We start from the raw sequence: 57,671 nt of genomic DNA on the forward strand, positions 1-57,671 counted from the left end.
ACCGATCGTTTCGGTAACCGACCATCGAATCCAATGTGCTAATTGCTTTGAAAGCCATTGCCAGCGGAGCACCACCTAAAGCTGCATATAAAAGTGGCGAAAGAATCCCATCGACAAAGTTTTCTGCGAGAGTTTCGATGGTTCCCCTTACAATTTCTGCTTCTGTCAGATTATCTGTGTCTCGGCTAACCAACCACGAAAGCCGTAGCCGTGCCTCGCTTAAATCACAGTGTTGGAGAGGAAGCAAAACACTCTGTCCGGCATCTAACAGGGATTTACCAGCTAAAGAAGTGAAAACAAAATAGACACTCACACCAAGGCCCAATAAAGGGTGAAGTACATTCGCTCCCAAAACTACGACCCACGTGAGCAGATATGTTCCCCCTACCACTAGGAAGGTTAGCAGGACTCCATTTCGGCGGCGTGCCTCTGGACCCCCCTGATTTAAATGATGTTCTAAAAAGCTAATGACCCTTCCAATACCCACCACGGGGTGGGGCCAGCGACGGGGATCTCCAAGCAGCTGGTCGAGAAGAAAGCCAATAAGGACAACAACCAGCGGAATAACTGAAATCATTGTAAGCGTATACATCATTTAAATTACCCGGTTCTTCCCTTCGAGGGAATCGTTTAAACCCTTCGCATCCTTGGACATCGCTTCTGAGTCTAACCCCATTATCGCGCGAACCCGTTCAATATCGACACTTTGACGCACTAAATCTGCTAACTCATTAAACGCCGATTCACGAAGTGCTGCCTGTGAAAGTGACATTTCAACTGGCCTAACACGATCTCTGCGCTGCCAAAGCCATCCCAACAGTGAAGTCCGTAAACCGTCATTATCAAAAATTCCATGTAAGTATGTTCCATAAGCGTTGCCCGCCTGCAAACCATCCGTGTAGGATTCTCCATTGGAAGTCAAGATGAAAAGAGGCGACTGTCCTTCGTCCAGCGTGGATCTCCCCATATGGATTTCATAGCCTGCGACGTTTTCTCCTACACATGCTTTAAAAAAGCCATGCTCTGAAATAATCGTACCCTTACATTGAACGGTGTGTTTATGCGGTTCAAACTCCGTTACCATAGGCAGAATATCAAGACCTCTCATCTCTTCAAACTCTGACTCTGTATGGAGCGGATCCATCACTGTGCGCCCCATCATCTGGTACCCTCCGCACACCCCAATTATTGGAACCTCTTGCTTGCAAAGGTCTTGAATTTGAGCACTTAAACCGCTCTCATGAAGAAAACGCAAATCGGCCAGGGTATTTTTACTGCCTGGAAGTATCAAAAGATCCGGTTTTCCGAGATTCGCAGCCTCAGAGACATAGCGCAACGAGACATCCGTTTCATCCAGAAGTGCATCAAAATCCGTAAAATTAGAGATATACGGAAATCGAACCACCGCAATGTCCAATTGTTCGGCGGAGGCAACGGAGGGTTTCTCCATAGCCTCATTGAGGGCAACGGAATCTTCATCTGGAATGCGTATCTTAAAATAGGGGACAACTCCAAGCACGGGGATGCCTGTTCTCTCTTCCATAAAGTCTAAGGCTGGCTGAAGAAGCGCAAGTTCGCCTCGGAACTTATTAAAGATAATTCCTTTGATCATAGCTCGTTCCTCGGGTTCTACTAACTCCAAGGTCCCCACAACAGCAGCCAAAGCCCCACCGCGGTCAATGTCTGCCACCAACAGAACAGGTGAATTGGCCTCCATTGCCACCCGCATATTGACAATGTCATTCGATTTAAGATTAACCTCTGCGGGGCTTCCAGCCCCTTCAATCACGACGACCTCAAAGTCATCAAGCAACCCATGAAGGGCATCCTTCACATAGGGCCAAGTCATTCGTTGATATTCTCCGTGATAACGCAAGGCAGTCACATTCCCCTGAGACTTGCCCATAATGACGACTTGGGACCCAGTTGGACCACTTGGTTTAAGCAAAATTGGGTTCATGCGCACTTCAGGTTCAACTCCAGCAGCTTGCGCCTGAACCACTTGGGCTCTTCCCATCTCCCCACCTGTTGTCGTTACAAAAGAGTTAAGAGCCATATTCTGCGCCTTAAAAGGACTCACTAGGTACCCTTCTTGGTAAAATATTCTACAAAACGCAGCAGCGAGCACACTTTTTCCGACACTTGACGAGGTTCCCTGGATCATGAGTCTTGCAGCTACTTTGTTATTAGAAGACAATCAGGCTACCCCCTTTCCCAAAAGTAATACTTTTCTACGCCCCCTACTCGACATTCCTGATTCATGGATGTTCATGGTTCATGGTTCATGGTTCGCTGTTCGTAGTTCGCTATTCAGAACTATGAACTAGGAACTACGAACTACGAATTACGAATTACGAACTACGAATTAGTGGGCAAGTTGCTTTAAGGCAGTATAAATTAACGCATTGACTACCGTCGCGGCGAGAGGGCTTCCTCCTCGCGTTCCAAGTACCGTAATCGAAGGGATGGACTGACGCTCCCACAGTATGTCCTTTGACTCTTTAGCTCCGACAAAACCAACTGGTATACCGATAATCAGGGCCGGACATGTTTCTGGATTCTCGGCTAAACGTAAGACTTCGAGTAGTGCCGTTGGCGCATTGCCAATTGCTACGATTGAGCCACGCAGACTCTCCGGATGCATACGGAAAGCTGTCATTGAGCGTGTGATTCCCCATTCCTTGGCTTGTTCAGCAACTCCTGGGGCATTAAGAAAGCTTTGTACTGATCCACCTAACGATTTAAGTTTCTCTTTAGAAATGCCGGCGCGAACCATCTCTACATCTGTAATGACGTTTGCACCCTCCTTCAGCGCCTTGAGTCCACAAGCTATCGCTCGAGGATGAATCGCTATGACTTGTTCAAGTGAAGGATCTCCACAGGTATGAATTAATCGTTCAACGACTGGAAATTCATCCTCTGACCAAGGTCGTGTTATGCCAGCCCGAATAATGCGCATACTTTCAGTCTCTATTTGTCCCGGATTTAAAATAAAATCGATCATTCGTTCACTGCTCCTCTGATGCGTTGAGCGGCCAGATTTGCGATGCCGTCATCTGCTCCCAGTTCTTTAGTAAATACGATCTCTACGTTCGGATGTTGTTCGCGAATTTCACGCAATTCTTCATGGATATCTACTGTCACGTGAATTCCTCGAAACAGAAAGAGAGGCATCACGACAATATGCAAGGCGCCTTCCGAAATTTTCGCCTGTACCGCTTCTGGAAGGCTGGGGTGGTCATGAGCCATATAAGCTGGCGTAACTGTTTGCCCCATGATAAGACTTACCTTTTTAGCGACCTCTAAAAGTCCTTGGTTTGCTTCTGCACGGCGGCTACCGTGACCTAGAATAATGATTTCTGACTTCATTGTATCTCCTCCAAATGTTTAATAAACTGAGCTAGTGAACTTTCTTGCGCCTCAGTAACGGGTCGTTTTAGGATAACTAATGGAATATTTAAGCGGTGACAGGCCTGTACCTTTTCAAGGGTTCCTCCAACTTTGCCACTCTCTTTAGTTACCACGACATCAATCCTTAATTGCTTAAACATCGCTTCGTCCCACTCTTGGGAAAAAGGACCTTGAGCGGCGATGATTTGATTCGGTTTGAACCCTAAGAGTTCACAGCGCGCCAACACCTCGGAAGTTGGAAGGACGCGAACATATAGTCTTTTGTCTTGCAAAGCAGATTGAGATACCCACTCAGGCAAGGCATTGCTTCCGGTAGTGAGCAGAATTCGATGCCCAAGCTTTGCAGCTCTTACGGCCGCATTTGGAATGTTTTCTGCCCAATGAATCAAGGGATTTTCCTCTAGCTCTAACGATGATCGCTGCCAACACATATAGGGGATTGCTCGTTCTTCGCAGACCTTTTTTGCAATTTCTTTAACTCGTACTGCGTAGGGGTGAGTTGCATCCACAATAGCAGCAAACCCTCCGCCCTCTACTAGGTCTATGAGAGCCTGAGCATCCATTGCGCCAGAACGTACTTGGAGACCTTGCTCTTGAGCTAAATCCGCACCATAGGAGGTCACAGTCGAAACTAAAATATCATGACCGCGTCTCATAAGGGCATCCGCTAGTTCTCGACCATCCTCCGTGCCGGCCAAGACTAAAAGCTTCACAGCATATATCCTCGAGGGGTAACCATATAAGGTCCTAGCATACGGGTTTGAGAGTTCCCGATAATAACGGTGGTCAGCATGTCTATGGGATGATTCGTGAAATCAGCAAGTGTGGTAATTTGCACACTGGACTCATCGCCCCGTAAGGCCTCCCTGACCAAGCCAACAGGGGTTTCGGGACTCCTGTAGCGCAGAAGGATCTCGCGAGTTGTCTCAATATGCTGCGTACGTCCTTTGCTTTTCGGGTTATATATAGCCAGGATGAAATCCCCTTCAGCGGCTAGTCGCACGCGTTTCTCAATGACTTCCCAAGGGGTTAAGAGATCGCTTAAGCTTATGACAGCAAAGTCATGCATCAACGGTGCCCCTAGCATAGAAGCTGCCGCGCTAGCCGCCGTAACTCCCGGAATGATCTCTAGGGGAAGGTCCAGAAGACCTTCTTGATCAAGACACTCAATAAGAATACCAGCCATACCGTAAACTCCAGCATCTCCACTACTAATAACGGCAACACTGTGTCCCTCGGCGGCTAAACGTATGGCCTCTCGGCAACGGTCAATTTCTTGACGCATCCCAGTAGCAACAATTTGCTGATGAGTTATTAAGGGGCGAATAAGGTCAATGTAAGTTTTATAACCAACGATGAATTCGACTTCATTTAAGACTGACTGAACACGTGCGGTCATATGGTCAGGGTCTCCTGGTCCGATGCCCACGATAAAGAGTTTTCCACGCTGATCGCTACTGTGACTCCCCGACCCTTGAATTTCGGTAGAATTAGCCGTCCCTTTTGAGTTCCCAGTAAGCTCGCTGCTTCGCATACCCCGTCCACTCCTATCTTTTCGTTCACAAAGTTTGATCGACTTAACTGTTCTTTTTCTATGACCGCTTGAAGTTTAACAGCTGGAAAGGTTCGAAACGGGACTCGCAGGTATTTAGCCGCTTCGATCAGACCAACTTCATCCTGTTTAAGATCAACACTATAGATTCCTGACACGGCCTTAAGGGATGCCCCAATCTGCCCAACAGCCGAGATAATACCCTCCAGAACTGCCTCAGTAGAAATTCCCCTCCGGCAGCCAACCCCAATACTCAAGATGGGTGGAATTAAATATAGGAGATCATCTTTAATCGTTAGATCCAGAAAAGGACTTATAATCAGATTGGCTTTCTCTTTATCCTTATTTGACAAGAACTGATAGTGCTCGTCTTTCAGCCATGCCTCATCAGGGTTCAATAGGTAACTGGTCCATATTTTGAGACTACCTTGTTCTAAAAGTAAGCGGTTGACCGCTGGTAAATGGTCCAGGGGTTCAACTTTCCAACCATATCGTCGAGCGTATTCATCTGGGGCCACTAAGCCCCGAACATCTGTAGCTGTCGTAATCACCGCTTGAGCCCCTATCTGAGAAGCAAGATGATTTGCCCAAGTGTTTGCGCCACCCAAATGCCCGGAAAGTAAAGGAATGATGAACTTTCCCGCTTCATCTAAAACAAGTACTGCCGGATCTCGATCTTTTCCTTCAATAAGGGAAGCAATTTGGCGTACTACGATTCCAGTAGCCATGACAAAAATGAGTACAGAATACTCCTCCCATAGTTCCGGAACGATTTCTCTCAAGCGCCGAAACACACTCCCCTGATTCTCACTTTGAGCAAGTGCTTTCTCATGAATAAAGAGATTCCATTCAACCGTATCCGGAAGGCTCTCGATAATACGATGCGCTGTGACTAACCCTCGATCCGTCAAGGTAAGAAGTGCTATTCTCGCGTTCACGGTTTTGAGCCTTGCCGATATTCATGAGTAAAGGTTGGATCGTAAAGTTTTGAACGGGCATACCCATTGGCCGGATCCAAAAAATCTCCGACGAGGATTTGTGCCTGTTTGCGGATTCCTGCCAATTTAACCTTTTCGACAATGGTTTCTAAAGTTCCCTGGAGAATCTCTTCATCCGGCCAACTCGCTTTAGCAATGACAGCTATCGGAGTGGAGGCTGGGTAACCACCTTCCACCAAGGCATCTACAACAGATTGCATATCTTGGACACTTAAGAAAATCGCCATGCTTGCTTGGTGTTTCGCCAATTTGGCAAGTGCTTCTCGCTCTGGAACTGGAGTCCGGCCAGCTAAGCGGGTGAGAATCAAGGTTTGGCTAATATCGGGTAAAGTGAATTCACGTTTAATCGCTGCGGCGGCTGCAAACACTGAACTGACTCCTGGAATCACGGAATAGCGTATAGCTTGCTGGTCTAAGTGGTCGAATTGTTCCTTAATCGCCCCGTACATACTGGGGTCTCCCGTATGGAGACGAACAATCGTTTCCCCGTGGCTTGTCCCCTCATACATCAAAGAGATTACTTCTTCGAGCGTAAGGTGAGCACTGTCATGAACAGGTGTTCCTTGGCGGCATAGTCCGAGTAACTCCGGGTTGACTAAAGAACCAGCATAAATCACTCGGTCTGCTCTCTCCAGCGCACGAACACCTTTGACCGTGATAAGTTCAGGATCCCCTGGACCAGCTCCGACGAAGATTACTTCGCCGTTAGTTTTTTTCTGGCTCACTGTTTTCCCTCCCCAACAAATCTTTTTTAACGAGTAATAAACTTAGATAATCGATTTTATCAGATGTGAATTCCTCTGGTTTAGGTTCCCAGCGGATTTTTTCTCCAGCTTGACCGAGGCGAGTTAACAAAACCGCTTTTCTCTCGTGCTCTTCGAGCAAGGTCAAAATTTCAGGAAGTCTTCGGGAGACCTTCATTAAGACTAAGTTGGGAAAGTTTAGGAACTCCCCAACATCTTCAGTACTCGGCAAGATAAGGAGGGGTTCGTCCCCGGTGGCAAGTGGCAAGTTAATCCTAGCTGCCGCTGCTGACATAGCCATAATCCCAGGGACTGTTACGATATACTCCTGTGGTAATTCCTCTTGAAGAATGTTAAGTAAGTAACTGTACGTACTGTATAAGGAAGGATCACCAAGTGTGATGAAAGCAACGGATTTGCCCTGTTTCAGTTCGGCCAGCAAGATTTGTGCTCCATCTTGCCAAGCCTTTGCTAAAACCTGCTGATCCGACGTCATAGGCATTTCAAGTTCGACGAGGCGAACATTGGCTGGACAATGGATTTTGGCTATATCCCAGGCCACACTTTCTCGATCAAGCTTAGATTTCGGGATGGCAACCAGATCGACCGATTGTAAAACGTCGACAGCTTGTAATGTCAGGAGACGAGGATCACCAGGACCGACTCCTACTCCATAGAATTTTCCCCATGTTATGTTCATAACGTTTCCCCTTTTCGTGCTGATATTATAAAGATTGGATTCAAAGCTTGTGCCATATGAAGGGATTGTACAGCTTTCCAACGAACCGCTTGAATAGAAACAGTATCAATAGCTTGATAGTTAAGGTCTGCGAGCAGTTGCAACCCTTGAGCCACAGTTTCGATCGTCACTGCCGTGATTACGATTCGTCCACCATCAACAAGGGGGACTGTTGCTAAGATTTCAGCTAAACGTCCATTACTCCCCCCAATTATACAGACATCAACTTGGGGAAGCTCTCCGAAAACATCTGGTGCAGCTCCAGGAATCAGGTGAAGATTTGGAACACCGAACTTAAGCTGATTAGCAAGAATCAGTTCCTGCGCCTCTGGATTATGTTCAATCGCATAAACTACACCTTCAGACGCGAGACCTGCGGCTTCAATACTAATGCTTCCAGTACCGGCTCCAATATCTACGACACAGTCGTACTTTGAAATTTGGGCTTTAGCAAGAACCTGCACACGGATTTCCGCCTTGGTCATGGGAACTTTTCCCCTCAGAAACTCTTCGTCTGGAATCCCAATCCTACATCCGGTACTTTGCTTAGGGGATTGCTGGCCATCGTGAGTAGTTTTTTGTATGGTATCCTGCTCAATTGCAGGATAAAGGATAACAATAGCATTCTTTAACAAGGTCTTTTCCTGAGCCAAATGTTCTGCATCCATGGTTGCCCATAATTCCTCGGGGTACGCAAGGGCATTCCCAATCGATATACGCAGATTATGTCCGCGGTCCAGGTAGAATTGAGCTATTTTCTGAGGAGTATTTTCTCCACCAGTTAGAACCGCTGTAGGGCGAGTTATACGCGTTGGTAGTATGGATAACTGTCGACCATGGACACTCAGAAAGATTGCCTCCTGCCAAGGGAGTCCCGCTCTTGCAAAAGCAAATTGAAGAGAACTAAGCCCAGGATAAACGTCGATTCTCTCCTCCGGAAATTCTTTCTTAAGCCTGGGTAAAAAACTGAAAAATCCAGGATCGCCAGAGACAAGAATCCCGATAATTTTTTCCTCCAGAAGTGCATTTTTGATCACTTCAATACTGCTAGACAAGTCGCCAGATAGAGAATACTGACGTCCTCCAAAATCAGGAAAGAGTTTAAGAGCCCTAGACCCGCCTATTAAAATTTCGCAGTTCTTTACAAGTTCGATGATTGCCGGTGGCAACCATTCCGGCCGCCCAGGGCCGATACCGATCACCTGTAACATAAAAAACCTTCTTCCCTGGTTTTTCTTAAGTCTTAAAGAAATGAACCTTTAGCTTATAGGTGAATAATGAATAAAAAGGAATAAAAAATACGAACCAGAGCGGCTCGTATGGTTTACCCTAAATAAACACACACATCGCCTATCGCCCGTAGGTCTGTGATATTTCTCAAGGCAGGTTTCCTGGCTTCAAATCATCATTCCCTTTATTAACCCATAACTTATTAAAGGGTTTTTAAAGAGAACTCCTTGTTTACAGTGGCGGGACCGCGTCGGACTTTCGCCGACTTCCCCTTTTAAATCCTCTATCGCAGAGGAACCTTAAGAATATTCATATTCAATTAATTTTGAACCACTAGTCAATATGTATTATTTGTGTATTATATAATAAATCACACTATTTAGAAAGGACTTTTAGCTTATTACTTAACATTTTACGAAAATATATGTTAATACAATTTTTCGTCCACAACTCTACCAAATAAACCCCCGCCACCTGCTTCCAGATTTAATTCCTATTAAACGAATAAACTTTTAACTCAACTCTTAAAATAATCTATGTATTATTTTAAGCACCATAACAAATGCTATGTTTGCATTCAATAAACCTAGGAGGTAATTTTAATGACAAAAAATGCGAAACAACATGTTCAAGATGTGACTAATCATCTTCAAGATGCAAAAAATTGTTTAAACAATGCGCTTACATCAGTGGAAAAACCTGAAAATAAACAACAAATTCAAAACACGCTTAATGCCGTTGATGGAGCAATTCAAACTGCGAACACTACACTTTCAAACTATAAAGGATAAACTATTAGTAAAGGAGGAGCTTATGCTCCTCTTATCCATTTTCAGATTCTTCTAGATGCCATGAGCAGTTAATTCGACATGCATTTACCTTTTCCTTTAATACGAAATAGCACTCGACTACAGTCGAGTGCTATTTTTAAGGTTTGGCAAATGTCATGGTTCAACTGACCACAGCCAACCTTGTTTTTCCACCATATTACGAGCTTCTAAATCCCAACCGACAGGTTGCCCGCTCAATAACGTCATGATTGTTCCAACACTTAGTCGTCCAAAGGTAAACGCTTGGGCCCGCTCACTTGCCAAATGTGCTATTTGATGAAGCAACTTTTGTTCTCCAAGTTGTAAGAGTTCTAAGGTAGCTCCTTCGGTCGTCGGAAACTCCGCCAGATATTTCAGGGTATCTAGCTTTACGCCTGATAATGCGGCATGGGCCAGTAAGATTTCCATTCTGGCATCTGCGAAACGATTATGAGTCTGAAAAATCCCACCCGAAACTTTAATGAGCTTTCCGATGTGCCCTAATAAAATCACCTGTTCAATCTCTCGGTAAGCCGCTTCTTCCAAAAGAAAGCCGACAAAATTACTCATCTGGATTACCGCTTCAGCTGGGATTTTAAAACGCTCTGTTGCGACTCTATATCCATAGTGCCCTGGCGTGAGCACTATAGTTTTATGCCCATAAGCTACTGCCTGGTCCAGTTCTGGTAATATTGAGGTTTTAAACGCTTCTTCAGACATCGGTCTAACAATCCCACTTGTCCCTAGGATAGAAATTCCTCCCATAACCCCCAACCTCGGATTCAGGGTGCGCAGGGCGGCAACTTCTCCAGCAGGAACTTCAATAATTATTTCAAGTTCTTCTTTAGGGAAGACTTCGCGTACGGCTTCGAAGATCATTTTCCTTGGTACAGGGTTGATAGCGCTTTCCCCAACAGAGATAGCCAATCCTTTTTTGGTGACCGTCCCAACCCCCTGACCCCCTCGGATGTGAACCTCTCCAAGAGAAGAAATATAGCGCACTACGGCATGGATCTCAAGCCCATGTGTAATATCCGCATCATCTCCTCCGTCTTTCAGAATACTTGCCCTAGCTACAGGATATGAAGATTCCCCCCCATGGATGGGCATTGTCAAGCGTGCAGAGTTGGGAAGTGGAATTTCTACATGTTCGGGTAAACTATTCTTTTGGAGCAGCAAGCAGGCTACCTTCGCTGCGCCGGCTGCACAGCTTCCGGTTGTATATCCTTCGCGCCAAGTATGTCGGTCTTTATCTCGTGCCATAGTTTCTCTCCCACAATCAAATTCATAGAAATTATCATATGTATTTAAGATGGTTTAAGCTTACCTTGGGGTCTTGATAAAAAAATCTATGTTTCAATTATTTACTAGTATATCTGAAGAAAGTATACGACATGCGAGGCTTCAGTTCAACCATGTCTAATAAGACTAGTCCGCTCAGATAGTTCGATAGTCTTATAATCCGATAAAGTTCTATAAAACTCCTAAATGCAATTTGAATCGTACAAAGACAGCTGACGTCACCGCTAGAACTATGAGAGAGATCGTCCAATAATCCCTTGAGGCAAAGGTTAATTCGCGCATAGATGTCCAGGTACGCGACAAGCCGTAACCCCGATTAAGCATTGCCATTGATAATGAATTAGCCATTAGAATGGAATTAATGAACATAGGAATCATAATCGGAAGATAGGCACGAATAGTGCCGATAATTCCCTTGTCATTAAAATTTACTCCCCGCGCTTTTTGGGCCTCTATGATTAAACGTCGTTTTTTATCTAGGATCGGAATGAATCGTATCGCCGTTGTCAGCATCATGGATATTTCGGCAGGAACTTTCATTTTTTGAAAGAATTGTGTGAAATCGTCCATGGACGTGGTCAGAGTCAGCACAGACGAAGCAATCATCATACTAAAGAGACGAAAGAGAAACGTCGTGCCCATCAGAACCCCCCCCACCGTTGCCCCCAATCGCTCTCCAGGGAAAGCATAGAAGAGGATTGCTTGGTTAGAAGCCTGATCAAAACGCTCCGGTGCAAACGTAAATCCTGTGATTAGAATAATTGAAATGACGATTGGAATCAAGGGAGCAAACATCCGGACTATCTTTCGGAGAGGAATTCTGATCCAAAAAGCTAATAGACCTGTCAAAGACACGGTCAATAACTGATATAGTGGATGCTGAAACAAGAAAGTGAAAATAATGATTCCCAAGAACCCGAGCATTTTAGTTCGAATGTCTAAGCGGTGGATGAAGGTATTTTCTGCTAAGTACTCTGGCACCATTACGTCTTCCCTCCACTTTTGAAAAATGCATAGAACTCGTCGGGTTCGATTAAGGTTTTTTGAAATAAAACATCCTTCAACCGAGAGGAAAGCCTACAGAGTTGAGGTGGAACTATCGCAGAGTCAAGAAGGATTTCTTCATTAGAAAAAACGTCCTGTGGGTTACCATCTAAGGTAATGCAGCCGTCTTTTAAAACAATAATACGCTTAGCGTATTGAGCAACAAGATCCATATCATGACTAATCATAATAATTGTTGTTCCGGCATTATGTAGTTTGCGTATCAATGCCATCATTGTCTGAATTCCCACCCAGTCTGAACCTGTGGTGGGTTCGTCGATTATCAACAGTTTGGGGTTTAGGACGAGTATAGATGCTACGGCAACCATCTGCCGCTCTCCTTTTCCCAAGCTGAACGGATGTACATTACGGTACCGATCCAACCCGGTATACAGAAGAATGTCATTGACTCGTTCTTTGACCTCTTGGCCTTTCAAGCCAGCATTCTTAAGGCCGAATTCTAGTTCTTTCTCTACAGAAGCAGAGAATATCTGATGATCAGGATTCTGGAAAACATAGCCGATTGTTTTCGAAAGATGTGATGTATCATACTGCGACGTATTCATACCGTCAACGATGACGCTTCCGCGAGTTGGTTTCAGTAGTCCATTAAGATGTTTAGCTAAAGTAGTTTTACCCGCGCCGTTTTGACCAATTAAGGCTACAAATTCGCCAGCGCCAATCGTTAAGTTTATTCCCTGCAAAGCGGGTGGCCCTGAGTTGTACTGGTAAATTAGCTCACATATTTGAACTGCGGCTTCTTTCTCAGGTATGTGCGATTCCTGCTTGAGAGGTAGGTCCATTCTCTCCTGATATCCGCATTTGGGTAACAGCCGTCTAATCAAGCCTTCCGCAGACGGGATATCTAAAGGGATTTCATCTAAGGAAATCCATCCTCTTTCGTAAAAATTCCAACCGATTAGACTCACTGGTATGGGCTTTATCCCAAACTGTCTTAAAAGATGAATATTGCGAAAGAGTTCCGTCGGCACCCCGCTCCATGCCACTTCTCCTTGGTTAAGGACGACGACCTCATCCGCTTTTTTTATAACTTCTTCGCTAGAATGCTCAACTAATAGAATCGTCAAGTCCTTTTTCCGTCGCAGATCATCTAACGTCTCGTAGATTTCTGAGCGCCCCACCGGATCAAGTTCTGAGGTCGGTTCGTCGAGGACCAAAATCTCAGGTTCCATCACAAGAACGCCCGCGATCGCTAAACGTTGTTTCTCTCCGCCAGAGAGTTCTTCTGTCAAGCGGTCATTGTACCCTTTAAGGCGAACCTTATCCAGCGCTTGATTGACTCTCCATTTGATGTCCTCTAGCGGAACGAGGAAGTTGCGCGGGCCAAAAGCAGTATCTTCTTCAACGGTACTGCCGATAATCTGAGTTTCAGGGTCCTGTAGCACAAGCCCAAGGATCCTAGAAATGGATTGCACTGCAGTCTTTCTAACATCGTAACCAGCTACGTCAATCTGTCCAGTTAGTTCTCCTTCTAAAAGTTGCGGAATAAGACCGTTAAGACATAGGCTCAAGGTTGTTTTTCCCGCTCCACTAGCACCCATTACCACAATGAACTTTCCTTTTTCAACGGTTAAGTTCACGTTTTTTAGACAAGGTTCTACAGCGCTCGGATAACGATAAGAGACGTTCTTTAATTCGATAGCTGTATTTATGAGTTCCACGGTTTCACCTCATTATCTATATAAGCCGACTTCCCTTGATTGCTTTATAAGCAAGCGCAGAAATAATGACGTTAATGGCTGCTCCGACGACCAGAGAAGGCATCAATACTAGAACTCCGCCCATACCCATTATAGGGAGCATGGCGAAGGCTGATACGACCCCATTAAGTGTAATTGCAGCAATAACTGCGGGAATTAGACCAAGCTTCTTATTCACCCAGCGGTAACACAAGGCCCATAAAGCCATTTGGAAAGCAATATACAGATGGATCGGAATCGTCGCTGGAAATCCAATCACTGCCGACGCCAACAAATGACCAAATGCAATAACGACCGCTCCGGTTACCCCACCAAAGGCCAGAGCACAAAAAAAGCCTGGTGCTGAATCCATGCCAACTGTTCCGACGGAACTAGGGATTTTAATAAGCGCTCCCACGGCACTTAAGGCAATAAAAATAGCCATAATCGATAGTCTTTTGACATTCCAAGCGGATAGCGTTGAGTCCTGTTTTTCAAAACTTAAATTATTCATGAACTTTCCTCCTTAAATTTTGGATAATCTACCCACTTTAGTTATGGGTAATCGTGGAAAACTAGATAATAAAATATCCGAAGCCAAAGATGATAGAGCGGAAAAAATAAGGCAAGTAGACGGTCCAGCTGATTTATCTAAATCTAGACCACAGGCAGGATCGAAGAACAATTGGCAATTTAAGTTAGTGGCAAGCTGCTGTGCCTCAGTGCGAATTCCTCTCGACCCAACAGGAACGATGTCATGAACACCTAAAATATCTAAAAGGAACTGTATATGTTTTACTTGAACAATTTCAGTATCATTCGGATTATTGACTTCAGGACCCACTTTAGGCAGCCCTAAACAATAAACGTCATCTCCTGCCTGGGTAATTCCCACTCGCAATTGGTACTTCTCGCTCACACCTATCACACTGATTCCAAGGCCAGTTTGCTGTGTTACCATATTTTTCTCGGTGCTTATCGCCATGGATAGCGTCGACAATCCAGCAGAGTCTAACTCTTGTTGCACCCCCTTTAAAATCTGCTCTCCTGTTGGATGCAGTTCATTAGAAATCGCCACGGTCATCATCTGTGGCACAGCCCCAGTGGAAAGGACTTCTAACAATGCCACGCGAGTTGTTAACCTTCCAGTAATGGACCATGTAATCTTTAGAGTATCTAAATCTTTCATGCCGATGGCTCCACAGGAATCACAAGAAGCCACAAGATATTGAGCTTGATTTATCAAAACAACCTCAACATCGCGACCAAGATACCCCATAGTTTTCACTCCCCTCTCATCATAAAGGAACCAAAAAAGCTCATAGCCGTTTCCCTCATCACAATGTGATAAGAAAAATCGACCATGAACTTTACCTTAATTCATGACTTCTTATGTTACAGGCAGGTCTCCTGACTCAGAATCATCGACCTTATGCGCCTTCCCAGTTTCCCAGTGGCAAGGCATAAGTCTCCTCTTTACAGTGGTGGGTCCGTCCGGGATTTTCACCCAGTTCCCTATTCTCCCTTATTAAAGGGCACCTGTAACATGGTTATTAAGTTACTAGTATTTTAATGCAAGCTGCCTAAGATTACAAGGATTAATTTCAAGATTCAACTCGATTTTTCCAAAGTTTATAACGTTCCAGATCACTACCCACTTGGGAAATAACGAAGCCGGCAACCGCTGCGTCATCGACTAACCCAGCAAAGGGAATGTAATCGAAGATCCCGTCTATCGGTGACACGAAATATACGATGCCTAATATAATCGTGAGAAGCGAGCGTGTGGGCATTTCCTTATAGTTACCGTTAATCCAGTCTTTGAACACTCCAAACAACAGCTGGAACTTTTCCCATGTTTCACCCAACGCCCCCCGGTTAGTGTTGGCCTTCCTCAGGGCAGTATTAAGAAGGTCTAATGATTTCGTCTTGTCTTTTAGATATGTCTTTGCCTTTTCCTCATAGACCCCTAATCCCTTTTTGTCGAGCTCGTCCATTTAAATGCTCCTTTATGACTCAATTAAGGTGTTTTGATATTTTTCTTACAGCGATTGCAAGTTCACTCAGTTCTTTTTGACCTTCGCGCACATCAGTTAAAGCATTAATTTTCTTTGAGAGATCATTTTCAATCAACAGTTCAATTTTATCTAATTTTTTGTTGAGCGCCTCTTGATTTTTTCCTAACTCATTTTGAGATTCAAGTATTTTCGTGAGCATGTCCATAAGCTGTTGTTGATCCATATGAGTTCACCCCTTTGAGGTAAATTATATCACAGCACTAACGATTTATATAAAAAGAATTCATAAAATCCGACTATCTGGAGAGATTAAACTTGGAATTCAATTTAAGGAGGAATCTAAATGCCAGAACGAGCAAACAAAATGCCACAACCTAACGGCGGAATCAAATGCGTTGTAAACACTTGCCATTATTATGGCTCAGGCGATCATTGTCATGCTGACAAGATTGAAGTTCAAGCTCCTAATGCCAGTACCTCTGAAATGACGGACTGTGCGACGTTTCTCCCTGAGTAACTAAAACACGGATATAAGGCTTGTCCTCTGATTGGGCAAGCCTTATATTATTCGAAAGCCTCCATTCGACCTGAGACTTTTGCCACCGAGGTGTCGATTTAAACTTTAGTTGGGAACTCGGTCACTGTTATAAAATCTAATAAGCAGGAGATATTCATATTAAATTAAGTGAAAGAGTGATTTTCTTGGATGGACGAATTAAAAAATTGCAACATCAAAATGACGGAGTTAAATGCTCCTACTTCAATTGGCACTGATTCTCGATGTTCAACTTAGTTAAAACGAGTTCAGGCCCCTTTCTTGCACAATAGCCCAGCAGAAGCAATAAACTTCAAGGCTTGCTCAGAGGAAACGTCGATTAGTTCAATTTGTTCTTGCGGTACGAGGATGAGATTCCCCGCCCACTGCATGGACTGCATTAAGTACACTGCCACATAACCCTTGGGGATAAAGGTGCTCTCTTCATCATTAGTAAGAAATCCTAAAAGTTTAAGGTCATTCGACATATGAACCATGACCAATCGGGAAAAGCCCTTCTTATTCGCAGAAAACGAATTTACGGTGTCCTTAATGACACCGTAGATACTACCAAATAGCGGTACTTTTATAATTATCATATCCAAGTAATTTAGAAATTTGCTCGTCAACCAGTTCGAAGCAAGTAGTCCCACTAAGAAAATTACGGTTAGGGTCACAATCACCCCGAACCCAGGGAAATATAAGCCGGCTTTCTCTAGCAGTCCTTTAAACAACCCATCGGTTAGCAAAAACATCTTATATAAAATATAAAATGTAAGCGCTATAGGCGTAAGAACGAATAGGCCCTTTAGAAAGACTCCTAATATCTTTTTCATGATTTTGCTCCTTTATTCCTAAATACAATAGACCATTTCACTTCAAAAGTGCTTCAAGTAATTATATAACATTATGGTATAAAGTTCCAATTGTATGCTTTCAGCTTAGTTGGACATCAAGGCTCCAATAGGAACTCTACGGCACCTAGCGTTTAAGAAGAAGCCAAGCGCACTAGGAAGTGGGGTTCTTTAAAAACTGGATAATTCAAGTCCTTGATAGGCTCATGTTGCCGATTCGGACTTTCTTTATCCAGTTTGTCAATTCACACAATTATAATTATCTAATTTCTACGATCTCTTTGATTTCTCAGCTTGAGTACGAAGCCATCCCTTCACTTCCTCAAGTTCTGGAATCTTATCCAGCTGCCACTGCCAATTACCATGGATTGTGCCTGGAACATTCATGCGAGCTTTCTCACCCAACCCCAAAATATCTTGCATAGGAAGGATTACCCATGCCGCTTGACTAGAATATACTTCTTCGATCATTTTACGGCATTCTACTTGATGTATGCTCTTGTTGATAGGCTTTTCATCTTCGACCAGAAAATGCTTTTCATACCAACCTAATAAGGTGTTATTGTCATGTGTTCCAGTATAATATACGAAATTGGCATCTTGGTTTATTATTTCTTTCAAAGGTGTAAATTGAAGGACCTTAATGCCTGGAAAACCAAAAAGCTGTTTTAAAATATTGACTTCTGTTGTTATGAGACCTAAATCTTCAACGATAAAGGGAAGTTTTCCAAGGGTTTCTTGCATGCTTTCGAAGAATCGTTTCCCTGGACCTTTAATCCAATGACCACTTTCAGCAGTCTTTTCTCTAGCGTCAACCTCCCAAAAGGCTTCGAACCCACGAAAATGATCTAGCCGTATGTAATCAAACAGTTCTACCCCCATCTGTAAGCGCTTTTTCCACCAATCATACCCTGTAACGGCCAAGGCATCCCAGTCATAGATTGGATTCCCCCATAATTGCCCAGTCTTACAAAAATAATCAGGTGGTACACCTGCTGTTTTTGTCGGTCTACCCTCTTCGTCAAGCACGAACAAGCTGGGATTAACCCAGACATCACAGCTATCGGCGGCTACAAAATGAGGTAAATCTCCAATAATTCGAACTCCTTTAGAGCTTGCATAAACCTTTAGTTCATCCCATTCATAGAAAAAAGTATATTGGAGAAATTCTATAAAGCCCATCTCTTCTCGAAGAAGTAGCCGATACTCAGCTAACTCTGTCGACTCACGGGAAGCAATTCCTGGTTTCCATTCATACCATGGGACCTCTCCAAAATGACCTTTCAAGGCCCTGAAGAGAATGTAATCATTAAGCCATTCTTTATTTAGAGTTTTAAATCTCAGAAAGTTCTCCTCTGAGAGATACGTTGATTGAGCCGGGACGGCAGAGCTGAGTGAGTTGAATTTACGTCGTTCCAGAAATTTCTGATAAGCTTCGTAGAGTAAATCGCGTTTCAACTCTTTATAAGCAAGTAACAATAAACTTTTTCGCAGTCCGGAGTTCCTTACCTTTTCAAATTTCCCCCGTGTCTCAGCTACATCCAAGAGTCCTTCCTTAATCATATGGTCAAGACTGATGAACAACGTGTTTCCAGCAAAAACAGATTCACTTTGATAAGGACAATCTTCGACTCCCGCTGGATTCAAGGGTAACACTTGCCACAAGGATTGACCTGAGCTCGCGAGAAAATCTACGAACGCGTAAGCCTCAGTTCCTAAATCTCCAAGTACCCAAGAAGAAGGCAAAGAACTTATATGTGATAATACCCCACACGAACGGTCGAGTCGAAAATCCTGCGGGGGCTTGTATCTTGAAAAAAGCACCCTACAACCTAACGGACTTATGGGTACGGCACTGAATGAATCTGGAGAAAGCGTGTTCCCATTTATTAGGTCAACTACCAACGAGGAGGATTGTAGAATTGTACTAAGATCCACAGTCCATGCTTCTTCGCGGTGACGATTGATAAGGACGGTGATTTTCTCATCCTTCCCAACTCTACTAAAACCATAAATATCCGGTGCATAGAAAAAAGACTCAAAATTACCCGTCTGAAGGACCTCATATTCAGCGCGCATGCGTAAAATTCGCCGATACCAATCTATGATTTCGACGTCTTCTTTACCCCACGGATAGGTCCCCCGGTTATAGGGGTCTGCATACCCTTCCAAACCGGCTTCATCACCATAGTAAATGCAAGGAACTCCAGGAAATGTAATTTGAATCAAACTCAATAGCTTAAGCCTTTGAACACCTATTTTTCGGGCATTCGTGGATAGCCGAAAGTTCCTTTGCTCTGTTTTTGTCAGACTTTCTTCTGCTGGGGCATCTCCTAAGAGAGTCAAAATACGGATCGTATCATGGCTCCCGATTATGTTCATAGCTGCAAAGAAATTCTCTTGGGGATAATTTTCATATAAGCTCATGACCTCATGGTGAACGACACTGGAATCACTCTGATTCAGAATAAAACGCAGGAAACTAGTTCGAAATGGATAGTTCATCGTTCCATCCAACTCATTCCCTGAGAAATACTCTCGTTGTTTGCCATAGCTCGTTTTATTTGAAGCGTCTTCCCAAACCTCACCGATTAGGACAGCACTAGGTTGAATGGTCTTAATCGCTTGCCTGAGTTCCTGTATGAACTCATCCGGGAGTTCGTCAGCAACATCTAAACGCCAGCCAGCAACACCAAGGTTAAGCCATTTACTAATGACACTTTCTTCTGAACCATAGATAAACTGTCTGTAGGAGGGGTTCATTTCGTTTACTTCAGGAAGAGTGTCAACCCCCCACCAAGACTGATACTCTTGAGGATTTGATTTAAATTTATACCAAGGAAAGTAGGGTGAGTCAGCCGATTGATAGGCCCCCACCTCTGGGTAATTGCCATATTTATTGAAATAGATACTGTCACTTCCCGTATGACTAAAGACTCCATCCAATATGACCGAGATCCCAGATTGTCTTGCAGTTTCAATCAATTGTTTGAAGATCAAATCATCTCCAAACATCGGATCAATCCGCAGATAATCTGCTGTGTCATATTTATGATTACTCGGCGCTTCAAATATAGGATTAAAATAAAGAATGCTAACCCCTAATTCTTTGAAGTAGGGTACCTTTTCAAGCACTCCTTGCAGTGTCCCGCCAAAAAAATCCCAATCGGTGACTCTGCCATTCTCATCTTTAATATAGAGCGGTGGATCAGACCAATTGGCATGCAACAAAGTATTATTCCTAGGATAGTAGGTGAACCCGTTTTCGTGGTCATTAAAAAATCGATCGACAAATACTTGGTACATGACTCCTCGTTTGTACCAACTAGGTACCGCCACATTATTATGGACTGTAATTTGATAGGAAGGGGGCACTTGTTCCCAGAGCATACCTTCTCCACCAAGCTTTTTCAGGTTATTGCCATAATAATAAGTTTGAGTTCCTACCTGAATTACAAAATAATACCAGATAAGCCCAGTGCTATAAGGTACTTCGTAGTCCACTTCAAAGAATGTCATCTCTTCACAGGAATCATGCATGGAATCAGTTGCTAAGTCTTGACTGAGATTATCAACAGTTGTTTGACCCATGTCAAGAGTGATTTCCCGATCCTTTTCCCAAAGACGAAGTACACAGGCTGCAACAGGCACCGCCGAAAATATTCTTATTCGAAACGTTATCCGCTGTCCACACGTGACCGCTCCAAACGGTTCACGGTAAAGCAAATCGTGTGAATTATGATATACATTAAACATCATCATAATAACGATTCATACATTTCAAGATACGCTTTTGCGGATCTAACCCAACTAAAATCCGTTTTCAAAGCATTTTGACGTATATTGTCCCACACTGGTTTTTCCTCGTGGTATATTCCCACGGCACGTTGCACCGCGAACAACAATTCATGAGCATTATAATTGACAAAACTAAATCCATTACCTAAACCGCTTATTGCACTATAAGACAAGACAGTGTCCTTTAATCCACCGGTTTCCCGAACGATCGGAACCGTCCCATAGCGCATGGCTATCATTTGCGCAATACCACACGGCTCAAAACGCGAAGGCATCAATAAGATGTCAGACCCAGCATAGACTTCATGTGCTATTTTGTCAGAAAATTCTAATTTAATAGCTAATTTCTCGGGAAATTTTAAGGCAAAGTAACGCATCATTTCTTCATAACGTTGCTCCCCTGTTCCTAAGATGACCAATTGAACATCCAACTCAAGTAATTCTTCCATAATGTGGGCCAATAGATCTATGCCTTTTTGGTCTACGAGCCGAGATACTACCCCAAGTACTGCACTATCATCTCGAACTTGAAGTCCAAAGGTAGTTTGCAAGTGCTTTTTGTTTACTGCTTTAGCAAGAGGAAAATTTGTATACGGCATGACAAGATAGGGATCCTTCATCGGATCATAGACCTCATAGTCAATGCCATTGAGAATGCCCAAGAGAGAATTACTTCTTTTTCTTAAAAGCCCATCCAATTTCTCGCCGTAATAAGGATTTTGGATCTCCATAGCGTACGTCGGACTTACCGTCGTAATTATATCTGCATAAAGTAAAGCTGCCTTCATAAAATTGATTGCGCCATGAAATTCTAAGGTATTTTCCGTAAAATACTCCATTCCGAGCCCCAAGATATCGGTAAGTACTTCCTTAGAAAAAACTCCCTGATAGTTCAAGTTATGAATAGTAAATATTGTCTTAATCGGATAGTATAGAGGCTCTTTGCTATAAAACTCTTTGAGCATAAGCGGGATTAAGGCTGTATGCCAATCTTGACAATGTATAATATCGGGTTTAAATCCTGGTATGTGAATTAAGCTTTCCAGAGCAGCACGAGAGAAAAATGCAAATCGCTCAGCATCATCGTATTCTCCATAAATACGTGGACGCGAAAAATAATACTCGTTGTCAATGAAATAATAATGAACCCCTTGATATTCCATCTCATCCAATCCGCAATATTGTTTGCGCCAAGCCACGGGGACATCGAAATGAGCCAGATGTCTAAACTCTCTTTGAAAATGTTCGGCAATGGTGCTGTACTTCGGAATAATAACACGTACATCGACCCCTTGTGTATGCAGGAAGGCAGGTAATGAACCCATTACTTCGCCTAACCCACCGGTTTTAACAAAAGGGTCCGCTTCTGCAGTCACAAAAACCAGTTTCATACTTTTCCCCCTTTCTAAGCCTAGATCACTGTTCTTTTGAGAACAACCAAAGGATTGTTTAAACTCCCCTTTAAAACATTTTCTCCATTAACCATCACAGATTTATCAAGAATTGCATAGTCAGTTTGACCATGTGCCTGAATATGACATTTCGGCAGGATTATACAATTCCGTATTCTACACCCTTGTTCAACAATCACTCCTCGAAAAATAATCGAGTTGACAATCTCTCCTGAGATAGAGCACCCACTTGCAATCAATGAGTTGCTGACTTTGGCATGTGTAGTGTATTGAGTGGGGGGGTTATCCTTAATTTTTGTGTGGATCTGATCGACTCCTAACAATAATTTCCCCCGAATTTCCAGGTCCAAAAGATCCATGCTTCTGTCAAAGTAATCCTTAAGCGTGCGAATCCTCCCAATCAATGAACATGTTGGTGTGCCATATATTTTGAGGACCTCTAGATTAGTTGAAAATATATCCATTAAGTCAATACACCCAACGGAGCTATACTTCTCAATAATTTCCAATAAAAGCTGACGTCGAATAATTAACATATTGACAAAATGAGGTTTAACTAGCATGCCCCTTTCGAGACTTTTACTGTTAAGTATATTCGTAACTTTCTGTCCTTCATCCATCTGAAGAAATATTTTATCCGTCTGATCACCCGAATTATCGATTCCTTTATAAATCAAGGTAACGTCGGCTTGTGTGTGATTATGAAATTCCAAGGCACTTTTAAAATTTATATTAAATATTTGCTCACCGCTTGTAATGATGACATTTTCGGCATAATCTTTCTCCAAATACTCTATATTATTTTGTAAATCCTTAACACAAAATGTATGATTCTTCCCTCCCAAACCATGGATTGCTCCAGGTAATATAAACAGTCCACCATCTTTTCTATCCAGAAACCAAGCTTTACCGGCTCCTAAGTGATCTAGAAGCGGTCTATAATGGTGTGGAGTGAACACTCCAATCGTCCTTATTCCAGAGTTAACCATGCTCGATAAAGCGAAATCAAGAATACGATATCTTCCTCCAAAGGGAACTGCAGCTATTGGCCTTTTTAGTGCAAGCCCTTGTAGGTTTTCAGTTGCGCTGTTAGCATAAATAATTCCTATAGCCTTCGACATCACTTCTTCCCCCTTTCAAATCGTTCGGGTGCGGTTAACATTCCTACCCGCAACGATAATTGACCCTTCAGGAATCATATGATGATCCTCAATAACCGTAATCCCTTCTTGCTCCGTAGCAGTTCGTGCCTCAGCGCCGAGAATACAGTTGCGCATAATTTTTGCACTCTCACCAACAATCGTTTTTCGAATGACTGATCCAGCGTGAATTTTTGCATACGGTAATAATATAGAATCCTTAATCTGTACCCCTTTCCCCACGTATACCCCAGGTGCGAGGATTGAATTGCACACATCACCATGAACGATACACCCATTACAAACCAAACTGTTCTCTATTTTCGCTGTAGACCCTACAAAATGTGGGGGTAAAATATCTTCATTGGAAAAAATCCGAAACGTTGGGTCGAAAATATTAAGGAAGTGGCCTTCCTTTAAGGACTCCATATTGGCATGATAATAGCTTTGAATCGTTCCCACATCTCGCCAATAACCTTGAAAATTATAGGCATAGACTCGTTTCTCTTCTTTTAGTTGCTGGGGAATGATGTTTTGACCAAAGTCATGCTGAGACTGACTGTCTCCAGCATCTGCAATTAAAGCCTGCTTCAGGGTTGACCAGTTAAATATATAGACTCCCATTGAAGCAAGATTGCTATCAGGTTGGGAAGGCTTTTCTGTAAATTTGGTGATCCGTTCATCTCCATCAACGGTTAGGATTCCAAACCGCGATGCTTCCTCTGAAGGAACTTTAATCGTTGCAATGGTTATTTCCGAATTCTTCTCTTTATGGAACTTTAACATTTGAGCGTAATCCATTCTATAGACGTGATCCCCAGATAAAATAATTACATATTCAGGATCGTAATAATCAATAAACTCGTTATTTTGGTACACAGCATTCGCTGTCCCATTATACCAACTTCCTTCCTTTTCACTAAGAAAAGGTGGCAAAATATGGACTCCGCCAAATGGATTATCTAAATCCCAGGCCGATCCCAAGCCAATATAGGAATTTAGCAATAATGGCTTATATTGGATAAGAACGCCAACCGTGTTAATGTTTGAATTTGTGCAGTTGCTCAAGGTAAAGTCGATAATTCTATATTTACCACAGAAAGAAACTGCTGGTTTAGCTCGTCTCTGAGTTAATCCACCTAATCGACTTCCTTGTCCACCTGCTAGCAGCATTGCTACACATTCCTGCTTTCGCATACATGTCCCTCCTCCTCACAAACCTGTAACTACGAGGTAGGTTTATTTATAGTACGGTATTTGCTTTTCCAGATCCGATCTGCATATTCTCTAATTGTCCTATCACTCGAAAAAATCCCAGATTCTGCGATGTTGACCAAGGAAATTCGGTTCCACTTTTCTTGATTTAAATAAAGTTTCTGGAGCTTTTCATACATTTGAATATAAGGACAGAAATCTTTTAAGACAAAGAATTCATCATTATAGATCATCAACGAATCGTATAATACCCTGAATTCCTCCCCCATATTGTCGAAGAACTCACTACTTAATTGATCCACACACTTTTGAACATCGGAGTTAGCGTGGTATTCATCCCATGGCGTATACCCACCGTGACGGTTAAAATTCAAGACCTGTTCCGCAGTAAGCCCAAAGATGAAACTATTATCATCGCCCACCGCATCGTTTATTTCTACATTGGCTCCATCTAATGTACCCAAGGTAAGGGCACCATTCATCATAAATTTCATATTTCCGGTTCCTGAAGCTTCCTTACTCGCTGTAGAAATCTGTTCGCTAATATTTGCTGCAGGATAAATAAATTCAGCCTGTGTAACGTTAAAATTCTCAATAAAAACGACCTTAAGCTTTTGATTAACTTGAGGATCATGCTCAATTTTTTGACTCAGAGCATGAATGAGCTTAATGACAGTTTTTGCATAATGATAACCCGGTGCTGCTTTTCCACCAAAGATAAAGGTTTGTGAACCTGTTAATGACCCTGGATCCTTCAAGGCCTGATTGTATAAGTGCATGATTTTAAGTACATTGAGCAATTGTCTTTTGTAGGCGTGGATCCTCTTCACTTGAACATCAAAGATTGACAGCGGATCAAGAATTATACCCTGTTTTGCCTTGACCTTTTCTGCCAAACGGCATTTGTTCTCATACTTCACGATTGCGAGCTGTTCCAAAAAACTGGAATCGTCCTTGAACACATGCAGTTTCTTAAGTTCGCCAGCATCTTCCTTCCAGATTGGACCGATCCCCTCCGTTATTAGGTTAGACAATTTGGGATTAGCCGCTAGCAAAAATCTCCTGTGATTTATCCCATTTGTTTTATTATTAAATTTGTAACCGAAAATCCGATAGAAGTCTTTAAACACCTCTTTCTTAAGAATTTCAGTATGCAATTTGGCAACGCCATTTACTGATGAGCTTCCGATAATCGCTAAGTTAGCCATCCAGACATACCCATCTTTGAGAATTTGAGTGTTGCGAATCACTTCCTCATCATCCAAAAATCTGCGTGTTAAATCTTCCTTAAATCTTCGATCGATCTCCTCAATAATTAGATAAATTCTAGGCAAAAGACTTTTGACTAAATCAATAGACCATTTTTCCATGGCTTCAGGCATAATGGTATGATTAGTAAAGGAAAGGGTGTTGACTGTTATATTCCAAGCCTCATCCCAGCCCATTCCTTCTTCATCTATTAAGATGCGCATCAATTCGGGGATACATAAAACGGGATGCGTGTCATTAATATGAACTGAAACCCGCCTTGAAAAGTCATGCAATGAGCCCAGCTCGTTCTTTTTTTTGTAACTGCGCACAATTGACCCTAACCCAGCGGCAACAGAAAAGTATTCTTGTTTAAGCCTTAACTCTCTTCCTGCTCGACTACTGTCATCCGGATAAAGAATGTAAGAAATTGATTCGACCTCAGATTTATAGCTAGTAGCCCTATTAAACTCCCCGCGATTAAAACAGGCCAAATCCAGTTCTCCACAGGTTGTTTCTGCTCTCCATAATCTTAAGTTGTTAATATACAACGGATTATTATAGCTCACAATTGGAACATCATATGGTACAGCAAGAACTGATTCATAGTTTTCGTGATAAAAGGTAATCCGTCCGTTAGTTTGCGCTGTTCTTATATTTCCTTTGAATTTTACAATAATAGCCTTATTCGGCTTGCGCATTTCCCATGGATAACCATTTTTAAGCCAGCTGTCGGCTACTTCGACTTGATTGCCACCCACAATTTTTTGTTCAAATAACCCATACTCATAACGAATTCCATTACCATGTCCCTCTATTCCTAAGAAAGCCATCGAGTCTAGGAAACACGCTGCCAATCTTCCTAAACCTCCATTACCCAGTCCTGGATCCGCTTCTTGTTCCAATAGATCATCAAGATTGATATTCAACTCTGACAAACCTTCTCTTACGAGATCTTCTATTTGGAAATTGACTAAATAATTATGCAGAAGCTTACCAATCAGAAACTCCATTGAAAAATAATACACCTGTTTTCCCGGGGACATAGAATTTCTGTTGTTGGCCCGATATTGACTCATTTGATCTTTTAGCAATATGACCAAGGCGCTAAATTTATCCCAAAGACTTGCATCTTCTGGGGTAATCCCATCTCCCTCTATTAACTTCGTTAGGTAAGCTTGTTTAAAGCTGTCTTTATCCGAGAACATATTGTTTTTTTCCTCCAATACTAACCTCTGTTTGAGATAATTATCAAGACTATAAATCGCCAGAATTCCCCTAAAGTTCTCCTATAGTTTTTAGTTTGTTACTTTACTCTTTCTATTCCACACACAAAGCTTATTTCCTTTGAGTATTCAATAATTATTATAAATTACTTATTCATTATCAGGTTGATGGCATATTATGGTTAGCCTATCTCATTGCCCTCCCTTGCTATTAATAGCATAATCTTGCTTGAACTTTATAATTTAATAAAGACCCTAAAGTTAACTTTGAAATGTTAACCTTAGGGTCTCTATAAACCATTATAAACAGTTTCCACAGTATTCATGCTATGTATAATCTACAACCGGAGTAAGTTCACGCTATAATAAAGACTCATAAAGTCTAAGGTAAGCATTTGCGGATATCTCATTAAGGATGCCCGTTAAAGATTTACTTCTTTTAAACAATAGTCTCAGATCTTGCTCGCCATCTAAATACCTCGGATCTACAGTTGTAATTCTATCTGCATAAACTACCCCCCCTTTTAAAAAATTTACGCTTTCATAAAACTCTAAGGTATCCTCAGTAAAATACTCTGTCCCGAGCCCTAAGACATCGCTAAGAACTTCTTTAGGGAATATCCCCTGATAGGTCAGATTATGTATCGTAAATATAGTCTTAATCGGATAATAAAGTGGCTCCCGGTTGTAAAACACTTTAAGTATAAGGGGGATTAGGGCCGTATGCCAGTCATGACAGTGTATGATATCTGGCTTAAACCCTGGAATGTGGATTAAGCTTTCGAGAGCTGCTCGAGAAAAAAAAGCAAATCGTTCCGCATCATCATCTTCACCGTAAATGCCTGGACGAGCAAAATAATACTCGTTGTCAATAAAGTAGTAATGAACTCCATTATAAACCAGCTCCTCCAAACCACAATATTGTTTACGCCATGCGACTGGAACATCAAAATGGGCCAGATGTTTAAACTCACTTTGAAAATGCTCAGCAATGGCGCTGTACTTCGGCATAATAACACGTACATCAATACCCTCCTTATTCATAAGGGTAGTTAACGAGCTTACAACATCCCCCAAACCACCTGTTTTAAGAAAGGGATCCACTTCAGCTGTCACATAAACAAGTTTCATACTCTCCCGCCTCTCAACGTCTAGATAACTGTTCTTTTATGGACAACCAAAGGGTTACTCAAACTCCCTCTTAAGACATTACCTTCATTTACCGTCACGGCCTTATCGAGAATTGCGTATTCCATTTGCGCATTTTCATGAATATGGCATTTCGACATAATGATACTATTCTTAATTTTACACCCTATTTCAAGAATCACACCCCGAAAAATAATCGAGTTAATTACTTCTCCTGCGATAGAGCACCCACTAGCAATCAACGAATTACTAACTTTTGCCTGTGAGGTATATCGAGTGGGGGGATTATCCACAATTTTAGTATGAATCCGATCGGCTCCCAACCATAATCTATCTCGTACTTCTTGGTCTAAGAGATCCATACTTTGATCAAAGTAATCGTTAATTGTACGGATCGTTCTAATTACTGAGCGTGTGGGACTGCCATAGACTTTGAGGACTCCTAGATTTTTAGTTAATATATGGATTAAACCCATACACCCAAAGGTACTATACTTTTCTACTATATCTAACAAAAGCTCGCGTCTGATTATTAACATATTAACATAATGGGGGCGACCGGACTCTGTCCATTCTAGACCTTTTTGGTCACGAATATTTAACACTTTCCGATCTTCATCCATCTCAAGAAACTTCTCATCTGTCAAATTTCCTAAGTTATCATTTTCTTTATATATCAAGGTAACGTCTGCCTGCTTAGTCTGATGAAATTCTAAGGCATCCATAAAATTCATATTGAATATTTGATCACTGCAACTAATGACAACATTTCCTACAAAGTCTTTCTTCAAATACTCCCTATTATGATGTAAATCCTGAATACAAAACGTATGGCTGTTTCCTGCCAAACTATGCATGACTCCAGGCAAAATAAATAGTCCTCCAGTTTTCCTGTCCAGAAACCAGTCTTTTCCAGCCCCTAAATGATCTAAGAGAGGCCGATATTGGTGTGGAGTAACCAAACCTATCGTTCTTATCCCAGAATTAACCATACTGGATAATGCGAAATCCAGAATTCGATATCTTCCTCCAAAGGGAACCGCAGCGATTGGCCGTTCTTGGGCAAGCCCTTGTAAGCTGGCATATCCACTATTAGCGAAAATAATCCCAATTGCGTTCGGCATCATAGCTTCCCCCTTTCAAATCGTTCGGGATTTGTGACATTCTTACCAGCTTCGATAATTGACCCCTCAGGAATTATTTGATAATCCTCGATGACTGTAATTCCTTCTTGAGCTGGAGCGGATAGCCCCTCTGTACCGATTACACAGTGACTCAGGATTTCAGCATTTTCCCCAACAATCGTCTTAAAAAGGATCGATTCTTTGTGAATTTTTGCATAAGGTAATAAAATAGAATTTTTAACATGTACACCTTCCCCTATATAAACCCCAGGTGCTAGGATTGAATTGCTCACCTTACCATGAACAATACATCCGTTACAAACAAGACTGTTCTCTATTTCCGCTGTAGAACTCACAACGTGTGGGGGTAAGATATCTTCATTCGAAAATATCCGAAACTTTGGATCGAAGATATTAAGAAAATGCCCCTCTCTCAAGGACTCCATATTGGCATGATAGTAACTTTCAATCGTACCAACATCTCGCCAATATCCTTGAAACTTGTAGGCATAGACTCTCTTCTCTTGTTTTAGCTGCTGAGGAATGATGTTTTGACCAAAGTCATTCTGAGACTGATAGTCTCTCGCATCTGCAATTAACGCCTGCTTAAGTATCGACCAATTAAAAATGTAAACGCCCATTGAAGCAAGATTACTCTCTGGTTGAGTAGGCTTTTCTGTAAACTCGTTAATTCTTGCATCTCCATCAACTCTCAGAATACCGAACCGTGAGACTTCTTCCCAAGGGACTTCAATTGTTGCAAGGGTAATTTCTGAATTTTTTTCTTTATGAAACTTTAACATCAGTGAATAATCCATTTTATAGACATGATCTCCTGATAGAATAATCACATATTCCGGATTATAAAAATCTATAAATTCATAATTTTGATACACAGCATTTGCTGTTCCGTTATACCAACTTCCTTCAGCATCCCCCAGAAATGGTGGAAGAATATGGACGCCTCCAAAAGGATTATCTAAGTTCCACGCGGAACCTAAGCCAATATATGAATTCAGTAGAAAGGGCTTATATTGGATAAGAACACCAACTGTATTGATATTTGAATTTGTACAATTACTCAAGCTAAAGTCTATAATTCTATACTTACCACAAAATGAAACAGCAGGTTTAGCCCGTTTTCGAGTTAGTCCGCCCAACCTGCTTCCCTGCCCACCTGCTAAGAGCAATGCGACACATTCCTGCTTTTTCATCCCCTATTTCCCCTTCCTTATACTATTGATCTTTAGTTGAACGAGTTTTTACTTTGTATCGCAAGCATTTAGTGAGAATTAATACCCTTATTAACGGTACGGTATCGGATTTTCCATATCCAATCCGCATATTCCCTGATTGTCCTATCACTTGAAAATCGTCCTGATGTGGCAATATTGACCAAGGAAATCCGATTCCATTCTTTTTTATTCCTGTAAAGTGTTTGAAGCTTGTCATGCATTTCCAGATATGAATGAAAATCTTTTAAGATGAAAAATTCGTCGTTATAAATCATCAGAGAATCGAACAAAACTCTGAATTCCTCTCCCATATTATCGAAGAATCCACAGTTTAACTGATCGACACACGTTCGAATATCGGAGTTGACGTGGTATTCGTCCCATGACTTATACCCGCCATTTCGAGTGTAGTCCAAAACCTTTTCGGCAGTGAGTCCAAAGATAAAGATATTATCCTCACCCACCGCCTCCTTAATTTCTACGTTGGCTCCATCCAAGGTTCCTAAGGTCAGCGCACCATTCATCATAAATTTCATATTTCCGGTCCCAGAAGCCTCTTTGCTGGCGCTAGATATCTGTTCACTGATGTCTGCCGCTGGATAGATCAATTCTCCTTGAGAAACATTAAAATTTTCTATAAATACGACTTTTAGTTTTTGATTAACTCTAGGATCATGCTCTATTTTCTGACTTAGTGCGTGAATCAGCTTAATCACTATTTTTGCATAATGATAGTTAGGTGCCGCTTTTCCACCGAAGATGAAGGTATGTGAACCTGTCAACGATTCCGGGTCGTTCATTGCCTCATTATATAAATGCATAATCTTCAGTACATTGAGCAATTGCCTTTTATAGGCATGGATTCTCTTCACTTGAACATCAAAGATTGACTGAGGGTCGATGAGAAGCCCTTGTTTGTGCTTGACCACCTCCGCAAAACGGCATTTGTTCTCGTACTTCACGTATGCGAGCTGTTCTAAAAAACTGTGATCATCCTTATATACCAAAAGTTTTTTAAGTTCTCCCGCTTCTTCCTTCCAGTAGGGTCCTATCGCCTCAGTAATTAAGTGAGACAGTTTAGGATTTGCGGCTAATAGAAATCTCCTGTGATTAACCCCATTTGTCTTATTGTTAAATTTATAACCAAAAACCCGATAATAATCTTTAAAAACCTCATTTTTAAGAATTTTAGTGTGTAATTGGGCAACCCCATTCACCGATGAGCTTCCGATAATCGCCAAATGGGCCATCCATATATACCCATCTTTAAAAATCTGAGTATTTCTAATCACCTCATCTTCATCCATAAATCGTGCAATTAAATCCTCCTTGAATCTTCGATCTATCTCCTCTATAATCTGTAAAATTCTAGGCAGGAGACTTTTGATGAGGTCAATCGACCATTTTTCCATGGCTTCAGGCATGATGGTATGATTGGTAAAGGATACGGTGTTAACGGTTATATTCCAAGCCTCATCCCATCCCATTTCTTCTTCATCCATTAAGATACGCATCAGTTCAGGGATACACAGAACGGGATGAGTGTCATTTATATGAACTGATACTCGTCGCGAGAAGTTATGCAGCGAACCTGAACCATTCCTTTTTTTATAACTCCTCACAATCGACCCTAACCCAGCGGCAACAAAAAAGTATTCTTGCTTAAGTCTTAACTCCCTTCCGGCAGGACTACTATCGTCAGGGTAAAGAATATAGGAAATAGACTCAACCTCTGACTTATTACTTATTGATTGCTTATACTCCCCTCGATTAAAGCAAGCTAAATCCAGATCGCCACAGATCGTTTCTGCACTCCATAACCTTAAGTTGTTAATATACAATGGATTATCATAGCTCATAATGGGGACATCATATGGTACAGCTAGCACCGATTCATAGTTCTCGTGTAGAAAGGATATCTTCCCTTCATTTAGCTCAGTTCTCACAGTTCCTTTGAATTTTATAACAACAGCCTTATCAGGTTTACGCATCTCCCATGGATAACCATTTTTAAGCCAATTATCCGCGACTTCAACCTGATTGCCACCCATAATTTTTTGTTCAAATAACCCGTACTTATAGCGAATTCCATTACCATGCCCTTCTATTCCTAAGAATGCCATGGAATCTAGGAAACACGCTGCCAATCTTCCTAACCCCCCATTGCCCAATCCAGGATCTACTTCTTGTTCCAAAAGATCGTCTAGATTAATGTTCAACTCTAACAAGCCTTCTCTGATAAATTCTTCAAGTTTGAAGTTAACCAAATAATTATGGAGTAGTTTACCTATTAGGAACTCCATCGAAAAATAATACACCTGTTTTCCCTGGGACATAGATTTTTTGTTAGTGCTTCGGTGATGACTCATTTTTTCTTTTAACAGTGCGACTAGGGCAACAAATTTATCCCATTGTGTTGCTTCATCGACTGTAGTTCCATCCCCTTCAATCACCTTCGATAAATAGGCCTGCTTAAAGCTCTCTTTATCAGTAAACATACAGTTTGTTCCTCCAATACTTTAACTATTCAATAATGGTTTTAATATTACAGTTGACAAGGGGGGCAAATTGAGTCAAAAGGTAACACTCCCACTTGTAGAAGTGGGAATCTCACTGAATTAAGTATTCTCTCAAGCAACAGTTTATACCTTCATTTATTTTCTATATATGTAATTATTTTACTGTTATTATTATTTCATCAATTGTAACATCTGCAACACTTCATGCGTATTAAGGGTGTAGAGATCTACTAAACAGCTGATAGAGTTTGTGAACTTATTGGCTATAGTAAATAGAAAGGGATGAAGAAATATGTCGAAACGCTTGTATCGATCTAGCTTGGATAAACAGCTTGGTGGAGTTTGTGGAGGGATCGCCAAATATTTTGAACTTGACCCTAGTCTAGTCCGGATAGGGGCTATTCTTCTACTCTTCGTTGCAGGTACCGGATTTTTAGCGTATCTTGTCGCCTGGCTCGTCATCCCCTTAGATGCTGATCATTAATTCTTTCCTTTTGTGTATTCGGGTAGATACATAAAACAGCCCCTAAGTCAGATTAAAGTCTGTCAAAGGGGCTTGCTTTTTATATCAGTTATTGTCTTGAATTATAGTGTCTTATAAACAATTTCTGCAATATCTAGGCTACTTATACCGGAGTTCATATTACTCTCAGCTTCGGTCAGCGTTGTTAAACAGAGCGGACATGCGGTGGTCAGAATAGCAGTCTTAGTTTTCAGAGCTTTTTTGACGAGCAAGTTATTAATTGAATGCTCTTTGAGCTCTTCCATCCATATCCGGCCTCCACCAGCCCCGCAACAAAAGGCTCTAGATCGATTATTTTTCATCTCTATCAGTTCGAGCCCTGGAATTGAGGTTAAAACATCTCTCGGGGCACTATAAATAGAGTTATATCTTCCCAAATAACACGGATCATGATAGGTGACTTTGAGACTATTGGTCCCCTTTGGTACAATTTTACCTAATTTGATCAGTTCTAGGATAAACTCAGAATGGTGAAGTAAACGATAATGTCCTCCGAACTGTGGGTAGTCATTTTTAAGTGTATTGTAACAATGGGGACAATCCGTCACGATGGTCTTGAATTTATACTTGTTTAAATTTGAAATATTTTCATGAGCCAATTGTTGAAAGAGCTTTTCATTTCCTAGACGCCTTACAGAATCTCCACAACACTTTTCTTCATCTCCCAATACGGCATAATCAACACCTGCTTTTTCGAATAATTCAAACATTACCTGGGAGACCTTCTTATTTCTAGCTTCATAAGAACCGTAACACCCAACCCAATATAAGATATCCGTTTGCTTCTTTTCACTTAAGAGAGGAATCTCCAACCCTTCTGCCAAATAATACTTGCTATCTATATGTCCCCAAGGATTACCCATTTCTGAGATATTTTCAAATACCTTCTGCACCTCGGGAGGATAGCCTGAATTCTCTACGATCAGGCTTCTTCTCATGTCTACGATTCTCTTGATATGTTCTATATTAATTGGGCATTTATCTTCGCAAAGTCCACACGTAGTACACGACCATAGCGTCTCTTTGGATATTACACTATCAATTATTGAATGGTTGAAGGTCTTACCAGTACGTCTAAAAAAAGAATTCTTCATGATTGAATGCCTTTTCAAATCACGAATTACAACTCGAGGGGATAATGGAGCACCACTGATATACGGTGGACAGCCTTTTTGACATCTGCCACAGGAGATGCAGGCATCTAATTCAAGAAGCTGTTTCTGCGTAAAATCCTCAAGTCGAGCAGCGCCTATGTTCACGACCTCTTTTGATATTTCACTGACAGGGCTCAATCCTCCGATAGGTAATGAAGATTTCAAAAAGATGTTTAGCGCTGAAGCAAACATATGAAATAATTTCGAGTACGGGATATAGGCAATAAAGCCAAAGACCAACAACATATGAAAATACCATAGAAATGTATGAATTGTACGTGCTGTACGCACCGATAAATTAAATGTTTGAGTGAGCGAAGAAAATAACAAACCGACAGGTGCGTACCATGCCCAGGGATCATTGGTAGCGTACATCCTTAAGCCCTCTAAAACAAAACCAGTTAATAGTATTATAAAAATGAGAATAAGTAAAAAAGCATCATCGAAGGTGTACTCTTCATGGTCTGGTTTATCAATATATCGTTTATAGGCAGCCATTACGATTCCTACCATGGCCAATAAACCAAATAGATCCATCAACAAGCTTAGAATTAAATATTTTTTTCCATAGAATAACGGAATTCCAAAATGATCTTGAATGGCAATAACTAAGGTTCCTATTGTTAACATAACAAATCCATAAAAAATACCTAAATGCATAAATCTGCGAAAGCTTCCTTTGAAAATATCTTTATCATGTGTTATTAGATCTGAAAAGAATGTTTTAAATCGCATTCCCAGATCATCATATTCGATGGGTCGACCTTGTAGCCAGCTCCCGATCTTATTACTACAGCCCACAATAAAAACGACTAAGGCTATTAAGGCGAAAACATACATTAAGCTTTTGCCATCGGTATTCCAGTACAGTTGCCTAGTTGCTTCCATTAGATAAACCTCCCTTATATTAACCATAAGGTATTGACAGTTTCGTATCTGACTCATCTACGCTCCTGAATTATAGCATAGGAATTCAAAAGATTCCTACTAAGCTCAAAACGAACTAATACCCAAAATAGTAGAAAGAATAAGCGCCTTCAGAATGCTGAGGGCGCTTATTCTTTCTACTATTTTATCATATTTTTGTGAGTCGCACAGGACTCAGGGGGAGATACAGCACTCTTCATTTTACAATCTTCGCAGATATTTAAACCATGGTCCTCATATAAATCCTCACTCGGAATTTCTAACATACACTTCGCACAGATTGCCATCTTAATTCAATCTCCTTTTAAAGATTATTGTATAATTGATTCCTTAATATAACTCGAAATTGCTTGATTTATACTGTTAATAAACCCATAACCTAAAAATTACACATAGACAATCCTTGATAGTACATAGTTGTTTTGTTATACTTATGCAGGGTTGTTGTAAAATAACGTTATATTGTGTCCTATATTAACATATTTTATAAGCTCATTAATTAAGAAGGAGAAAGAAAATTTTATGAAGAAAAAGAGTTCTATTAAAATAAAGATGGTTCTAGCCTTTATTGGCTATAACATCATTTTCGCCTCAATTCTTGCTCCCTTTGTTGTATTCTGGGGACCCTTCGAGTCCCTCAAAATAATGGCGGTTGGCTCGATTGAGACATCACGACATCCTCAGGTGGTGCGGGCTTTTCTGTCCGAATCGGAAATAGCTCGGGTTATGAACCTCAATGCAAATCAAGAAATAAGTGCCTCACAAATAGTCAGCACCAAATCAATTTCAGATACAAGTTCGGGGATCACTATTGAAGATATCAAAGGCGCAAGCTTTAAGGGTAAAGTCATGCTGATTAAGGATCCCAAACGAGTTAAATTAGCGGTTACCAAAGAAATTGGTGTCACGGGAGAACGTGTCAGCGACCTTGTCAAGGATATGGGAGCCATTGCTGGAATAAATGCTGGCGGCTTCTATGATCCGAACGGTAAAGGAAACGGAGCGTTTCCAGACGGCTTAACCATGCATGACGGAAAAATAGTCCACAACAACATCGGAGAAAAGGCTGTTAACATTGTCGGGTTTGATGACAAAGGCAAGTTAGTGCTCGGTAATATGACCGCCAAACAATTAGTTGAGAAAAACATGCGGGAAGCTGTTACGTTTGAACCTAATCTTATTGTGGATGGTAAACCGATGATTAAAGGAGATGGCGGTTGGGGAATTGCCCCCAGAACTGGCATAGGACAAAAGGCAGATGGAACCGTTATTTTTGTAGTCATTGATGGTCGACAACCCACGTGGAGTATTGGCGCGAATTTACGAGACCTTATGAATGTCTTTGAAGACTACGGTGCAGTGAACGCCATCAATCTCGATGGAGGTTCATCCTCTGAACTCGTTTATAACGGCAAAGTCATGAATAAGCTTTGGAATATTTTCGGCGAACGTTATATTCCTACAGCCTTCGTTGTTACACCTTGAAAAACAATGCACGAAAAAAGGAGCAATCACGCATGAGGAAACTGCGTATTATATTAGTATGGACATTAGTGTCACTGTTCTTGCAAGGTGGAGCTTACACCTACTTGGACAATAAAGTTCATGCTGTTATGACACCAATAGCAAGTAAACCGATCACGCTTGAACTTAATGCAACTATCCCTGGTTCTAACCTTGAAAATATTCAAATATCCTACGCCAAAGATTATTTAGCCTATACGCAGAATGGAACCCTCAAAATTTTTAACCTTGTCAATGGAAAGCAAGTTTTTGAAAAGAAATCCCCCTCTACTACTGATAAAACCTTGGGCGTGCTTACGTACCAATGGTTGCCTGACCGAAGCACATTACTTTATTTTTATGCTAAGAAAAATCCAAATGAAGTCACAACGGTTACTATATACCCTAAAGCGAACGTCCAGACCCCCCCCAAGAATACGACTCCTGAAAAAACGGAAGACCCCAACCAAAAAATTGATCCGGACGTTCCTAAAGTGATTCAACCACAACCATATACCGAAAAGCGTTATGGAAATCCGCAACTTACCGAATTGTATACACTTGAACTACCTGATAGTGATGATAATACCCCACCTGAAGATCGTTTCAATCAAACGATTGATCAAATACCGAAAGGTGGTAAAATTGAAAACTTAGCTTTTTCAACATCTTCTAATTTGATCTATCTCACCGTGAAAACTGGATCCTCTCAACAAATAATGGAAATAGATGTTATGAAAAATGTTCGTACCCTGAATAAATCCGGAGAGGTTATCTCTAATATGGCTGCCTCAGATCGGTATGGGACACTTTATGTTGACAGTAAAATTGGCAATACCCAGCAAATTATAGCCTTGAATAGTACTAAGCGTTGGGTCATCTCTAAAAAATCAACCGACAGGATTATCGGAGTCAGAGATGGAAAAGTCTATATTGGGGAAGTCCTAAACAATGAACTCGTAAAGATTAAAACCACGTCAGACCGTTCAGAGTTAACTGATAATCCTTCTCTAAAAACTGAATGGGAAGGCAAAATTCCATTTAAGGATGTTCGCATGCTCATCGGTTCAGAAGGACAAGTAATTGTTTATGATCATCAAATTGCTTATGTCATCAAAGACGCCAAAATAACAGAGATTAAACTCGATGAATTGGAAAATTATATCTCGATTGATGGTGCAGAGCTCATTCAACTAGATAAGCAGGAAACCTCAACCGGTGTGAAATTACAACCACTCATGTCCAAAGAATAATACCCTACTGGAGCGTCTTACCTTAAGCCTTAAAAAATATATTAAAGGGATAGGGATTCATAGCAACTATGAATCCCTATCCCTTTAATATATTAATCTAGACGAATTATGTCAGGGAAGACTACTTCTCACCCACAAGGCTGAGACGGAGATGAGGTACTCTTGATCTTACAATCATCGCATATTTGTAATCCTCGGTCTTCATACAAATCCTCTGCAGAAGTTACTTCAACCCCACATTTTTCACATTTAGCCAAAGAGATTCCTCCATTCAAAAGTTATTTATACTAATTATAATATTATCACGGTATAAGATGAATTAATAGGTGTTCGTTCAATAATTCAGAAAATTAATCCATCAGATTTACTGGCAGTGTTTCCCCTGCCAAGGTCTTCATTAGTTTTGCTTGAGTCACTTCTTGGTGTGAAGCATGCCACAAAACTTGTCGGTCGCGGACAAAAAGCACTTGCGGAGATTGATGTTTTACCCCTAATTCTTCCGTCACTTGGCTAGATACCGGACGAGATTCAATCACTTTGATCATGCATACTGACACCTCATCCGAACTTTCCTTGATAAAATTCTGTACCTCTTGCCAAGCACGGCTACTAATAGGACATGAAGTGCTATGTTTGAAAATTATGACCTGACGTCCGCAAGACTCATCCATAATTTGTCCTAGCTCCTGAGAACAGGTAATTTCCTTGAATACCGCCATCGTTTCTACCTCCTTCTTCTCATCCAACCGTGATACTCCCACTTCTCTAAATGGGAGTGGCACCCTATACTCCACTTCTATAGGGCAGAGTCCCCAAATAGAAGTCCCGATGTTCAATTTTAGTTGAACGACCTGTAGTTATTATAACAAAAACACTCTTGTTTACAAAGTTGAGTTGGAATTTACCTCGGGGATTACATTCTGGACGGGCGACAAAACAGCTAGAATACCTCCCATGACAACAAAAATTCCTCCCGCAGCTTGGAAAAGTGTTATACGTTCGTTCAGCAAAATAACTGCGAAAATAACAGTCATCACTGGTTCCAAGGTGCTAATAATTGATGAGGTAGTCGCACCAATAAGTTTCATACCATAAAAAAAAGTCAGCATTGCTACAATAGAGGAGAAAAAGGTTATACCCCCGATCCCTAACCAGGTACTCCATGCAAGGTTCCAATTCGCCCCAGACATTGTTACCCCTATTACTCCATAAGTAAGTGCAGCAGATGTGGAAATCAACGTAATAGTCACTAATGGCGTTGTTGTTTTTAACACTTGATTTCCTATAATAATATAGGTTGCATAAACAAAGGCAGACCCTAAAGCAAGAGCTACTCCAAGAGTATTAATATCGTGTATCGCGACTCCTAGCACCAAAACTAAGCCAAAGGTAGACAGCAACAGTCCAAAGAATTTAAACTTAGAGAATTTTTCTTGGTGTGTCAAAACAGCGATAACCGTCACAATAATCGGATAAGCATACAAAAGTAAAGCGGCTAAGGAAGCCGGAATATAACGCACTGAGGATAAGTACAGTCCAGCCATAAGAGAATAACCGATCCCCCCCATACCCCATAAAATAAACCATATTTTTAGAGGTATTCTGGGAAATCCTTCTCTCCAAATAGTAATTATCCAAAAAATAAGTGCAGTGATCGCAAATCGAACAAATAATACGGTTGTAAGTCCTGCACCTCCGCTAAATACATACTTTCCTAATATAGGGTATACGCTGAACCCCAAAGTGGAAATAAGGATTAAGATTACGCCAAATCCAGTAGAATTTTTTTGCCCATAATTCATGACTATTCTTCCATTCCATTTCTTTACTAAATTTATTAAATCAACCTAGTTCACTTCAATTAACTATATAAACTCATGTTTATCGCACTTGCTCACTCCTTACACACCTTGCCATCTTTAGTTAGTCAAATCCTTTACGTTTATATTACCACAACAATCGGGAAATTGAACTAAAGGGAACAAGCATTATACTTGATCCCTTTAGTTTTTTATCAATCGTGAGACACCCACCAATTTGTAGACCGGTCTGGTACCCTGTATAAGTTCACTTAATGTCTTGCACTGACTTCTCTGCAAACCTTGTTGTAACTACATTTTTATAAGGAGCAATTTTATTTAGCTCACCCGCATCTTTAATGATTTGTTGCAGGAGATAGAAATCCTTTTCATTAAGGACAGGATCTGTTTTCCAGCTATTTTGTTCTTTATAACGTTTGACAGAGCTTACCAGTATTTCATCTTTTTCTTCTGGGAATTGAGGCTTGATAGCTTTAGCAATTTCCTCTGCAGAATGATTTGCTACCCAACGCTGGCCCTTATATATTGCATTAGTAAACTTTTGGATAAGCTCGGGATTTTTCTCGATTGTGCTCTTCTTAGTAAAATAGGCTGTGTAAGGAATTTCACCACTATCCTTACCTAGAGATGCTACGATATATGCTTTGCCCTCTTTCTCCATACTAGATGCAGTAGGCTCAAAGATAATGACATAGTCCCCTTGCCCTCCCATAAAGGCCCCTGGCATCGCTGCAAATTGCATCGTGGTATCGATGAAAACATCCTTCCCATTAGTAAGACCATTTTTACTCAATACGTATTGGAGAACAATTGCGGGCATTCCGCCCTTACGTCCACCAATAACAGTCTTTCCTTCAAGGTCACTCCATTTAAATTGAGTATCAGCCTTTCGACCCATAAGAAACGTTCCATCTCCATTGGTCAGTTGAGCAAATACAACACTATGATCTTCTTTGCCTTCGTTATATACATACACACTTGCTTCCGGTCCTGCAAAACCAATATCAACTTGCCCTGAAAGCACACCAGTCATGACCTTATCTGCACCCGCACCATTGGTAAGTTCAATCTCAAGTCCCTCTTCCTTAAAGAACCCTTGAGTCAGAGCCGCATACTGTGGAGCATAGAAAATTGAGTGTGTTACCTCCGAGACTTTAACTTTTGTGAGCTCAGTTTGAGTATTGCATCCTGAGAGCACTAAGGACAGCCCTAAGACTAACACGATAAGTACGAGCATAACTTTATTTTTCATAATTAAGAGTCCTCCTCAATTTTTGTTTTGAATATTAGGTACGATTTATCCAATTGTGAGACTTCCACGAGTTCACTCAGACTTTATTCTTCACCAGAAATTTTTCAAGGTAAACCACCCCCTGATACATGACCGTCGCTGCCACACCTAAAATAATGACACTGGTCATGACTAGGTCTAATTTAAAAACTTGGCCTCCGTAAACGATGAGATAACCCAAGCCAGCTTTGGAAACTAAGAACTCTCCCACGATGACTCCGACCCAAGATAACCCGACGTTAATCTTAAGGGCATTGATGAACGTCGGTGACGACGCCGGGAGTAACACTTTGGTAAGAATCTGAGATTTTGTACCCCCAAAAGTTTGGACGAGCTTAATCTTTTCCTCATCAATCGCTAAAAAACCATTTAAGACTTCCAGAACCGTAACTATTAGGGAAATGGCTAGTGTCATGACAATGATTGCTGCAGGACCTGCCCCGATCCAAACGATAAATACCGGACCGAGCGCGATTTTAGGCAAGCTGTTAAGGACTACTAAATATGGTTCTAAAACCTTACACAAGAATTCTGACCACCATAAGATAATGGCAATTATCGTTCCTAAAACTGTCCCTAAGACAAAGCCAACGACTGCCTCAAGACAGGTTACACCTATGTGATGAAATAGTCCCCCCTCTTCATATAACCTAATAATCGTTTGAATGATCCTTGTTGGCTGGCTGGTGATAAACGGATCTACGATCTTTGCATTAGCGCATATTTCCCAAAGTCCAAAGGCCATGACTAAAATCATGAATTGGATGATTCGAATCGTTATTTTTTCCTTTCTTACACGCCGCAAGTAGCCGATATGTTCTAGAGAATGGTCAGGTGCTTTAGTCTGAGGCTTATTTTCTTGTCCTTGGTTAGACATGGACATCCAGCCCCTTCCATATCTCTCGAAAATATTGTTGAAACTCCGGTGTTTCCCGCGCGGTTAAGGGAGACCTGTTATCACAACTTAATTTTATTTCGTAAATATTCTTGATTGTTCCAGGTCGCTTTGACAAGAGGATGACCCGGTCTGACATACTGATACTCTCTGCAATATCATGGGTTACCAATAGCGCGGTTTTGTTTTCCTGCTTAATAATGGCATATATATCTTCATTGACCACAAGCCTGGTTTGATAATCCAAAGCTGAAAAGGCTTCATCAAGAAGAAGGATTTGAGGGTCGGTCATAAGCGTTCGTATAAGAGCGACTCTCTGCCTCATCCCACCAGAAAGCTGGCTTGGATATTTATCTTTGAATTCGTAAAGTCCATACGTTCTAAGTAGTTTTAAGGCCCGAACTTTCGCCTCAGGTGTTACTAACCTCCTTATTTCCAAACCTAGCATGACATTTTGGTAAATCGTCCGCCAGTCAAAAAGATGATCCTTTTGTAACATGTAACCAACTTTTCGAGAAGTTCCAGTAACCTTTTCCCCAGAAAGTAACACCGTACCAGTGGTTGAAGAAAGCAGACCCGAAATAATCGATAATAAGGTTGATTTACCGCACCCACTCGGGCCAACAATACTTACAAACTCTCCGTCTCGAACTGAAAAATCAATACTTTCCAGAGCAGTTATCTCCCCATTAAGGGATTGATATTTCATTCCTACGTTTTGCACCTCAACAACCTCGTTCAATGGCACTCCCCCCCAAAAGCATCTCGGCTTTTATAGTGTATTGGAAAACGCCTTAATCCGTGAGCAATTCGAAAATTTACCAGTTAATAATTAAAGCGCCTTCAGATGACTCTTTTTATTAGGGGCTACCACTCCTACTTCAAGGGGGAGTCTCACGATTTAACAATTGTTAGTTATAATAAGTTTGAATAAGAAAAAGAGAACAGTCGTGCACTAAACAATGCTCTACTGTTCTCTTTTCTTTTAAAGTGTAGTCTCTTTGGCTTAGTCCAATTCCTGAATTGCGGTTTTAATGCGCTGCAAGCCTTCCTCTAGCACAGAACGGGCACAGCCTAGATTTAGTCTTGCGAAGCCTTCACCTCCAGCACCAAACAAATAGCCTGCACTTAAACCCACCCCGGCCTTGTGAACCAAAAATTTTTGTAAGGCTTTGGGTTCCATTGCTAACGCTCTGAAATCAAGCCAAATGAGATAGGTTCCTTCAGGCTTAATCACCTTAATTTGAGGCAGTTCTCGCTCAAGGAAAGAGATTAAGAATTTCACGTTTCCTGATAAGTAGTCCATTAATTGGTCCAGCCAATCTTTGCCATGCCGGTAGGCCGCTTCCATGGCCGTCATTCCGAATACATTAGGGTGATGAATCCCAGTTAAGTCAAAAGACGCTCGAAACGCAGTCCGATACTTGGCATTAGGAATGATCAAATTTGAGGTTTGTAAACCCGCTAAGTTGAACGTTTTACTTGGCGCTGTACAAACAATTGATTGAAGAGCTAATTCTGGGGATAGAGAGGCAAAAGGGATATGCTTGTGACCCTTATAAATAAGATCACTGTGAATTTCGTCCGATATGACTAGGACCCCATGATCTACACAGAGTTGCCCTAAGCGTTCAAGCTCAACTCGTTCCCATACCCGACCAACGGGATTGTGTGGATTGCATAGAATCATCATCTTGACACCGCAGGCAAATTTCTCTTCTAAGTCCGCAAAGTCCATAGTGTACCGACCGTTTTCCAAGGTAAGTTGACTACTAATAACCTCACGATTGTGATTCTGGATAGCTTGAAAAAACGGCGGATAAATAGGAAACTGAATAAGGATCTTATCTCCGGGCTTAGTTAAACTTCGTACCAGTTCATTTAATGCTGGAACAATTCCGGGGCTAAACGTAATCCAGTCTCTTTGAATCTCCCACCCATGTCGTTCTTGCATCCAGTCGATAAGTGCTTCGTAATAGCCATCCATTCCGTCAGAATAACCGTATATCCCATGTTTTGCTCGGTTCACGAGGGCCTCAACGACTGCATCTGGGGCTGGAAAGTCCATATCCGCGACCCACATCGGCAAGATGTCTTCGCGACCAAATATTCGTTGATTAAAATCCCACTTTATAGAATTCGTATGGTGGCGATCCGTGATATGGTTAAAATCGTAGTTTTTAGAATCAGTTTGCACAGTGTTCACCCTTATCTTCCATGATTTCTAGATCAGATAGCTTTCTGCTTTTCAAGGCAGCCACGATTTTCTCTGGCAGGAGAGGTAGCTCTGACAATGAAGTTCCAAGTGCGTTATTTACAGCATTGATTACTGCCGCCGCAACGGGTACAAAGGCTATTTCTCCTACACTTTTGGCGCCAAAGGGACCGTCATCCCCTCCTTGTTCTATCAAAAGGGTTTTTATAATTGGCATATCTGGCGCATTCACGAGATGATAGTTTTTGAAGCTTGAGTTCATTATCTTTCCGTCTTTTCCTATCCTAATTTCTTCATATAATGCATATCCTATACCGTTTTGAACTGCACCTTGAATTTGTCCTTCAACCATCCCAGGATTAATGGCTTTTCCTATATCATGGGCTGCCAGATAATCAGTAATTTTAACCATGCCTGTTACACTGTCAACCTCAACTTCTGCAAAATGTACTGCATAGGAACCTGGATTAGATGTCCCATGATAGGTGTGGGTAATAACAATGTCCACATTGTCCTTAACTTTAGCCGTCGTGACAATTTCACGATAACTTAACTTGTGGTGCTCATCCAATTGTGAGACTCCCACGAGTTCACTTCCAACAACCAACACGTTACCGTCTTCTGCTTTTAAAGATTGTTTAGGTTTTTGTAAGATACGTGCCGCACATTCTAGTAGTTTCTCTTTTGCTCTTTCGGCTAACTCATAAACACAAGCACCACAAATATAGGTGACTCGACTACCGTAAGTGCCGAAATCATAAGGACCGTTTTCAGTATCAGCTTCTATAATTGTAATGTAGCTAAGATCAATATCTAAAACCTCTGCAGCTATCTGTTTAATTGAAGTAATCGTTCCGCATCCTAGCTCATGAAGACCGGTATTTATAATACAACTTCCGTCCTCATTCATCTTTAATGTCATTGTACTATGTTCGGGAAAGCCTCCGTACATGCCATTTTTATGCGCCCCACAGGCAAACCCAACTCCTCGGCGGTATCTTCCGTTAGTAGGTTTTCTCTTACATCGTTCATTCCAACCAAATGCAGCTGCACCTTGTTCTATACACTCAATTACGCGAGCATTTCCCAACGAAATATGGCTTGCTTTATCTAGGTCATAGGGATGGACAAGATTCTTAAGCCTAAATTCTACAAGATCCATATTCAGTTTTTTGGCTACTGCATCCATATGTATTTCCAGAGCCGTCATTATTTCTGGAGCTCCCCACCCTCTTGCCCCACCTGCCACTGGAGTATTAGTGTAAACAACCTTGCTCCGGTGTTTGTAATAAGGAATTCTATATAACTTACATATTTTATGGGACATGGCCTGCGCATTATCCACGGAACTTGAAGCATACGCTCCGGCATCTACAACGTTGTCTACATTACAATCCTGCAAAATTCCATCCCTTGAAACAGTTGTGCTTATGGTTGTGTACGTTGCCGGTCTGGTCATGGTTGCAATAATGCTATCTTCCCGACTTAATATCAATTTGACCGGGCGTCTAACTTCCTTTGCCAAAAAAGCTGTAATCGGCTCAACGACTGCCTCTTGTTTTCCACCGAAAGACCCACCCATGGGCATTTTAATGACTCTGACCTTGTTATAGCTTAATCCTAGTAAATCGGCCACAATGGTTCTCACTCCAAAAACCCCTTGACAAGCGGCCCATATAGTTAGGGTTTCTGAGCTATTGTAATCTGCCATACAAACATGGGTTTCCATTGCCGCATGATGCACTTTCTGAGTACTTGTTGATGTTTTAACAATCAAACAATCTTCATGAAATGGAGCCTTCTCTCCCACCTGGTTTTCAAATTGATGGATCAAATTCCCCTCAGGATGGATGATTGTCTGATTAGCCTGTAATGCTTCCTCTGGCGAACTCAGAACAGGCAAGGTTTCATAATCCACGCTAATAAGGGAGATGGCTGTTGTAGCTATTTCAAGACTGGTAGCCACAACAGCTGCAATCCGGTCCCCAACGAACCTTACTGTTTCCGTGAAAAGGCACTCATCTTCCGTACAAAATGCTTGGTCAGGAACAATTCTATAGCGACTGTACGGTTTGCTTGTCGTATTTAGATAAGTAAATACCTTGATTACTCCGGGAAGTGCTTCTGCCTTACTGGTATCAATCTTTATGATTACTCCATGAGCTATCGAACTCAATAGTAATTTTGCATACACCATATTAGGCAACGTCAGATCACTTACATAAATAGTTTCTCCCCGGACCTTTAGGGGCGCATCATGGATAGGGAACGTTTTTCCAACATAGTTTAAATCCTTATTCAATCCCTTCACTCCCCTGCGTTCACCCAATCGCAACTACCACTTTAGGTGGAAGTGCTACCTGTACCCTCACGTTGAACTTTATTGGAACGTGTATCTAGCTGGGGTCACTCCTTTTCACACTTGCTACAGCCTTTATGATCTCGACCACAAGTTTAGCGGTGTTGTATAGATCTTCTTCTTCGATACATTCCTCTGTAGTGTGAGATTTCTGCATACCAGTTCCCACGACAACGCTGGGTACACCATAGTGGTTATAATAATTCGCATCGCTTCCCCCGCCGGTTGGCCCAAATATCGCTGTTAAACCTGCTGCTTGAGTTGCTTGAGCTGAAAGTCTAGCAATTTGTGATTTCTCATCGAGTTTAAAGGGGTCATACAACCTTAGGACCTCTATTTCGGCAGTTGCTCCAGCTTCAGCTACACAGAGCTTAAACGTTTCGCACATCTGAGCCGTTAGGCGCTCCATTTTTTCTAAGTTGCGGCTTCTTGTTTCACAGGTTATCTCAACTCTCTCAGCCACAATATTCGTAGCTCGTCCACCCTTAATCGTACCAATATTAGACGTTGTTTCCTCGTCAATGCGACCAGTCTGCATGCTGGAGATCGCTTTAGCGGCTACAACAATTGCACTGATTCCATCCTCTGGGGCGGCTCCTGCATGGGAAGCCTTGCCTTGAATTGTTACATTAATTCGATCTTGCCCAGGTGCTTCGAGAATAATTATCCCTGGTTGACCACCAGTATCTAAGATAAATCCGAAGTCGGCTTTCAGCCAAGTTGTATCTATATTTTTGGAGCCATTAAGACCGCCTTCTTCGGCTACGCTAAATATTACTTGAATATCTCCATGCGGAATATCCGATTCCTGAATAGTCCTTAGAGCCTCCAGGATCGATGCAATACCAGATTTATCATCAGCCCCTAGAATGGTCGAGCCGTTTGAGGTGATCAACCCATTTTGAAGCATCGGTTCGATACCAATACAAGGATCAACTGTGTCCATATGCGCCGAAAGTAGCACAATCGGAGACTCAGGAAGGGTACCTTTTAAATAGGCAAAGACATTGCCACAATTGCCCCCAATTACTATACCTGCTTGATCTTCAGTTACTGTCATATTCAAGGTTTTAAGACGTTCTTTAAGTATGTCTGCAATTTGTCGCTCACTTTTAGTAGGTGAATCAATTCTCGTAAGTTCGAAAAACTCTGCTAATAATCTTGGGCGATTTATCATAATTCATTACTCCTTCGCTAAGATAAGAGATTAAGCTCACATTATAGTTTTGTGTTCATATATTTATGATTCAACAATTTATGTCTAATTCCTTCAATTGCTAATAAGCTATTCAAAAATGTATAACTACGTCGTTGACATCTACGCTTGAGTCATTTGTAAAGAATAAATTAGTCGTGGAATTATTCGTCCTTTTTGGAGAAGCGATTCTACTTCTCCAAAAAAAATCGCCCCCATTTTTAGATAAAACTCCTTTGCTTGAGGGCTTGTTACTATAACCAACTCTTTAATTCTTAAATATTTGCAAGTATTAACCAAATGATTCCATAATAATTTCCCATATCCTCTGCCTATACTTTTGGGTTCAATAAAGAGATATTCTAAAGAAGTTTCTCTATCATCTATTAAAATACCATAAAATCCAACGACACTATCATCTTCTTCTATAACAAAAGTTGGATTATTGCTTATAAATTCTTCGGTTACCTTATATACTGACTTAAACTTCTCCATATAATCAGAATCCATTCCCCAATACGCCTCGGATTTAATTGCTATATCGGTTAATATTTCATATTCATATGGTTTAGCACGTCGTATACTTAACATTTTCTTGCTCCTTAATTAATTTAATTTAAGGTCATCAATAAAGAACTGTTGAGCCCTCTTTGACACCTTAGCCTTGATTGAGCTGTATGATCTATGGCAGTGGCATAGAAGAAACAGCAGATTGCTGAAAATCTGCTGTTTCTGTGCTTAAACCTATGCAATCCACGACTTTCAACTCCAAAATTGAACCCCTAATATTATTGATTAGGGGCTATCAATGGCTACAATCATTTAATGTTTGACGAATACAACATTAATTGCTTTGATAAGAGCTTCTACAGTATCTCCTTCTTTAAATCCGACATCTTCGAGGCTTTCCCGCGTCATCACGGACGCGACTTCCGGAGCATTGCTTCAACCTTCGATACTTATTTTGACCAAGGCCATCAGATCATCGGTCTTGATCTCCTCAATAACCCCAACTAGTTTGTTTCTTACCCCAGCTTCCATTAAACAAACCTCCTAGATTATATTGCTTTGTTTATTGTGACCGGAGGGGCAAAAATTATTCTGAGTGTTCTTTTGGTTTCAAGAGTCTAGCTCTAGTAATACTTGTTTCTCCATATTTTTCTTTAACTGAATCCATTACCTTAGTCAGGTGTTCACTATCTTGACTCAGTTCAGAAAACAAAGATAGTTGATTTACTTCTTGATCAGTTAGGTTACTAAGCGTGACGCCAATTAACCTAAGGGGTTGCTTTAAAGCAACCTCTCTTAACAAGTTACAAGCTTCGTGGTAAATCACATTATCTAGATTACTCGCCTGTGCTAAGGTATGAGAACGAGAAACTGCCTGAAAATCGTTATACCGGACTTTCAAGGTTATTGTTTTCGCTTTAAGCGACTCTTTACGGGCTCTCCGTCCTACATCAACGGAAAGCTTTAGTAAAACTGTTTCCAAAAGATCTCGGTCTGCAATATCCGAGGTAAAAGTAGTCTCACGACCGATCGATTTAACAATCCTATCGCTTTCCACCGGCCTATCATCGATTCCCCGAGCTAAGAGGTATAATTGACTACCCACAGTCCCAAGTAACTGAGATAAGTATCCCTGCTCTAACTTTCGCAAGTCCCTAACCGTTCTAATATTAAGCGAGTGCAATTGCTCCGCCGTTTTTTTGCCAACTCCCCAAATACGCTCCACAGACAGTGGGTCAAGAAACTCCTGAACTCTGTCCGGTTGAACAACGACGAACCCGTCTGGTTTCTGCAAGTCTGATGCAAGCTTAGCCAAAAACTTATTGCAGGCTAAGCCCACAGAAGCCGTTAAGTTAAGTTCTTGTTGGATACGCTCTTTAATCATAAGTGCAATTTCATCTGCAGGACCAAATAAGCTTGTTGACCCTGTAACGTCTAAAAAAGCCTCATCCAAAGAAAGCGGCTCTACCATAGGAGTATAAGTCAGAAATATCTCTCGGATTTGCTTCGATACTTCCCCATACTTAAGCATGTTTACTGGCAAGCAAACCGCGTGAGGACAGCGCCGATAAACCTCCGCCATGGGCATAGCGGAGTGAATTCCAAATTTGCGTGCTTCATAAGAGGCAGCCGAAACAACACCCCTGCTGTTAAGTCTGCCTCCTACCACAACTGGTTTACCGATTAAGGACGAATCATCACGCTGCTCCACGGAGGCGTAGAAGGCATCCATATCCACATGCAGTATTTTACGTAAGTTTGTCCATCTGTCCATTATTAGACATCAATTTTTATCCCATCTTTTGATGGGCAAGAATCATTACTTAAGTTAATCTCTGCAGATACTTGACTCCAAGTAGCTTCATTAAGGTTGATAGTATCGAGGAGTAGGACGAGGTCTGATCGTCCGTAATAAGCCGGAGCCCCCTCTTGATTTTTTGTCACCAGTACAACTGGTATTCCATTAAAGGCTGGTAGCAATGCTTTGATAATCATAGTCGCATCCGTTGCATTTTGAAATACCGCTGGTAGAACGGAAACAACCGCAAATTTTTGTCCTTGTTCATCGATAATAGCGCCTTCAAATTGACTTTTCACTAAATTCATCTCCTATTTGTGTTAATCAACAATCCCTATATCTAGTATTCGACAATAACCTGGAAAAACCTGCAGAGTAAGGTTTTCGGGATAAATAATGGATTTGACGTTAAGTATAATCCTCATGATTCAAAGAGATTTATCCTCGGAAGTAATTTACTCCACCCGTGAAAATAGGTTGATACTGATTCCCAGGGACATTTATAGCTACTCCCTTTCCACTTCTTTCGGAATGGGCCATCTTTCCTAAAATACGTCCATCCGGGCTAGTGATCCCTTCAATTGCCTCGTAAGAACCGTTTGGAGTATAGAGAATATCATTGCTTGGGTTCCCGTCAAAATCGACATATTGTGTAGCAATTTGGCCATTAGAAATCAACGTCTGGATCACTTCGTTTGAAGCGACAAAACGGCCCTCTCCGTGTGAGATTGGCACAGTATGAATTTCACCGAGGTCAACCCCACTAAACCAAGGAGATAAGGTAGAAACAACTTTAGTCTGAACCATGCAGGAAATGTGACGCCCTATTTTGTTATACGTGAGGGTCGGAGAATCCTCAGCCAAAGCTCTGATTTCTCCGTACGGAACGAGGCCTAGTTTTATCAGCGCTTGAAATCCATTGCAAATCCCCAACATTAATCCGTCGCGCTGTTTTGTTAGCTCTGACACGGCTTCGTTAATCCGAGGATTTCTGAACATAGTGGCAATAAATTTGCCAGAACCGTCTGGTTCATCTCCGGCACTGAAGCCACCCGGGAGCATGACAATTTGAGCCTGCCCTATTTTTTTAGCCATCTCTTGGATGGATTGTTCTACATCTTCTGCCGTTAAGTTTCTGATCACCAGAGTATCTACTAATCCGCCAGCATTCTCAAAGGCCCTGGCCGAATCGTATTCGCAGTTAGTGCCTGGAAATACCGGAATAAAGATTCTTGGCTTAGCCACTTTTATTGAAGCCTTTTGAGTATTACGTCTGGCATAACTTAACACAACCGGATCAACAACTTTATCCGTCTGTGTGGGGAATATTTTATCTAGGGGCTTTTCCCATGTCTGTAACGCAATATCCAGCTCAATATCTACGCCATTAACCATAATCACTGGTTTTTCCTGAGTGATACCAAGCAATTGATACTCTACCTCACCAAAAACCTCATCTAAATTAACTTGTCCTTCGATTTCTAAGACGATTGAACCATAGTCCACTGAAAATAAACTCTTGCAATCAATCTGACCGTTAAAAGCTATCCCAAGACGATTGCCAAACGACATCTTGCTGAGAGCAGCAGCCACTCCTCCCATTCTAACGGTATGCGTTGCCAAGACTTTTCCCGAATGGATCAACTCATTAATCTTTTGGTAGTTCTTTATTAGGAGTTCAAAATCTGGGACTTCACGTTCATCGCGCTTAGCCAATACCAAAACAACTTGACTACCACTTCTTTTAAACTCTTGGGACATAACCAAATCTGCACGAGTAACATTAACAGCAAAGGCGACCAAGGTTGGAGGAACGTTCAAATCCATGAAGGTACCGGACATACTGTCTTTGCCTCCGATGGCAGGTATGCCTAGTTTTTTCTGAGCATAGAATGCTCCGAGTAATGCACTAAAGGGTTTCCCCCATTTTTCAGGATCAGTCCCCAGTTTTTCAAAATACTCTTGTAGAGTAAGCCTGACTTGGCGATAGTCCCCTCCTAGAGCCACAATCTTGGTGACAGCATCTACAACAGCATATAAAGCGCCGTGAAACGGACTCCACATAGCCAATTGTGGATTATAACCATAGGTCATCATGGTCGCAGTATTGGTTTCCCCAGTCATCACTGGGAGTTTTGCCACCATGCCTTCTGCCGGGGTCGTTTGATACTTACCACCCAACGGCATCAAGACAGAGGACATCCCGATACTACTGTCAAACCTCTCAACTAACCCTTTTTGACTACAGACATTTAAGTCTTCTAAGTTGACCAACCAGGCCTCTTTAATAATGGAAGCATCGTTGGAAACCATCTCTAATTTTTGCTCGACTGTTTCTGCGAGCTTCTTAAAGTAGTTGTGGTCAGCGTCAGGAAGATTCACCTGAACCTTAGTTTTCTGCTTAACTCCATTAGTGTTGAGAAACTCCCTACTGACATCGACTATCGCCTTTCCTCTCCAGAGCATCTTTAGTCTGAGATTGTCACTCACCTTGGCTACTAAAGTGGCTTCAAGGTTTTCCTCCTGTGCATATCTGACAAACGATTCCAGGTCTTGAGCTGAAATTACAACTGCCATCCGTTCCTGAGATTCAGAAATTGCAAGTTCAGTTCCGTCAAGACCATCATACTTTTTGGGAACACTGTCGAGATTGATTTCTAAGCCCTCCGTTAATTCTCCGATGGCTACGGAAACGCCACCGGCCCCGAAATCATTACATCGTTTAATGAGGGTACTTACATTCGGATTACGAAAGAGTCTTTGGATCTTGCGCTCTGTAGGAGGGTTTCCTTTTTGCACTTCTGCTCCACAGGTCTGTAAGGACTCGCAGGTGTGTTCTTTCGAAGAGCCCGTGGCCCCGCCACACCCATCCCGGCCAGTTCTTCCACCGACCAAAACCACAACATCCCCGGCTTCAGGAACTATGCGCACCACGTTTTTACGGGGAGCAGCCGCAATCACAGCTCCAATTTCCATCCGTTTAGCAACAAAGCCTTCATGATAGAATTCTGTAACTTGTCCAGTGGCAATTCCGATTTGATTACCGTAGGAACTGTATCCCGACGCCGCACCTCTGGTGATCTTTCTTTGCGGCAACTTTCCGGATAATGTATCTTTTAGCTTTGCCCTAGGGTCCCCGCTCCCGGTCACACGCATGGCCTGGTAAACGTAAGTGCGGCCAGATAAAGGATCACGTATGGCTCCCCCTAAACAGGTAGCTGCCCCTCCGAATGGTTCAATTTCTGTAGGATGATTATGGGTCTCATTCTTAAACATCACTAGCCATTCTTCGTTAGCGCCGTTGATATCGGCATTCACGACAATACTACAGGCATTGATCTCATCCGATTCATCGAGGTCCGCTAAAAGCCCTCTCTTCCTCAGTTCTTTCACGCCTATTACACCGATATCCATGAGGCAGAGATCTCTATCCGTTGTGTTTTCACCATAGACATACTTCCTAGATGTGAGGTATTCCTGGTAAGCAATTGTTAGTGGGTGGGCAAAATCCCCTTCCGCAATAGAAACTTCTTCAATCTGAGTATTAAACGTCGTATGGCGACAATGATCTGACCAGTAAGTATCAATCACACGGATCTCCGTTATCGTCGGATTCCGTTTCTCCGTATCTCGGAAATAGCTCTGACAGAACGCTAAATCTTCATAACTCATTGCTAAACCAGTTTCTTGGAAAAACACTTGCAACTGATCAGGCGTTTTCTCAATAAAACGATCAATTATTTCTACATCAGGCGGAATTACTGGCTCGAATTCCAGACTTTCTGGTTTTTCTAAAGAAGCTTCCCGCGATTCGACCGGGTTAATACAATAATCTTTGATCCTCTGGAAATCTTCTACGGAAATTTGACCCTTAATTATGATAACTTTAGCCGAAGCAATATTAGGTCGATCTTTCTGGGTTAAAATTTGAACGCATTGAGCAGCAGAATCCGCCCGCTGATCATATTGCCCTGGTAGGTATTCCATCCCAAAAATCAGGTCTTCACTAGGAATCTCAAGGTGCTCCTCAAACACCAAATCCAGCGGAGGCTCGGCAAAAATAATCGGAAGGGACTTAGTATATTCCTCATCCGTAATCCCAGAAATATCATAACGGTTAACGATTCTTAAACCTTCTAACCCTTTGATGCCTAGATTTTCTAATACATCACTATAGAGACCTTGAGCTTCAATATCATAGCCGGGCCTTTTTTCAACGTAAATTCGTTTAACTGCTTGTGATCCCATACAATCTACAATCCTCCATCACTTTTTCTAATCTAAACACTAGAGTATAATAATCCTTGCTGTACAAATATGTAAGGCACTCATTTTAGGGTATCTGCCCAATTTGCCAATTCCCCACGAAAGTTCTTAGTCAATGTAAGGATCTTGCAATAAGGCTGATCCTTAAAGTGTTCCATATACGGGACAAAACCACTTTTCGAAACGGGAATATCTACTTGTCCTGAATGCCCGATACAAATGACTTTACATGAATCATGGATGCGCGTAAATATTTTGCGTAATTCCATAATCGTGAAATTCTGACATTCATCAATGATAATAGTCATGTCTTTGAGGTTAGTTCCTCTCAGGAATAAGGGACTTTTAGGGTAACACCATATGTTATCCATCGCTCGCTTTACAGTTACCTTTCTTCGAAGTGCTTCATTAGCCAAAACTTCTTCATTATAGACACACTGAACGGGGTTTTCATTGATCTCCAAAAGAGCGTCTATAAGCGGTTGATGATAGATACTTTCCTTCTCGGACTGTGTACCAGGTCTAAATCCCATTGAGGATTCTTGTACGGGGTTAAAAATATAGGTTAATGGCTTTTTGAAAATCTTTGCGCATGCCACCGCCAGAGTTGTTTTTCCAGTTCCTGCTTTGGCGTTTACCATGACTAATTGATGATCAAATATCGCGTTAACATATTCTTGCTGTTCGACTGTCAATTTTGGTGCAAACCCAAACAATAAGTTATTCTCAGGTAGTGGCATAATACTCACCTTATCCTTGTGCGTTATTTAGAAAAATAATTTACATTCTTTTAAAGCAAACATTAAGGCAATGAGTGACATCAATAACTAAATCATATCTTATTACATTCTAAGAGAGGATTCAAATGGGGAAAACAAACAAAAAGCTAGAGCGTTAGAAACACGGTCTAGCTTACTTATAATGAGTTAAGTTACTCATTACTAAACTGTAAAATCCCCTCATCTAGATCATACTTAATACCTATCATTTTTACTTGTCTCACTTCAACACCCTCTTTAATAATGGGACTCTTGGAGATATCCTTCAGGGCGTTTTGCATATTAAGGTCTGTACTCATTTCAATTAAATCTCTTCCAGTTAAACCCATAGCTTTTGCACTATCGACAGAAGGCTTTATTTTTTCGATAATAGCACCAATACTTCCGTGTGTTGTTCCTCCCTGCACTGCAGCAGTGACCGCTCCACATTCCTCATGCCCAAGAACTACGACCAAGGGAGTCTTAAGGTGTTCAACAGCATATTCAATGCTTCCTAATTCGACTGGGGTTATAACATTTCCAGCCACACGTACAACAAATAAGTCACCTAGCGCCTGATCAAACAGCAGTTCAGGTGGAACCCTCGAATCTGAACAACTAACAATGACCGCAAACGGGTGCTGCCCGTTCTTCATTAAATCCCCTCGTCTTGTGGAACTGAGGTCCTTACTCAAGGGCTTACCGGACGTGAAACGCTCGTTTCCATCTATAAGGAGTTGTTTTGCCTCGTCCGGCGATGATATAATCTCTATTCGCTCATAGACGGGAACAGGAACAGCTACAGCCTGCTGAGCAGGAGGGTTCTCCACGTTTGAAGACTGTTTATCGCTCGTAGGTATAGTTTGACTTCCGCAGCCACTAAGGTTTAAAGCAATACATAGCGACAAGGATGTGATATAGACTAATGATTTTTTCACAAATTCTCTCCTTACTATTTTCAATTCAAAAGAAATTTTTGCATCTATATCATTTTGCCTCAATTATTAGCATCTTAGTCCCTATCTAACGGGTGAATTATTTTTTTGAGATAACAATTTTCTGTGCCTAAATTTCTTATTTGTTCGAACATTTTATTCCTAGTCATCATATAATACACTGCCTAAGTGAACTTGTTCAACTAAAGTTGAACATCGAACTTCGTTGGGAGAGTCTCACGACGGATTAAAATTATTGCGAGGGGGGATAGCAACATGAAGGATATCTTCGGTACTCTCACTGAACGAAGAATATTAGAGGCTATAGCTAGGGGAGATTTTAAAAACCTTCCCGGTACAGGAAGACCGGTAAAGATTGAGAGCTTATACTTTTTACCCCGTAAACTGAGAGCAGCATATATTGTGCTTAAAAACTCCGGCTATCTCGATCAAGACACCTCAGATAACACCTGTCGTTCTAATCCCTCACCTAACGTCGATTTAAACCCACCTAACGATTTTGCCACAATTTCGAAACAAGAGCTATCAGAAAATATACTCAAATATAACGTTATGCTGGATTGTAAACGTAGACACTGAAGAAATTACTTTCTAAATTTACTCCTAATATACGGAATAACAGTCGGGAGTAATGAAACAAAGATAATCGCAAATATTACATACGTAAAATTATTTTTTACCGGTTCAAAATTACCAAAGAAGAACCCTGCAAACATAAATAACAAGACCCAAGACAGTCCACCGATCATATTAAATAAACAAAATTTCATGAAGTTCATTTTACCGATCCCGGCAACAAAGGGAGCAAACGTCCGAATTATCGGTATAAACCTAGACAGAATTATTGCTTTGCCTCCATGTTTTTTATAAAAAGCTTGAGTTTTATGAAGGTATTCCTTCTTGATTAAACGAGAATCTTTCATGGCCAGAATCTTATCTCCAAGTAGCCTACCAATAAAATAGTTTATGGTGTTCCCTACGATTGCTGCAAGAATTAGAAGTATTAGGGCAAGATTGAAGTTTAAGGCACCCGTTGCGCCTAGAGCTCCGATCACAAATAGTAATGAGTCTCCGGGAAGAAAGGGAGTAACCACAAATCCAGTTTCACTGAAAATAATCATGAAGAGAACCAAATATGTCCAAGTTCCATAGTCCTTAATTATCTCAACTAGATGTTTATCGACATGTAAAATAAAATCAATTAAACCAGCTATTAATTCCATAAGAATCTCCTTTAGTTTAATAATT

Annotated in this window: 50 protein-coding genes and 2 riboswitches (1 of these 52 only partly in view); of the genes, 6 read left to right on the forward strand and 44 right to left on the reverse strand. The window is 41.5% G+C overall.

Annotated features, from left to right (window positions below; genetic code table 11):
* The 10 genes from cbiB to cbiE form a co-directional block, all read right to left on the reverse strand.
* A protein-coding gene (gene cbiB / locus E4K67_RS21375) for an adenosylcobinamide-phosphate synthase CbiB (RefSeq protein ID WP_199242622.1) crosses the window boundary here: on the reverse strand, positions 1 to 595 show its 5' portion. It extends 377 nt beyond the left edge of the window; 595 of the gene's 972 nt are visible here — the first part of the coding sequence; it begins with the start codon at positions 593 to 595; its stop codon lies beyond the left edge, outside the window.
* Positions 596 to 2,164 carry a cobyric acid synthase gene (locus tag E4K67_RS21380; RefSeq protein ID WP_135550682.1) on the reverse strand — a complete coding sequence of 523 codons (1,569 nt, stop codon included), beginning with the start codon at positions 2,162 to 2,164 and terminating at the stop codon, positions 596 to 598.
* Positions 2,165 to 2,365: 201 nt separating this feature from the next.
* Positions 2,366 to 3,004, reverse strand: coding sequence for a precorrin-8X methylmutase (locus E4K67_RS21385; RefSeq protein WP_135550443.1), 639 nt, complete (start codon positions 3,002 to 3,004; stop codon positions 2,366 to 2,368).
* The gene (locus tag E4K67_RS21390) at positions 3,001 to 3,369 is read right to left on the reverse strand and encodes a sirohydrochlorin chelatase (RefSeq protein WP_135550445.1); all 369 of its coding nucleotides are present in this window, start codon (positions 3,367 to 3,369) and stop codon (positions 3,001 to 3,003) included. Before E4K67_RS21390 ends, E4K67_RS21385 begins: the two co-directional genes overlap by 4 nt.
* Positions 3,366 to 4,124, reverse strand: coding sequence for a precorrin-6A reductase (gene cobK / locus E4K67_RS21395; protein WP_135550447.1), 759 nt, complete (start codon positions 4,122 to 4,124; stop codon positions 3,366 to 3,368). The genes E4K67_RS21390 and cobK overlap by 4 nt, the downstream gene beginning before the upstream one ends.
* Positions 4,121 to 4,810, reverse strand: a complete 690-nt coding sequence (gene cobJ / locus E4K67_RS21400) for a precorrin-3B C(17)-methyltransferase (RefSeq protein WP_243454574.1) — start codon at positions 4,808 to 4,810, stop codon at positions 4,121 to 4,123. Before cobJ ends, cobK begins: the two co-directional genes overlap by 4 nt.
* Positions 4,807 to 5,901, reverse strand: a complete 1,095-nt coding sequence (locus E4K67_RS21405) for a cobalt-precorrin 5A hydrolase (protein WP_243454575.1) — start codon at positions 5,899 to 5,901, stop codon at positions 4,807 to 4,809. The genes cobJ and E4K67_RS21405 overlap by 4 nt, the downstream gene beginning before the upstream one ends.
* Positions 5,898 to 6,686 (reverse strand): precorrin-4 C(11)-methyltransferase, encoded by a 789-nt coding sequence (cobM, locus tag E4K67_RS21410; RefSeq protein WP_135550451.1) that lies wholly within the window; start codon positions 6,684 to 6,686, stop codon positions 5,898 to 5,900. The genes E4K67_RS21405 and cobM overlap by 4 nt, the downstream gene beginning before the upstream one ends.
* Positions 6,667 to 7,404 (reverse strand): precorrin-2 C(20)-methyltransferase, encoded by a 738-nt coding sequence (gene cobI / locus E4K67_RS21415; protein WP_135550453.1) that lies wholly within the window; start codon positions 7,402 to 7,404, stop codon positions 6,667 to 6,669. Before cobI ends, cobM begins: the two co-directional genes overlap by 20 nt.
* Positions 7,401 to 8,654: a precorrin-6y C5,15-methyltransferase (decarboxylating) subunit CbiE gene (cbiE, locus tag E4K67_RS21420; protein ID WP_135550455.1), complete on the reverse strand. Its 1,254-nt coding sequence runs from the start codon at positions 8,652 to 8,654 to the stop codon at positions 7,401 to 7,403. Before cbiE ends, cobI begins: the two co-directional genes overlap by 4 nt.
* A gap of 153 nt (positions 8,655 to 8,807) precedes the next feature.
* A riboswitch (cobalamin riboswitch) is annotated at positions 8,808 to 8,990 on the reverse strand.
* Positions 8,991 to 9,275: 285 nt separating this feature from the next.
* On the opposite strand from cbiE, the gene E4K67_RS21425 reads away from it, so the two are divergent.
* On the forward strand, positions 9,276 to 9,464 hold the full coding sequence (locus E4K67_RS21425) for an EscE/YscE/SsaE family type III secretion system needle protein co-chaperone (protein ID WP_135550457.1): 189 nt from the start codon (positions 9,276 to 9,278) through the stop codon (positions 9,462 to 9,464).
* Between the two features lie 153 nt (positions 9,465 to 9,617).
* Here the strand turns inward: E4K67_RS21425 and cbiD are convergent, their stop codons facing one another.
* From cbiD to E4K67_RS21460, 7 genes are all read right to left on the reverse strand, one after another.
* Positions 9,618 to 10,745, reverse strand: coding sequence for a cobalt-precorrin-5B (C(1))-methyltransferase CbiD (cbiD, locus tag E4K67_RS21430; protein WP_135550459.1), 1,128 nt, complete (start codon positions 10,743 to 10,745; stop codon positions 9,618 to 9,620).
* A gap of 210 nt (positions 10,746 to 10,955) precedes the next feature.
* Positions 10,956 to 11,768, reverse strand: coding sequence for an energy-coupling factor transporter transmembrane component T family protein (locus tag E4K67_RS21435; protein ID WP_199242623.1), 813 nt, complete (start codon positions 11,766 to 11,768; stop codon positions 10,956 to 10,958).
* Positions 11,768 to 13,501 carry an ABC transporter ATP-binding protein gene (locus E4K67_RS21440; protein ID WP_135550686.1) on the reverse strand — a complete coding sequence of 578 codons (1,734 nt, stop codon included), beginning with the start codon at positions 13,499 to 13,501 and terminating at the stop codon, positions 11,768 to 11,770. The genes E4K67_RS21435 and E4K67_RS21440 overlap by 1 nt, the downstream gene beginning before the upstream one ends.
* A 25-nt stretch (positions 13,502 to 13,526) precedes the next feature.
* A complete protein-coding gene (locus E4K67_RS21445) occupies positions 13,527 to 14,042 on the reverse strand; it encodes an ECF transporter S component (RefSeq protein ID WP_135550461.1) in 516 nt (171 codons plus the stop codon).
* Positions 14,043 to 14,054: 12 nt separating this feature from the next.
* Positions 14,055 to 14,807, reverse strand: a complete 753-nt coding sequence (locus E4K67_RS21450; RefSeq protein WP_135550463.1) for an AIR synthase family protein — start codon at positions 14,805 to 14,807, stop codon at positions 14,055 to 14,057.
* Between the two features lie 104 nt (positions 14,808 to 14,911).
* Positions 14,912 to 15,086, reverse strand: a riboswitch (cobalamin riboswitch).
* A 46-nt stretch (positions 15,087 to 15,132) separates the two neighbouring features.
* Complete coding sequence (locus tag E4K67_RS21455; RefSeq protein ID WP_135550465.1) at positions 15,133 to 15,525, reverse strand: YkvA family protein; 393 nt, start codon at positions 15,523 to 15,525, stop codon at positions 15,133 to 15,135.
* Positions 15,526 to 15,544: 19 nt separating this feature from the next.
* Complete coding sequence (locus E4K67_RS21460) at positions 15,545 to 15,769, reverse strand: hypothetical protein (protein ID WP_135550467.1); 225 nt, start codon at positions 15,767 to 15,769, stop codon at positions 15,545 to 15,547.
* 120 nt (positions 15,770 to 15,889) lie between these two features.
* Between E4K67_RS21460 and E4K67_RS21465 the strand changes: the two genes are divergently transcribed.
* The gene (locus E4K67_RS21465; protein ID WP_135550469.1) at positions 15,890 to 16,063 is read left to right on the forward strand and encodes a DUF1540 domain-containing protein; all 174 of its coding nucleotides are present in this window, start codon (positions 15,890 to 15,892) and stop codon (positions 16,061 to 16,063) included.
* Between the two features lie 287 nt (positions 16,064 to 16,350).
* Here the strand turns inward: E4K67_RS21465 and E4K67_RS21470 are convergent, their stop codons facing one another.
* The 10 genes from E4K67_RS21470 to E4K67_RS21515 form a co-directional block, all read right to left on the reverse strand.
* Entirely contained in the window at positions 16,351 to 16,917 is a 567-nt protein-coding gene (locus E4K67_RS21470) for a DUF502 domain-containing protein (RefSeq protein WP_135550471.1), read from the reverse strand.
* Between the two features lie 288 nt (positions 16,918 to 17,205).
* On the reverse strand, positions 17,206 to 20,697 hold the full coding sequence (locus tag E4K67_RS21475; RefSeq protein WP_135550473.1) for a bifunctional glycogen debranching protein GlgX/4-alpha-glucanotransferase: 3,492 nt from the start codon (positions 20,695 to 20,697) through the stop codon (positions 17,206 to 17,208).
* Complete coding sequence (gene glgA / locus E4K67_RS21480; RefSeq protein ID WP_135550475.1) at positions 20,694 to 22,124, reverse strand: glycogen synthase GlgA; 1,431 nt, start codon at positions 22,122 to 22,124, stop codon at positions 20,694 to 20,696. The genes E4K67_RS21475 and glgA overlap by 4 nt, the downstream gene beginning before the upstream one ends.
* Before the next feature lie 20 nt (positions 22,125 to 22,144).
* A complete protein-coding gene (gene glgD / locus E4K67_RS21485) occupies positions 22,145 to 23,266 on the reverse strand; it encodes a glucose-1-phosphate adenylyltransferase subunit GlgD (RefSeq protein ID WP_135550477.1) in 1,122 nt (373 codons plus the stop codon).
* 15 nt (positions 23,267 to 23,281) lie between these two features.
* On the reverse strand, positions 23,282 to 24,481 hold the full coding sequence (locus E4K67_RS21490) for a glucose-1-phosphate adenylyltransferase (RefSeq protein WP_135550479.1): 1,200 nt from the start codon (positions 24,479 to 24,481) through the stop codon (positions 23,282 to 23,284).
* 29 nt (positions 24,482 to 24,510) lie between these two features.
* Positions 24,511 to 26,955 (reverse strand): glycogen/starch/alpha-glucan phosphorylase, encoded by a 2,445-nt coding sequence (locus E4K67_RS21495; protein ID WP_135550481.1) that lies wholly within the window; start codon positions 26,953 to 26,955, stop codon positions 24,511 to 24,513.
* A 378-nt stretch (positions 26,956 to 27,333) separates the two neighbouring features.
* Positions 27,334 to 28,104: a glycogen synthase gene (locus E4K67_RS21500; protein ID WP_135550483.1), complete on the reverse strand. Its 771-nt coding sequence runs from the start codon at positions 28,102 to 28,104 to the stop codon at positions 27,334 to 27,336.
* Positions 28,105 to 28,124: 20 nt separating this feature from the next.
* The gene (gene glgD, locus E4K67_RS21505) at positions 28,125 to 29,249 is read right to left on the reverse strand and encodes a glucose-1-phosphate adenylyltransferase subunit GlgD (protein ID WP_338031902.1); all 1,125 of its coding nucleotides are present in this window, start codon (positions 29,247 to 29,249) and stop codon (positions 28,125 to 28,127) included.
* Positions 29,246 to 30,460: a glucose-1-phosphate adenylyltransferase gene (locus E4K67_RS21510; RefSeq protein ID WP_135550485.1), complete on the reverse strand. Its 1,215-nt coding sequence runs from the start codon at positions 30,458 to 30,460 to the stop codon at positions 29,246 to 29,248. The genes glgD (E4K67_RS21505) and E4K67_RS21510 overlap by 4 nt, the downstream gene beginning before the upstream one ends.
* A gap of 68 nt (positions 30,461 to 30,528) precedes the next feature.
* A complete protein-coding gene (locus E4K67_RS21515) occupies positions 30,529 to 32,979 on the reverse strand; it encodes a glycogen/starch/alpha-glucan phosphorylase (protein WP_135550487.1) in 2,451 nt (816 codons plus the stop codon).
* A 313-nt stretch (positions 32,980 to 33,292) separates the two neighbouring features.
* Between E4K67_RS21515 and E4K67_RS21520 the strand changes: the two genes are divergently transcribed.
* Positions 33,293 to 33,484, forward strand: a complete 192-nt coding sequence (locus E4K67_RS21520; RefSeq protein WP_135550489.1) for a PspC domain-containing protein — start codon at positions 33,293 to 33,295, stop codon at positions 33,482 to 33,484.
* 101 nt (positions 33,485 to 33,585) lie between these two features.
* On the opposite strand, the gene E4K67_RS21525 is transcribed toward E4K67_RS21520, so the two are convergent.
* Positions 33,586 to 35,565, reverse strand: a complete 1,980-nt coding sequence (locus tag E4K67_RS21525; RefSeq protein ID WP_135550491.1) for a heterodisulfide reductase-related iron-sulfur binding cluster — start codon at positions 35,563 to 35,565, stop codon at positions 33,586 to 33,588.
* 561 nt (positions 35,566 to 36,126) lie between these two features.
* Between E4K67_RS21525 and E4K67_RS21530 the strand changes: the two genes are divergently transcribed.
* Together E4K67_RS21530 and E4K67_RS21535 are read left to right on the forward strand one after the other, a co-directional pair.
* Positions 36,127 to 37,089 (forward strand): phosphodiester glycosidase family protein, encoded by a 963-nt coding sequence (locus E4K67_RS21530; protein WP_135550492.1) that lies wholly within the window; start codon positions 36,127 to 36,129, stop codon positions 37,087 to 37,089.
* A gap of 32 nt (positions 37,090 to 37,121) precedes the next feature.
* A complete protein-coding gene (locus E4K67_RS21535) occupies positions 37,122 to 38,360 on the forward strand; it encodes a hypothetical protein (protein ID WP_135550494.1) in 1,239 nt (412 codons plus the stop codon).
* A 128-nt stretch (positions 38,361 to 38,488) separates the two neighbouring features.
* Here the strand turns inward: E4K67_RS21535 and E4K67_RS31175 are convergent, their stop codons facing one another.
* The 15 genes from E4K67_RS31175 to E4K67_RS21610 form a co-directional block, all read right to left on the reverse strand.
* A complete protein-coding gene (locus E4K67_RS31175) occupies positions 38,489 to 38,617 on the reverse strand; it encodes a hypothetical protein (protein WP_274594903.1) in 129 nt (42 codons plus the stop codon).
* A gap of 93 nt (positions 38,618 to 38,710) precedes the next feature.
* A complete protein-coding gene (gene ytxJ, locus E4K67_RS21540) occupies positions 38,711 to 39,106 on the reverse strand; it encodes a bacillithiol system redox-active protein YtxJ (RefSeq protein WP_243454576.1) in 396 nt (131 codons plus the stop codon).
* Positions 39,107 to 39,241: 135 nt separating this feature from the next.
* On the reverse strand, positions 39,242 to 40,162 hold the full coding sequence (locus E4K67_RS21545; protein WP_135550496.1) for an EamA family transporter: 921 nt from the start codon (positions 40,160 to 40,162) through the stop codon (positions 39,242 to 39,244).
* A 265-nt stretch (positions 40,163 to 40,427) separates the two neighbouring features.
* A complete protein-coding gene (locus tag E4K67_RS21550; RefSeq protein ID WP_135550498.1) occupies positions 40,428 to 41,432 on the reverse strand; it encodes an ABC transporter substrate-binding protein in 1,005 nt (334 codons plus the stop codon).
* A 76-nt stretch (positions 41,433 to 41,508) separates the two neighbouring features.
* Complete coding sequence (locus E4K67_RS21555; protein WP_135550499.1) at positions 41,509 to 42,348, reverse strand: ABC transporter permease; 840 nt, start codon at positions 42,346 to 42,348, stop codon at positions 41,509 to 41,511.
* Positions 42,341 to 43,108, reverse strand: a complete 768-nt coding sequence (locus E4K67_RS21560; RefSeq protein WP_135550501.1) for an ABC transporter ATP-binding protein — start codon at positions 43,106 to 43,108, stop codon at positions 42,341 to 42,343. The genes E4K67_RS21555 and E4K67_RS21560 overlap by 8 nt, the downstream gene beginning before the upstream one ends.
* A 264-nt stretch (positions 43,109 to 43,372) precedes the next feature.
* Entirely contained in the window at positions 43,373 to 44,563 is a 1,191-nt protein-coding gene (locus E4K67_RS21565; protein WP_135550503.1) for a MalY/PatB family protein, read from the reverse strand.
* A complete protein-coding gene (locus E4K67_RS21570) occupies positions 44,553 to 46,883 on the reverse strand; it encodes a xanthine dehydrogenase family protein molybdopterin-binding subunit (RefSeq protein ID WP_135550505.1) in 2,331 nt (776 codons plus the stop codon). Before E4K67_RS21570 ends, E4K67_RS21565 begins: the two co-directional genes overlap by 11 nt.
* 94 nt (positions 46,884 to 46,977) lie before the next feature.
* Positions 46,978 to 48,117: a M20/M25/M40 family metallo-hydrolase gene (locus tag E4K67_RS21575; RefSeq protein WP_135550507.1), complete on the reverse strand. Its 1,140-nt coding sequence runs from the start codon at positions 48,115 to 48,117 to the stop codon at positions 46,978 to 46,980.
* A 141-nt stretch (positions 48,118 to 48,258) separates the two neighbouring features.
* Complete coding sequence (locus E4K67_RS21580) at positions 48,259 to 48,726, reverse strand: GNAT family N-acetyltransferase (RefSeq protein ID WP_135550509.1); 468 nt, start codon at positions 48,724 to 48,726, stop codon at positions 48,259 to 48,261.
* Between the two features lie 505 nt (positions 48,727 to 49,231).
* Positions 49,232 to 50,419 (reverse strand): DNA polymerase IV, encoded by a 1,188-nt coding sequence (gene dinB / locus E4K67_RS21590; RefSeq protein WP_135550513.1) that lies wholly within the window; start codon positions 50,417 to 50,419, stop codon positions 49,232 to 49,234.
* 2 nt (positions 50,420 to 50,421) lie between these two features.
* Positions 50,422 to 50,742: a hypothetical protein gene (locus tag E4K67_RS21595; protein WP_135550515.1), complete on the reverse strand. Its 321-nt coding sequence runs from the start codon at positions 50,740 to 50,742 to the stop codon at positions 50,422 to 50,424.
* A 139-nt stretch (positions 50,743 to 50,881) separates the two neighbouring features.
* On the reverse strand, positions 50,882 to 54,691 hold the full coding sequence (locus tag E4K67_RS21600; RefSeq protein WP_135550517.1) for a phosphoribosylformylglycinamidine synthase: 3,810 nt from the start codon (positions 54,689 to 54,691) through the stop codon (positions 50,882 to 50,884).
* Between the two features lie 80 nt (positions 54,692 to 54,771).
* On the reverse strand, positions 54,772 to 55,449 hold the full coding sequence (locus E4K67_RS21605) for a PhoH family protein (protein ID WP_135550692.1): 678 nt from the start codon (positions 55,447 to 55,449) through the stop codon (positions 54,772 to 54,774).
* 191 nt (positions 55,450 to 55,640) lie between these two features.
* Positions 55,641 to 56,405, reverse strand: coding sequence for a carbonic anhydrase (locus tag E4K67_RS21610; RefSeq protein ID WP_135550519.1), 765 nt, complete (start codon positions 56,403 to 56,405; stop codon positions 55,641 to 55,643).
* Between the two features lie 273 nt (positions 56,406 to 56,678).
* On the opposite strand from E4K67_RS21610, the gene E4K67_RS21615 reads away from it, so the two are divergent.
* Positions 56,679 to 57,002 carry a DnaJ family domain-containing protein gene (locus E4K67_RS21615; protein ID WP_135550521.1) on the forward strand — a complete coding sequence of 108 codons (324 nt, stop codon included), beginning with the start codon at positions 56,679 to 56,681 and terminating at the stop codon, positions 57,000 to 57,002.
* A gap of 5 nt (positions 57,003 to 57,007) precedes the next feature.
* Here the strand turns inward: E4K67_RS21615 and E4K67_RS21620 are convergent, their stop codons facing one another.
* Positions 57,008 to 57,646: a DedA family protein gene (locus E4K67_RS21620; RefSeq protein WP_135550527.1), complete on the reverse strand. Its 639-nt coding sequence runs from the start codon at positions 57,644 to 57,646 to the stop codon at positions 57,008 to 57,010.
* Between the last annotated feature and the right edge of the window lie 25 nt (positions 57,647 to 57,671).

Origin of the sequence: Desulfosporosinus fructosivorans, assembly GCF_004766045.1 — a bacterium.
Classification (GTDB): domain Bacteria; phylum Bacillota; class Desulfitobacteriia; order Desulfitobacteriales; family Desulfitobacteriaceae; genus Desulfosporosinus; species Desulfosporosinus fructosivorans.

Excerpts from the sequence above, each read along its gene's own strand:
- E4K67_RS21380 (WP_135550682.1), bottom strand. The coding sequence starts at position 2,164 with ATGATCCAGGGAACCTCGTCAAGTGTCGGAAAAAGTGTGCTCGCTGCT.
- E4K67_RS21385 (WP_135550443.1), bottom strand. The coding sequence starts at position 3,004 with ATGATCGATTTTATTTTAAATCCGGGACAAATAGAGACTGAAAGTATG.
- E4K67_RS21390 (WP_135550445.1), bottom strand. The coding sequence starts at position 3,369 with ATGAAGTCAGAAATCATTATTCTAGGTCACGGTAGCCGCCGTGCAGAA.
- cobJ (WP_243454574.1), bottom strand. The coding sequence starts at position 4,810 with ATGACCGCACGTGTTCAGTCAGTCTTAAATGAAGTCGAATTCATCGTT.
- cobI (WP_135550453.1), bottom strand. The coding sequence starts at position 7,404 with ATGAACATAACATGGGGAAAATTCTATGGAGTAGGAGTCGGTCCTGGT.
- cbiE (WP_135550455.1), bottom strand. The coding sequence starts at position 8,654 with ATGTTACAGGTGATCGGTATCGGCCCTGGGCGGCCGGAATGGTTGCCA.
- E4K67_RS21425 (WP_135550457.1), top strand. The coding sequence starts at position 9,276 with ATGACAAAAAATGCGAAACAACATGTTCAAGATGTGACTAATCATCTT.
- cbiD (WP_135550459.1), bottom strand. The coding sequence starts at position 10,745 with ATGGCACGAGATAAAGACCGACATACTTGGCGCGAAGGATATACAACC.
- E4K67_RS21435 (WP_199242623.1), bottom strand. The coding sequence starts at position 11,768 with ATGGTGCCAGAGTACTTAGCAGAAAATACCTTCATCCACCGCTTAGAC.
- E4K67_RS21445 (WP_135550461.1), bottom strand. The coding sequence starts at position 14,042 with ATGAATAATTTAAGTTTTGAAAAACAGGACTCAACGCTATCCGCTTGG.
- E4K67_RS21450 (WP_135550463.1), bottom strand. The coding sequence starts at position 14,807 with ATGGGGTATCTTGGTCGCGATGTTGAGGTTGTTTTGATAAATCAAGCT.
- E4K67_RS21455 (WP_135550465.1), bottom strand. The coding sequence starts at position 15,525 with ATGGACGAGCTCGACAAAAAGGGATTAGGGGTCTATGAGGAAAAGGCA.
- E4K67_RS21460 (WP_135550467.1), bottom strand. The coding sequence starts at position 15,769 with ATGGATCAACAACAGCTTATGGACATGCTCACGAAAATACTTGAATCT.
- E4K67_RS21465 (WP_135550469.1), top strand. The coding sequence starts at position 15,890 with ATGCCAGAACGAGCAAACAAAATGCCACAACCTAACGGCGGAATCAAA.
- E4K67_RS21470 (WP_135550471.1), bottom strand. The coding sequence starts at position 16,917 with ATGAAAAAGATATTAGGAGTCTTTCTAAAGGGCCTATTCGTTCTTACG.
- E4K67_RS21475 (WP_135550473.1), bottom strand. The coding sequence starts at position 20,697 with ATGATGATGTTTAATGTATATCATAATTCACACGATTTGCTTTACCGT.
- glgA (WP_135550475.1), bottom strand. The coding sequence starts at position 22,124 with ATGAAACTGGTTTTTGTGACTGCAGAAGCGGACCCTTTTGTTAAAACC.
- glgD (WP_135550477.1), bottom strand. The coding sequence starts at position 23,266 with ATGTCGAAGGCTATAGGAATTATTTATGCTAACAGCGCAACTGAAAAC.
- E4K67_RS21490 (WP_135550479.1), bottom strand. The coding sequence starts at position 24,481 with ATGCGAAAGCAGGAATGTGTAGCAATGCTGCTAGCAGGTGGACAAGGA.
- E4K67_RS21495 (WP_135550481.1), bottom strand. The coding sequence starts at position 26,955 with ATGTTCTCGGATAAAGACAGCTTTAAACAAGCTTACCTAACGAAGTTA.
- E4K67_RS21500 (WP_135550483.1), bottom strand. The coding sequence starts at position 28,104 with ATGAAACTTGTTTATGTGACAGCTGAAGTGGATCCCTTTCTTAAAACA.
- glgD (WP_338031902.1), bottom strand. The coding sequence starts at position 29,249 with ATGATGCCGAACGCAATTGGGATTATTTTCGCTAATAGTGGATATGCC.
- E4K67_RS21510 (WP_135550485.1), bottom strand. The coding sequence starts at position 30,460 with ATGAAAAAGCAGGAATGTGTCGCATTGCTCTTAGCAGGTGGGCAGGGA.
- E4K67_RS21515 (WP_135550487.1), bottom strand. The coding sequence starts at position 32,979 with ATGTTTACTGATAAAGAGAGCTTTAAGCAGGCCTATTTATCGAAGGTG.
- E4K67_RS21520 (WP_135550489.1), top strand. The coding sequence starts at position 33,293 with ATGTCGAAACGCTTGTATCGATCTAGCTTGGATAAACAGCTTGGTGGA.
- E4K67_RS21525 (WP_135550491.1), bottom strand. The coding sequence starts at position 35,565 with ATGGAAGCAACTAGGCAACTGTACTGGAATACCGATGGCAAAAGCTTA.
- E4K67_RS21530 (WP_135550492.1), top strand. The coding sequence starts at position 36,127 with ATGAAGAAAAAGAGTTCTATTAAAATAAAGATGGTTCTAGCCTTTATT.
- E4K67_RS21535 (WP_135550494.1), top strand. The coding sequence starts at position 37,122 with ATGAGGAAACTGCGTATTATATTAGTATGGACATTAGTGTCACTGTTC.
- E4K67_RS21545 (WP_135550496.1), bottom strand. The coding sequence starts at position 40,162 with ATGAATTATGGGCAAAAAAATTCTACTGGATTTGGCGTAATCTTAATC.
- E4K67_RS21550 (WP_135550498.1), bottom strand. The coding sequence starts at position 41,432 with ATGAAAAATAAAGTTATGCTCGTACTTATCGTGTTAGTCTTAGGGCTG.
- E4K67_RS21555 (WP_135550499.1), bottom strand. The coding sequence starts at position 42,348 with ATGTCTAACCAAGGACAAGAAAATAAGCCTCAGACTAAAGCACCTGAC.
- E4K67_RS21575 (WP_135550507.1), bottom strand. The coding sequence starts at position 48,117 with ATGATAAATCGCCCAAGATTATTAGCAGAGTTTTTCGAACTTACGAGA.
- E4K67_RS21580 (WP_135550509.1), bottom strand. The coding sequence starts at position 48,726 with ATGTTAAGTATACGACGTGCTAAACCATATGAATATGAAATATTAACC.
- dinB (WP_135550513.1), bottom strand. The coding sequence starts at position 50,419 with ATGGACAGATGGACAAACTTACGTAAAATACTGCATGTGGATATGGAT.
- E4K67_RS21600 (WP_135550517.1), bottom strand. The coding sequence starts at position 54,691 with ATGGGATCACAAGCAGTTAAACGAATTTACGTTGAAAAAAGGCCCGGC.
- E4K67_RS21605 (WP_135550692.1), bottom strand. The coding sequence starts at position 55,449 with ATGCCACTACCTGAGAATAACTTATTGTTTGGGTTTGCACCAAAATTG.
- E4K67_RS21615 (WP_135550521.1), top strand. The coding sequence starts at position 56,679 with ATGAAGGATATCTTCGGTACTCTCACTGAACGAAGAATATTAGAGGCT.
- E4K67_RS21620 (WP_135550527.1), bottom strand. The coding sequence starts at position 57,646 with ATGGAATTAATAGCTGGTTTAATTGATTTTATTTTACATGTCGATAAA.